This window comes from Enterococcus sp. AZ177 (assembly GCF_050544585.1).
Lineage (GTDB): Bacteria > Bacillota > Bacilli > Lactobacillales > Enterococcaceae > Enterococcus_L > Enterococcus_L plantarum.
In genome coordinates this window covers 2,074,976-2,132,646 of sequence record NZ_CP172944.1, presented here as the reverse complement: position 1 = coordinate 2,132,646, position 57,671 = coordinate 2,074,976, and the positions used below count along the sequence as shown (strand labels likewise).

The following is a 57,671-nucleotide window of genomic DNA, read 5'->3' as shown; positions in this document are numbered from 1 at the left end:
CATTGAAGCTGGCTTTGAATGGCGTGAACCAGGCTGCTCTATGTGTCTAGGCATGAACCCAGACCAAGTACCAGCGGGTGTTCACTGCGCCTCAACCTCGAACCGAAACTTTGAAGGACGTCAAGGCAAAGGGGCAAGAACCCATCTTTGTAGCCCAGCAATGGCAGCAACAGCCGCAATCGAAGGAACATTTAGAGACATTAGAGAGGAGCTTGGTGCATAATGGAGGCATTTACACAACATACAGGAACTACGGTTCCACTAATGAACGACAATATCGATACCGATCAAATCATTCCAAAATCATTTCTAAAACGAATCGAAAAAACGGGCTTTGGCGAGTTTTTATTTGATGAATGGCGTTATTTGCCAGACCGTACACCAAATCCAGAATTTACCTTAAATGAACCACAATACAAAGACGCGACAATTCTGATTTCTGGTGATAACTTTGGTTCAGGTTCATCACGAGAGCATGCGGCTTGGGCATTGGATGATTATGGCTTTCGAGCAATTATTGCAGGAAGTTTCAGTGATATTTTTTATATGAATGCGACGAAAAATGGACTATTGCCAATTGTGTTGAAGCAAGAAGAATTGGATGCATTGGCTGGTCTTAAAGCAGATGAAATGATTACGATTGATTTACCTGCCCAACAAGTGGTGACACCTAATGGAACGTATTCTTTTGAAATTGATAGCACTTGGAAGCACAAATTGGTGAATGGGTTAGATGATATTGCTATTAGTTTGACACATGATGCTGAAATTGCGGCTTATGAAGCGAAGATTCCGGCTTATTGGCAATAGTAAAATAGTAAATAGTAAGAATGCTGCATCGATAACGGTTTTCGTTGCGGCTTTTTTCATTCGATCGTTAGGAGCGTGAACCCAATGGAATGGGATGCAAAAAAATATAATACGACACATGATTTTATTTTTAAATATGGCGCTGGATTGTTAGCGTTATTACCGAAAGAGCCTAAAAAAGTGTTGGATATTGGTTCTGGAACGGGAGCATTGACAAATCAAATTGCAGAACTCGGTCATAAAGTGACAGGGATCGATCAATCTGCAAATATGATCAATCAAGCAAAAGAAAGCTATCCTGATTTGAATTTTTTACAGGAAGATATCTTAAATCCCTCAGATCAAATTGGACTGTATGATATTGCTTTTTCAAATGCAGTGTTTCATTGGATCACTGATCAAGAGTTGTTAGTGAAAAATATCAGTGAGCATCTAAACGTAAATGGACAATTGATTTGTGAGTTTGGTGCAGTTGGGAATGTCCAGGCGATTAGAGAAGCATTTGGTCGTGAGTTAAAAACGTTTGGCCAACCTTTCGAAGAGCCATTTTGCTTTACGTCGATTACGGATTATCGGACTTTACTTAAAAAGCATTGTTTTGAGGTTGTAGAAATTTTAGAATATGATCGTCCAACACCGCTTAAAGGTGGGAGAGCTGGTTTGAGAGAGTGGATGGAACAGTTTTATACTGATGAATTAGGTGCATTATCTGGGGATCAGAAAGAGAAGCTGCTTGAGAATATGGAGCGGGATTTGGCGCCTAAATTGTGGAAAGAGGATCATTGGGAAGCCGACTATCGAAGGTTGAAAATAAAAGCTGTGAAAATCTAGAGATAACTACAATACTACTAAGTAGAAAAAGAAATTGCCATAAATAGTATATGCTAATTTGGATCAAGATTTCGATCAGAAATAGGATAATGTTGACTCAAGATAGCATAAAAACGCCGCAGTTTTGACCATAGATGTGATGGATTTGATAGAAATACAGAAGGGAACAAACGCACATCAAAAATAGGAAGCTTGGAAATAGTTATTTTCCAAACTTCCTATTTTTTTGCGGTTCATGTTTCTACACTTCGGGTTTTATGTGTGATTTTTGAAATATCTTGAAAGAATTAAGTTCAAGATATTTTTATTCTTTATTATATGTATTCAAAAGAGCGGAATTCATTACTTGTATTAGTATATTCTATTATTTTTAATTAGTCTAGTGTAAAAATATCTTTTTATTATCAAATTTTTCTGTTTTAAAAGAAAAAACTGATAATAATTAATTATTTTAGTGATTTATTACAGTTTAGAAAAGAGATATTTATAGGTATAATTCATTTTTAGCCGTCAAAAACCGTCAAATGTAAACTATTGAGGAGGAAAAAAATATGTCAAAAAGAGGCGAAAATATCTATAAAAGAAAGGATGGACGCTGGGAAGGTCGATACAGAAAAGGCCGAAATAAAGAGGGAAGAATTGTATACGGATATGTTTATGGAAAACAATATAATGAAGCAAAAGAAAAATTATCAAAAAAAAATTCAGACTATTCTATATACGGAGAAGCAACTGTACAAGAAGAAATGATGGTAGATGAATGGTTACACTATTGGCTGAATATTTTAATGAAAAATAGAATCAAACCGTCTACTTATTCAAATTATAGAGGGCGAATCAAACGACACCTTTCTCCATTTTTTAAAAACAAGCAGTTATCCGAGCTAGAAACAGCTGATATTGACAGGTTTATTTACTCGTTATACCTATCAGAACTTTCTTCCAACAGTATTCGCAGCATTATAAGTATGCTAAGAAGTGCTCTAAAAAAAGCTGTAAATGATAACAAAATTGCAAAAAATCCGTGCAGAGGAGTACGTTTACCCGCATTAACAAAAACGGAAATAAAAAGTTTAGATAGAAACCAACAGAAAAAATTGGAACAAATTGCTTTGTATAAAAAAGAGTGCTCTGCGGAAATTATAGCCTTGTACACAGGGATGAGAATTGGCGAAATCAGCGGATTAAAATGGGAAGACATCGATTTTATCAACAATAAAATTTTTGTGAAAAGAACAATTTCTAGAATACCTTCAGTAACTGAACCACACAAAACAGAGATCATCATGGGGAAACCCAAGTCCGTTAACGGAGAACGCGCAATCCCAATCTCTAAAAATCTAAAAAGATATTTAATGGAAAAAAAACAAAAGAGTACCAGTTTATTTGTCATTTCTTGTAAAAACAGTTTTACTGAACCGCGAATTATTAATTATCGTTTTAAAAAAATAGTAGAAGAATCAAAAATAGGCTCGGTTCATTTTCACGCATTGCGACATACATTTGCTACTAGATGTGTTGAATCAGGAATTGATATTGCGACATTGAGTAAAATTTTAGGACATGCATCAACCAAAATGACACTTGATATTTATACGGATTCCTTGTGGGAAACTAGACGTTCCGCAATGATGGTAATTGATAAACAGCTAAATTACGATGAGAAGCTACCTTTATAATGATAGAAGAGGCTGGGGCAGAAGCTTATTTCCGAAGGGATTGCTTCTGCTTCCACCGTTTATTCGTGTTTAGGGTGTGAAACAAAAGTGATGTTTACTTTTGTCTCACATCCATTTTTTTAGCCGTCAACGAAACCGTCAAATTATTTTAAGAAATGCACGATAATAGGCTAAATTAAAAGAATATCTTGAACTTAATTCTTTCAAGACAATCATTATTTCATTTTTACTAGTAGCGTGATAAGTACAAATATCTACTCAAAACGACTTTAATAGTAGCTTACTTTCGACTGTACACTACGAAAAGCTTTTAGTTATGACATAAATTTAGTAGGAGGTACCTGTGATGTACACTATCGGTATTTTTCGAGATCCGTCTCAACCTGTATTGGATTATACCAAAGATTTTGCGAGCTTAGGTCATGAGATCACATTTTTAAAAGTAGGACATGTAAGTTCAGAGCTAGGAAATGTAGATGCCGTTATTATTGAAGAATCAGTTGTAACAGATCTATCTTGTATTTGCAAAAATATCTTGGAATTAAGAATGAGATTAAATAAATTAATCTGGGTATTATTAATTGATAACAATGAAGAAGCAAAAACAAAAAAGAAAATATATTTACAACTGGGTGCAGATGGTGTCTCTACTCATGAAGAAGAATTTGCTTTGCAATTTTCAAATATCTTAAATCGAATTGAGAAAAAGGAATTCCCTACCAATGTGCAGACTGTATCATCGCCTGTACCACCACTAGAACTACTCCCTGAAAACCTAAGTGTTTTAAGGGAAGGAAAAGTCGAAATTAGCTTAACCAAATTAGAATTTAAAGTATTAGAACTACTTTTTAATAGGCACGATAAAGCATTAACCTATGAAGAAATATACCAACATATTTGGGCAAACGAAAGTGCGGAGAAAAAAGAGTATCGAGTAAGTAACATCATTTTCCATTTAAGAGGAAAAATTGAAGAAGATCCTACGACTCCGAAATTTATCAAAACGGTTCGAACGATTGGGTACAAATTGGCGTTAGATCAACAAGTAAACAACAGTAGTATGACTAACGCTTGAAGGAGGTGAAGAAACTAAGAACATTCTTTTAAACTAAGGGGCAGGAGGGGAAATGAATGAAATGATGAAAAAAAGAAAATTTCAATTAGTTGGAATGAGCATAGCCATTCTTTCGATCCTTATTTTAGCTATGTTTTCACAAATGTATTCTTCTTCAACTAAAATATTTGCCAAATCACCGATTTCGCTGACGGCTGTTGAAGATGAAATCTATACAAATGAATTCTTTCATTTAAAGATTTCCGATACAAGAGCAGAAAATGAACTGAAGCAGTCTGATGAAAGTAATTCGTCAACTAATTCCGGTGAACAGAAAAAAGAATGGCAAGTTCATCTACCTAAAGGGATACATTTTGACGAAGAAGAAGAAAGAGCCATGCTTTTGAAGGAAGACCCAAAAGCAGAATTCCCTGTTTTTAATTGGAATGAAGAAACACGGACGTTAACGATTACAGTAAAAAGTGATCAATCTTCCCTGGAATTAGCATTATTAGCAGACAAAAGTGGCGATTATTCACTGCAATTGTCTGATGAAGCAGGTAGCTTTACACAACAAGAGCTAAAACTTTCGGTAAAAGAATCAAAAAAGGCTACAGACAGTAGCCAAGATCTCGTTCAACCGAGGGCATTAAGCACTAGAGCTGCTGGTACAGCAGAAGTGACTGATTGGCAAAGTTTTGTTGAAGCAATCGCCGATAACACAGTGAATACCATTTCAGTACAAAATGATATTACACTGTCGGGGACGTTGAATAACTATAAGGATCTATTTAGTGTTAGTTCAGTTGATCTAGCCAGTGCGCAAAATGTTTATTTGTATATCAATAAAAATGCGACTGCACGCTCCCTGACAATTGATGGAAATGGACATAACTTTAATTTTGGTAACCTAGCGATCGGTTTTCTGGACCAATCAAGCTATGTATCAGGAAGTTCTGGAACCATTTTTGGCTATTGGGATTTAAAATTCCAAAACATTAACATGAGTTCCTCAAACTATTCTGGACCATTTTATATTTCATCGTATACGGCGACTGAAAGTGCCACGAATGGGTTAACGGGAACAAATCGAAGCAATGCGAATATTTCTTATGATACTGCTTCGGCTACCAATACGAGAAATGTGACAGACTTTTTAGGATACACGATTGGTCTAAATGACCCATGGGTAACGAATGTGGAACTGTTAAATGATATCTATACAAATGCCCCAACCTATTCATCTAGTTATTTTATTTATAGTCCGTATTTACGTTACTCTCAAAATGTGACCACAGCGACTTCGATTGGAATTGCTTCTGGTGGTGAGTCCCATATGTATTTCCAATTACAAGGAAATGCACGGACGGTTAAAGTCAACGGGAACAATTACACATTAGATTTTGGTTCGCTTTGTTTTTCGTTCCAAGCCTATAATAATTACGGTTCAAAAGCATGGGATATCCAATTTAGTAATATGACGGTTTATCATGGTAACTACTGGGGTGCGATGATTTTTAACAATGGTGCCAATGGCGGAAAAATGACTATGGATAATTACACTGGGTATGGAACACAGTTTTTAGAATCACAACAAACCACGTTAACACTAAAAAATAAAGTTCATTTGGAGCAACAACGTACGTGGACTTCAGTAAAAAAAGACGGCACAACGATCCGTACATGGAATGTAAATAACTATCAACAAGGAAGCTTAGCGATTTCTACAGCTGTTGTAGAAGATAATGCTGATGTTTACATTTCTTCTTTAGGTTCGAATGTATTGTATATGCCATCAGGCAGCTTTGCCATCGGTAAAAATGTCAAGCTTAAACTGGAACGTGGCAATCAAACAACCGCAGCCGAATACTACAATACCAACTTGAACATTTCAGGCGGGTCATTATCTGTAGGCGAAGGTTCCACCGTTGATATCTTAAATCATCATGCGACATTTGGTGGTGCGGTCTACCTAGGATCAGCTTCATCTGAGTTAAACATTGGGAAAGATGCGACGGTAAATATTCAAACAGATGCCTATACTGGAACGGGTAACAACAATATAAACTATAACCCAATCTATATGAATGGCGGGTCGATCAACGTTTCAGGGAACTTAAATGTTAAAGGGGTAAACATGGGGGCCAGCACAACGGATTTATTCTATGTTGCAAATAACTCAACCTTTATCGTTCAACCGAATGCTTCGTTTGATATTCAAAGCGATAGCACATCGATCACGCAATATTTATTGCGAATGGGTGGAGCGTCATCAACTTTTAAATTCTCAGATGCTAAACGCGTGAATCTTCAAAAAAATAGCGCATTAACTAGCGGTACATCTACCAATAATGGGTTGATTTGGTCTCAAGGAAACTTGGATGTGTCGGTTCAAAATGTCTTCCAATGGTCATTGAATAATGTGGCTGGTGGGGCTGATGGTGATAATGGGTACACATATGAGTACATTCCGATGAGTAATATGCGATTAGCTTATGGAAGTGGCTTTAATCCTACAATCACAGCATCTAATGCGATGACAAATGAAACGTTAACTAGATTTAACGCGAATTTTACAACGAGAGGACAACAACGAGTTCTCTTTACCCGAGTGCCAGATCCAAATATTGCGATTCATAGCATTGCAACCGATAATCGTGGCAATAATAGTTCGACCACTGTGTCTGGCTACGCGATTCCAAATGCCTATGTCCGCATTTGGGATGTACCAGTCAATAAGTCGATCACGGCAGCCTTTGATCCATCAACTGATAGCGTAAAATCACCTGTAGAAGATACGTCTACTCCAGCTGAATACCGTGCGAATTTTACAACGAAATCAGATGCGGCAGGGAATTGGTCCGTAACCGTACCAGCCGGGCATTATTTTACCGCTGGAAGTGTCATTCACGCCTACGGATTTGCGAATCTAAAAGCCGAAGAAGTGACACAAACAGTCTTGGATAAAACACCACCTACAGCTTCACCGGTGACCTATTACATGACAAAAGGGGATACGTTACCTGCACCAAAAGACATGGTGAAAGACGTTAGTGATACAAGTCCAGTCAATAATGGTTTTGATTATGCCTATACGGATCCTACTACGGCAGAAACAGCAGCAAATACGCCGGGAACACACACGGTACAGATCAATGTATCTGATAAGGCAGTTGATGCTGATGGAAATCCAGCACCGAATACCAAAGTCGTTGAGTCAACATTAGTTGTCTATGACCAGGCTTCAGGTGTTTCAGGCTCTGATTTTGAGGCATCTTATGTAGATATTCGAAATCTATCAGAAACAGAATTAAAGAATTATATCCTGCAACATAGCAAGCCAGAAGCCTATAAACTAGCAAATGGAACCAAAACAGATCTGACTCAATTTGTAACAGTAACGGACTTTGGTGGCTTAAATAATGTGAGCGAACTTCAACCAAAAGCATATCCTGTGACATTAACAGTAAAAGCAGCTGATTCAGGATTGCCTACAGACATTACAACGACGATTCAAGTGACAGTAGTTGATGTTGATGCCGTATTATCGGTTGAATTCTTGAATGAAGCAAATCAAGTATTATCTGGCTATACCGTTAAATTAAATACGCAAGTCGGGGACACGATTGACTTAACAAAAGAAGAGAGTGTCACCACACAACTTACGAATGTAACGAAAGCCGGGTATGATATTGCCGAACGACCAGCTAATGAAACAGCGGTGAAAATAAATAATACTGCACTAACCGTTCAATACAAAGTGCAAGGCGTATTGAGTTTGACCTCAGTACCAAGTGCGTTAGACTTTGGCTCACTAGCGTATAATGCAACAACGAAACGAGTAGAAGACCCAGAATTTGATCAGCAATTAGTGGTCACGGATACTCGGGCAGATGCCAAAAACGGTTGGAACTTAACGGCTACATTGACAACACCGATGAAAAACGATAGCGGTCAAGAATTAGTCAATGCTCTGCGTTATGTTACGAGCGGTAAGGAAACAATTTTAACTAATAATGCGCAGGTCGTTTACACCAATAGTAAAGGCACAGCAGGTAGTTTTGATGTCAGTGACAGTTGGGGGAAAGCAGCAAATACTGACGGGATAAAATTACAAATTAATTCATCTGATACCGTTTATACAGGAGATTATGTTGGCGTAATTACGTGGAAAGTCATGGCTGGACAACCATAAAGGAGAGTGGAAAATGAAACATAAAACAATAACATTAATCGTCTGCTCTCTGGTTGTATTGACCGGCATGTTTAGTTACTCAAACAGTTCAAGTGCGAATGAAGGAACAGGTGGGCAAGTCAATCGAGGCGGTAAGATTTCATTTTACGAAGAATCGACAGAACCGTCTGATTCCTCTACCAGTACTGAACCAAGTTCATCCACAACGACAACTCCGAGTACAACAGTGAAACCAGCTGGAAAAACACTTCCTAGTATGGGGGAGCTGCTAAAAAACTACGGCATTTTCGGTATAGGTATTCTATTCCTATTGCTATTGCTTCTCTTTTTACGAAAACGTAGAAAGGGGGAGCAAAAATGAAGTTAAAACAAGTCGGTATCTGGTCGTTATCAATCGCCAGTTTGTTTCTAGCCATTGAATCAGGCATCATTGCACAAGCTGCCCCTGAGACGCTTGATCAATCAGGTTCAGTCAGCATCAAAGGAAGCGTGGTAACCAATCCTGTTGACCCTGAAAATCCAGAGAATGTTGTTGATCCGGGGGAGAGCCCTTCAACTGAAGGGTCACTTCGTATTGATTACGTTTCTGCTCTTGATTTTGGTGAAAGCAAGATTTCTAAAAATGGACGTGATTATCACGCTCTTGCGCAACAGTTCTTTGGTGAAACTGGTCCTAGAGGGAGCTACATTCAAATTACCGATCAACAAGCAGATTCGTCCGGTTGGACCCTACAAGTCAAACAAAACTATCAGTTTACGAATCCTATTATTCAAGAAACGAATGAGCAGGATTTAAAAGGTGCGGTTCTTTCACTAGATAAAGGCTGGGCAAATTCCAGCGGTACGAGTGAAGCGCCTACCGTGATGCGAGAAACGATTGCTTTAAATTCGATTGGTTCAGCCTATGAAGTCGCAACTGCCAGAGCAGGCAGCGGTAAAGGTGTTTGGACTATTGCATTTGGCGCATCAGATACCAATTCTAGCAAGCAACCTGCAACACTGACACCCGTAGTAGATCAAGCGGGAAAACCAGTGATAGACAGTCATTATAGTAAACCAGTGTATAGCAATTCAGCGATTACACTAAGCATACCGGAAACAACAAAAATTCATCCGGTAGAATACCAAACGGAGATAACTTGGATTTTAGCCAAGTTGCCTTAATAAATAACACACAAACAATTAGGAGGAACATCAATATGAAAGCAAAAAGTCTTTGTGCATCAACATTAGTAGCAATTTTAGGAGTAACAGTTCTAGGAGCGGCAACACCTGCATTCGCAGCACCAACTGAATTAACGTCAGAAGGTACAGTAAAAGTGACAGAAGGAACTGCCGGTGGTGGCGAATCTGAAACAGTCGATCCAGAAAATCCTGGTGAAGTTTTACCAACGCCAGATCCAGAATCTCCAGATGAAAACACAAACACAGAACAAGGGTCATTAGTTATTGAAAAAACAACTGATTTGGATTTTGGTTCTGTTAAAACATCTGCCAACACTGTAACAAGCTATGCAAAACCAATGACATTTAACGGTGGAACAACAAAACGTGGTGCTTATGTACAATGGGCTGACGTTCGTGCCGGAGGCGTTTTCGGATATACAATCACAGCACAATTAACAAAACAATTCACATCAGGAACAAACGTATTATCTGGTTCAACAATTGACTTCAGCAACGGACTTGCTGCAGCGCAAGGAGATAACACAAATGCTGTCCCTTCAAACGTTCAAACTGGTTTCCAATTAACAGAAGCGGCGAACGATGCAAAAACAGTCGTTGTAGCTGATAAAGATAAAAAAGAAGGAAAAGGCCGTCACGTCTTAGAATTTGGTCAAAGTTCAACATCACAAAACGGAACACCAGGAACAGATGCAGAATCTGTAAAATTAACAATTCCTGCAGCAACTGCTTCAAACATGGCTGTAGCGGATTACACTGCTACTGTAACTTGGAAAATTACTGCTGCACCTACTGCAGAAGAAACACCAGAAGAAACGCCAGAAGCATAAGCAAGATCTTCGATTTTTGCAGAGGAACGAGTTTAACTTGTTCCTCTGTGTACATAGAAAATATACTTTAGAATAAACGAGGTTAGTTATGAAATCACATATAGGATCTATAAAACAATGGGTAAGTATCTTTTTGAGCATCGTGGTTATTGGGCTCTTCTTTTTAAAAGCAGTTCCTAGTTATTCTGCTGATAAGAATCCAGCAGGTGTTACAGGGTTTACGTACAGTATTACGTTTCCAGATAATCAAGTAAAAAAAGATTTAGGCTACTTTAAATTAAAAATGGACCCAGGTAAAAATCAACAGATTTCTATCACATTAAGCAATCCTGGTACTGAAAAAGTGACAATCGATGTTAAATTGAATGGGGCAAAGACGAACCAAAACGGTGTGATTGAATACGGTGAATCAACAATTAAAAACGATCCATCCGTACAATTTGATTTTACCGATATTGTCACTGGACCAGAATCAGTTGAGCTAGCACCAGGAGAAACTAAAAATCTTGATTTGACCATTCAAATGCCAGAAACAAGCTTTGATGGGGTGATTGCTGGTGGTATCCAGTTGATGAGAGCAGATCAAAATGGCACCACTTCTAATGAAGGCGGCTCAAAAATCATTAACCAATATGCCTATGTGATTGGTGTTGTACTACAAGAATCAGAAAAAGCTATTGCCCCAGACTTAGAATTGAACAGTGTGAAAGCTGGCCAAAGCAATTATCGTAATGCTATTTTTGTGAATTACTCTAATGTGATGGCAGCGTATTTAGATAATATGACTGTTGAAGTTCAAATCACAGAGAAAGGGAAAGAGACTGTTTTATATGAACGTAAACAAACCGCAATGAGAATGGCACCAAATTCCTTTATTGACTTTCCTGTCAGTATGAACGGTGAGCGGATGGTTGCAGGAGATTATGTAGCGAACATTCTCGTGACCTCTGGCGATAAAAAATGGAAATGGACCAAAGACTTCAACATTTCAGATAAAGATGCGAACAAATTCAACGAGCGAGATGTTGGTTTAGTGCAAGAAAAAGGGCTGGACTGGAAATTGATCGCCCTAATCGTTGTTGGTATTTTAGCCTTAATTATCCTAATTTTCGTCATTATTCGCATACGTAATAAGAAAAAACAAGAAAAAGAATTAGCCTTAAAAAAAGAACGTAAAAAGAAGAAACAACAAGGGTCATCTAATGGAAAAAGCAGTAAGAAAAAGGATTAGGAAAGTATAGGAGCTGTAGTGTATGTCTGTTTTAGATTGGATTTTCATCATAGGGATAGCACTGTCAATTGTTGCGCTCCTAGGGTCAGGCTATTTTTTAGTACAGTTTTTTCATAAACGTAGACTGCTAAAAAAACTTCCAAATAAGAAATTTAAAAATAAAAAGAAAAATAGAAAAATCGCACGAAAAAAACGACAGTTGATAAACCAGAAAAAAAAGAGCATACGCTTATTTTGGGTAATGTCATTTGTGACAGTTGTTTTAGCTGGTGGCATCTCGTATCTTTCTTATTATCAGTCGATGAATCTCACAACAGGAGATTCAGATTCTGTTGTGAAAGGCTATTACCTACTGCGAGACTTTGAAGACCAACTGATTGTGGCACGGGATAAAAGCGACGACGAAGAAAAATTGCAAAAAAATATTCGCTACTTAGCGACCTCTATGGCAAGCTACGGAACAAAAAAAGCAAGTGACATCAATTCCGAAGAAGGACAAATCACTTTGAATCGTTATTATAATTCGATCAAACAATTAGGAATGAATGCAAGTACACAAACAAAAAACTTTTTCGGAAACCAAGCGTTAGTGGACAGTTTTTTAGCAGACATCAAGAAAGCACAAGACTATGAAAAACAAACATTTGATTATTACAAAGTGAATGAATCCGCCTTTAAAGAAGAAAAGTAATCTGAGTGAGTGATTTCTTATGGAGAAAAAACCAAAGCACACAATCAAACAGAAAAAAAAGCCAACAACCAAACGAAAAAAACGTCCTTCCCAAAATGTACCTGTAAAAAACACGAAAAAGAAAAAAAGACCAAACCTTATTAAAAAGTCTAAACGAAAAAAACAACGTGTTAGAAGCTATCTTAAAGAACTGATCATGGCCATAAGTTTGGGTGTCGCGTTAATGCTTTTCATCACTTCCTTTTTCCTGACCATCGCGACGGTCCGTGGTTTTAGCATGATTCCGACGTTACGCGAAAAAGATCAAGTACTTGTTCAAAAAACAACGAACCTCAAACGCTTTGATTTAGTTGCCTTTAAAAGTGGCAATGGGAACACGCAAATTAGACGAATCATTGGTCTGCCAGAAGAAAAAATTGCGTACAAGGACGATACACTTTTCGTGAATGACCAGCCAGTAGACGAAAAATTTATTATGGATGAAATCAATGAAAGCCAACGCAATGGTAAAAATTATACAGAAGATTTCACGAATCGAACGTTGACCTCTGCTGTTGCGATTCCTGAGGGATACTACTTAGTTTTAGGAGATAATCGACCGTATGCGACCGATAGTCGGCATTATGGTTTGATTGCAAAAGAGAATGTGATTGGGAAAGTTACGATGCAACTTTTGCCGTTTGGTGAGATGAAGAGTTTTTAGAGTAGAAATATAGTACAAAAAGGATGGAGATGTTCCATCCTTTTTTGTACTATATTCAAAGTTAGCGAAGATGAACTAAAGGCTGTCTAAAACAACACCTTTCCCATCGTTAGTGATATTTTCTGGTAGTATAATTTGATCCATATAAAAACCCCCTTTATATTTAAGTACGCAAAGGAGGAAAAAAAATCTTATTTGATGAAATCACTGTTGTCAGAGTGAGTAATTCTCCAAAAAACATAAAATGAGTATATCGAGTACGCTATCAAAACTACAAAAAATAGTTTGCTTAGATTTATCATAGAATTTCCTAAATCATAATTGATAGAAAATTCTTTTTGCAGTTTAAACTTTTCTTCCATTGTTAATGTTTCAGGGTCTTGAATAGGTAAAAAATTCAGTGTCAGAAAAGTTCCAACAACTTTCAAAACTATAAATAGACAACTAAGTGTAATGATTAGCAACTTATTATATTTTATGAAACTCACTCCTGTCTTATCTTATCTTGACATAGATCTTACTATTTCAATTTTATAAGGTTTTATATATCCACGAGATTGCATAGCATAGCAATAGTTATTCCCAAAACCGACAGCAAAATGATTACTATATCCATTTGGTTCCCAAGCAAAATCAAATATATCAGTTACTTTTACAGTAGTAAAGTAATTTCCATTTGCTTGTCGTTTATAGGACACTGTATAAGACACACCTCGTAAAGCTGTGAGTAAATGTCCACTTGTGAACGTATGTGACCCTGTGAAAGATCCTGAAGCTCTGCCTCCTCGGAAAGCTTCAGCTTTTAAACGACCGTAGTAAGAGCGCATTAAGTCTTCACTGTCTACCATTTTAGCCCAAGTATCATTCGTATTGTAATACGTTGCTGGTGTATATGCTGAGTTGACTCTGTTTGCTGGAACAATAGCACGTCTCATATAATTAGCAGTCTGCCAATGCCCTCTCCGTTCTACCAGTTTAATTCCGGCAGCGTATGCTCCTAAAGCGATATCATAAGGTGTTGCAACTAAAGCTCTAGACGTTCGAGGTAAGTTGCTATCCAAAGATGAGTCAACATTTTCCTCAGCAAATTCAAGCTGATTTTCTAATTTTTCATCTTGATTATAATCGTATTTTTTTAGCTCAACTAGAACTGAATTTAAAAACGAATTGAAATTTTCACTAGAATCATTTTCGGAAGGTACCTCATAATACATATCAATAGTACTATTAATGTAATCTGAATTTGCAGGTTCCGCTGAGGTGAGTTCCTCAATCAGATTAGTATTATTCTCACTAATTTCATATTTCTCTTGAGCCTCAACCTTTGTAGTAAATCCAAAACAAACGAATAATGAAATTCCCCATAAAACTTTTTTCATACTATTCTAATTCTCTTTTCATTTATTATTTAAAGTATATTATATTGTTCTTTTAGTGTCAATATTCATTTTAGTTGTAATCATTTGTATAGTGTTGATTTGATAATACAGACATTTACTATTAGGAGTTGTAAATACATGATAGTTGATTTCTTTATTTCAGAAAAAAGGAGAAATAACCGAGAATTGATAACCATACTGACATACTTATAAAATTTTAGAGAATATTTTCAAGTTAAGGGGTGAGAAGCTAAAATGTGGAAACGATATGTTGCCGTATATAATGGTGAAGTAGGAAAAAAGAGCATATTTTTGGATCAATTTAAAAACTAAAAAAAGAACACATAATTAAGTTGAAAAATGTATTTCATAATTCCCTTTTAAGCAAGCAAACTAAACATTTGAAAATCATATATTTACATTGAGTTGTTTAAGAATTACAATTAAGTATATATACTATTATAAAAACTAAGTCGTTAGACGTTTACTTTTTAATTATAGGAGGAAAAAACGATGCCAAAGGATATAAACAGTAATGCCGCAGTAGCACAAGCTGTCGCTACTTCTATAGCATCATCGGTGAGTTCTCTAAATCAAGAGACAACGATCACAAAAGATGCCCAAACGACCGTTGCAGGCAATAGCAATGCGCAACAAGCAATCACGCAACTAACGACCTTTAATACTTCACTTGTCCAAGCCATTACCCAAGCAAGTAACAATATCCGGTCAGTGGCAGCTGAATTCGAAGCAGTTGATCAACAAATCGCTCAAATGCAGTATAACCAAATGCTTCCTTAAACTGAAAGGAGGAATAAAGTATGTCCAATCTTGAAGAAATCAACCAGCAAAAAATCCAACTCGAACGCGAACAAGAAAAACTCGAAGATCTAAAACGTGACCTCAACCAAACAGAAGAACACTACGAAGAATATTTTTTCTATCAAAAGCAATTATTCAATGAATTACAAGAAGAATTTGCCCAAAGCCAGACAGATATGTTGTATCAAGATATGGCCGAGCAAATCAACTGGCAAAGCCGAGGGGTTCAAGAGTTTTTAGAAGAGCAACAGCAAGAACTAAAAAAACAAACAAGAGCATTAGAAGATCAACAAGAAGACTTACATTGGCAAGAAATAAAAACAAAAGAAGAAAGGTCGGAAAAGCATGAGTATTGATATGTACCTCGGTCAAGCGAGAAGCCAAGCTTCCAGTGTTAAAAGTGCGTGTAGCCAATTAGCACAAGGCTATACGTCGTTGATGCAAAGCAATCAACAGTTTATGAGTGCAGGCGAACTATCAAGTAAAGGCTATGACTCTGCCAAGGAATTCTTTGCGGCAGTGATCCAACCTTTAGTTCAAGGTGCCGAAGTAGGCGCAGACATGACAGCAGAAGCTTGTCAAAAATTTGTGGATCAATATACATCTGAGGTTGATAGTATTGATTTGAAGTCAGATGACTTAGAAAGACGAATCCGACAAATCAATACATCGATCCTGAATATGGAGAGTATTAATCGAGGCTTGCCAAAGCTTCCGACAGGAACGAATCCATTGGAACAAGCCAACCGGCGGATTATTGAATCGTTAGAGACGACAAAACGTGATTTAGAGCAGAAGTTAGAGAAATTAATGACGTTTAATGGGACATCGCCTGCTATTTTTGATGGAGTGAATAGTTTTTATTCGACGTTGTCGCAAGGATTACAGCAGGCGAATAGTGGGTTTAATCCTGCGACTGGGACGTTTTCGGTTCCGAAAGGGAAAGCGTTGGATTGGACGAATTCTGTGAAATCAGCTGTGAGAAAGAGAAATGAGAGAGAGCTAGATAAAATTGTTAAGAAAATACCTAATTTAAGTGCTGCGGATTATCATACAATTGGGCAAGCTCGAAAAGATGATCCTAATGTAAAAATACCTAAAGAGATTGGTGAATTTTTCAAAGAAAATGGTATAGATTATGCAATAGGTGCAGCACAAGATACAGTTTTATCATTCTTTGAAGACTATTTATCGAAAGATTTAGGAATTATTATAAGCTCTACAGTTAGTTCATATTTCACTAGAGGGGTAGGTTATGCTAGTACAAGTTTAGCGGCAGCATCTGGTTTTGCTGCTACGAGTATGTTACAAGGAGTAGCAACAGTAGCAGGTCCAGTTATTGGGTTTACTTCAGATATTCTAGATGGTAAATCTGTGGGACAAGCAATTTCGCACACCGCAGTTACAACAGGATTTGGAATACAAATAGCATCTGGCGTAACTTTTTGGTCGACAGTTGCTTTAGGTGTGACTCCAGTAGGTTGGGCGGCTATTGGTATAGCTGTTACCAGTGGTGTGGTCGCAAATATAGTATATGATACTAATTTTCTTGGTATTAAAGATTTAGCCGATGATTGGGCTAAAGGTTTTGATGAGCAGTTGAGTAAAGCTAAAAAAGGTTTAGATCAAGTTGGACAATCTATTTCGAATGGTTGGGATAATGTTGTATCTTTTTTTGGAGGTTAGTTGAATGAGAATAGATAATTCTAAAATAAGTCGCTACAAGCTAGCAATTCTCAATGAAAAAAGATATCTCATAGATATGGATACAAACAAATTACTTTGGTTCTTTCCTATGATTATCTGGTTAAGTAAACTACAAGCGGTAGAAATAACTAAGGACCAGTATAATCTTCTAAAACGTGATAGTAAATATTCAGCATCAACAGGTATAAACATTGCAGCTATTGGTTTAGGTGGTGTGGTATATAGTTTTCTTAAAGGGGTAATCGATATTGTCTTTCAAACAGCAACAGTTAGTTCTTTGATAATTTCCTTTTTAGTTATTGTGATGATAGCTTTTATCTTGAGATATATCGTATCTTTAGTGAACGTGTATCAATTAAAAAAATACGAAATAACTCAAAAATCAGTGGGATATATCCAATTAGCTGAAAAGAATCCATACTACAAAAAAATTTGTTTGCAATCTATGTTCATTTTTCTAGGAGTCTATTTTTTGCTATTGTATTTGTATCTTGCTTATCTAGAGGCAGTAGTTTTAGTGATATTACTAATTCTTTCGTTTGCCTTGTTTTTCCTTAATACTCTCGTTGTTAAACCCTACAATGATATGCCGTATAAATATATAGAATATGGTAAATAGAAATGAAAGTAGAAGATACATCAATATCTCGCTTTAAATTAGCAACGATCAATAAAAAGGATAAGTATTTAATTGATTTAGACTCGCACAAATCAACTTGGTTGATTCCAATGTCTACGTGGTATGTTGCTAACAACGCTACAAAAATTAGTGAAGACCAATATATTACGCTTAAAAAAGTTCATAAAAACAAAGCAGGCGCTTCAATATGGTCCTTTTCTGGGTCTATGCTAGGTGGCGTAATTTATGCTTTTATGAAAGGATTAGAAAGTATATTTTTTGAAGCAACAACGATGAATCTTATGGTTTTAGCTTTTCTAATCGCTTTTTTCTGTAGCTTTATTTTTAGATATATACGATCTGTAGTTAATCTTAATAAGTTGAAAAAAATTTTTAATGAGGAAACAACTCTAAAATTAGATCATCTGATTGTTTTAAAGAAGGATAATACTTTTTATAAAAAACGTTGTGTAACTGGAACGATTATTTTGATAGCAATCTTAGTTTTTCTGTTGTCCTTATTGATCCAGGCTAAATCCTTAACAGTTATACCAGTCATATTCATCTATTTAGTGTTTGTGTCATTTTTAAACACGTCAATAGTAAAACCTATGGAAAATATGGAATATAGTTATAAACCTGAGAAATAACATTAAAATGCCAAGGTTCAAGTGAAAAGGAGTGAAAATTATGTTAACAATCGGTAGTATCGTTTACTTAAAAGAAGGTAGTCAAAAAATTATGGTTTTAAACAGAGGTCCCGTTGTAAATGAAAATGACAAAAATGTTTTGTATGATTATAGTGGTTGCAGATATCCAAGCGGTTTAAATCCTAATGAAGTGCTTTATTTTAATCAAGAAAATGTTGATTCTATTTTGTTCAATGGTTATACAGATGAGGAAGAAGAACGGTTTGAACAATTGTATACTGAATGGCTAAATGGTGAAGGAAAGTTGATTGAGAGAGGGATTGTAAGTAAACCTCTTGGATAATATTGAAAAAATTTAAGATGCAGTAAGCTGTCAATAACTATTCAGTTATTGACTCTTATTCTATGTTAGTAATAAAAAACTATAACTAAACGAACGATTGGATGTGATAAAACTGGAGTTTACCACTGCAAAACCTCTTTATAATAACCATCGCTATAATGTAATACATTCTCAATCAAACTACTATCTAATTGACAAAGATAGTTCATTCTTAGGTTATTTCTTTTTCGGATTAAATTGGCTAATGCCACAAAAAGCGTACATCTTAAATAAAAGCCAAGCTGACGATTTGCTAATTCATCGAGTTGAAGCTAAAAATAGAAAAGTGTTAAGCAGTATTTTAATAGTGCTAATGATTTTAATTTTTAATATAGTATTACCCAAGTTATTAACTCTTTTTTATGCTTCAACAAGTATAGAAAATAGCCAACTTATTGAAGTTGGAAATACAGTTATGATGATTCCATCAAGTCGTTACATATTTATGCTGTTACTTATAACACTATTTCCAGCTTTGATAATTCGAGTATTTTGGTCTTTTCAATCAAAGAAATCCATGCTGAAAATAATTAAATATGAAGGATTGTCTGTTACTAAAATTAAGGTGAGACCAGTTTCGTTAGTTGATACTTTAAAAAAATTAGGTGTGTACTTTATGTTTCTATCATTAGTGATTATAGCGGGATTTCTTCTTGTGATAACGGAAGGCTATTGGATTATTTCTTTATGTTTTGTGATGTTGTTTTTATTATTTCTATTAACCAATCATCTATCAATAAATAGAGGGAAATACAAAATATATCAAAAGAGATAACAGTTCAATAGTCATTGATGGACATATTTGTCGCACTTAGAGAATGTTTTCGAGTTAAGGGGTGAGGAGCTAAAATGTGGAAACGATATGTTGCTGTATATAATGGTGAAGCAGGGGGAAAGAGTATATTTTTAGATACAGTAACAAAAAAATTAGTAGTAGTTGAAATTGAGATGACTTCTTATAGATCGACGATATTTTCAGGATTTTTAGGAGTGACTATTTATTATGTATTTGGACATGTACTTTTTAACTTTTCTTTGAGTCCTGTTACTTTAATAGCACTAATTTTAGTTATTGGTTGTTTAGGTGGTACTTTCTTTAATCTGTTAATAAATAAGATTGCTAATAGTGATAAAAATAAGTTGAATTATTTAACTGACGTTAGCGAAAATGAACTAAAAGCGTATCTTGTTAAAGGAAGAAAACAAATGGGGAAGAATTTTCTACTGATCATTTTTCTTTTTGTTATGGTAGTACTCTCGTTGCTTCCAATTTATTTTAAGGAATATTCGCTATTGTTGCTTCTTGCTTCAATTTTTTTCACGACGCTGTTCATATTTTTTATAGGTATTGTTTCACCAGCTAAGAGGATAAAGGCTTATAGATATATTGAGAAAAACAAAATAACTCTTTTTTATAATAGAAGTGAGATGTGAATTTACGAGAGTTTACTAATAGGCAGTATAGGATATTATGCTTGTTTGCAAATTGAAGGGAAAAAGACTAAGAAATCATTTAACCATAAAGATAAGGAGAAGTTTTTCAGAAAAATTGAATAATCTTTGCTTGATACTAAATATCCTAAGCTTAATTATTTTAGAGGGTAATTTGTTGTTAATTTGAAATGAATCTATTACAAAAAAATGAATTACAACAAAAATGTTGGAGACTGTAATACTGTTTAATCTGTGTTTAAGTATTAAAAAATATTTTGGATACTGAACGAGTTGAGTAATGTATTATAATATTGCGTGTGTAATATTATAGGGAACAAGAAACACTCTAAAAAAGTGGTATTAATTATTTTTAGGTGTTTCTTGTCCAGAATCTTGAACTGGAAGGAAGATTTAAACAAGCTTCCAAGTAATATGCACTGGAATAGAAGCTTTATAATCAACTACAGATCCTAATCCTTGAAAAATAAAATTTGTGTCATTACTATCATTTCGAGTGAAAATATAAACTTCATATTCACCATTTATTAAGTCTTGAATAGATTTTGTCTGGATTTGATGTGTAGTTTTTCCATACCAATATAGCATATCATCCTTTAGTACATTATTATAATCGTGACCAGTTCTACCAGCAGATCCGATATTTACAAAAATGAAAATACATTCATTATAAGTTGCGTAGCCTGTACTCCAAGTCCCACCAATTTTTTCAGGATTAGGTGCTTTTATCATTTTCTTTACCATTTTTCTACTATATAAACTTTTTTTTTCAAATTTATATTTCACAATACTCCTCCTTAAAATACAAATGTTGTCTTCTTAATGATAGTAACATTATATGATCAATTTGTTAAATGAAAAAATAGAGAAAAATGTACAAATATTATCTTTTATGTGATAAAATGTTAAATTGAAGAGGTGTATATTTATGAAAATTAATGCCGTAGATTTATTTTGTGGCGTGGGTGGATTGACGCACGGAGTTCAAAGGACTGGTATAAATGTTTTAGCTGGTTACGATATAGAAGAAGACTGTAAATTTGCTTATGAGAAGAATAATAACGCTAAATTCATTTTTAAGAATGTTAGAGACATTGAAGAAAATGAAATTAACAATTTGTTTCCAATAGATACAGATATAAAAATACTAATGGGGTGTGCTCCATGTCAGCCATTTTCTGCCTATAGTCATAGGTATAAAGAAAATGAATCAAGAAAAGAAAAGATGGATTTATTAGATTATTTTGGAAAACAGATCAAACTCGTCAAACCTGACATTGTATCTATGGAAAATGTTCCTCAATTGGTAAAAGAAGATGTTTTTGTTAAATTTATAGATATTTTAGAAGCGAACGATTACCAAGTTGATTACAAAGTAGTTTATGCACCTGAATATGGAGTTCCACAAAGTAGAAAACGACTTTTGTTGTTAGCATCAAAATTGGGTGAAATAAAATTAAATCCTCCAGAACGTACTAGAGAAAACTATCCTACTGTAAGGGAGGCTATTAGTGAATTGAAACCAATTCAAGCTGGAGAATCAGATCCAGATGATCCATTACACCGTGCAAGAAATCTTTCTGAACTAAACTTAACAAGAATTAAAAATTCAAAGCCAGGTGGTAGTTGGAAAGATTGGGATGAAAAATTATTGCCAGAGTGTTACAAGAAAAAAAGTGGTTCAAGTTATGGATCTGTGTATGGTAGATTAGAGTGGGACAAACCGTCGTCTACTATCACTACACAATTTGTTGGATATGGAAACGGTAGATTTGGTCATCCGGAACAAGATAGAGCATTGAGTCTACGTGAAGGAGCTATGTTGCAGACTTTTCCAGAAAATTATAAATTCTTTGATCCGGAGAAAGGTCCAATTAAAATTGTTAAAGCATCGATGCAAATTGGAAATGCTGTACCCGTTAAGTTAGGCGAAGTAATTGGGCAAAGTATATTAAATCATTTAGATATTTTATAAAAATAGTTATTTTTAATAGCTATTTTTTATGGAATGTTATGTCTGAACTTTCTTATAAAAAGTTTATTATTTTACTTTGGATTGAAGCTTTTTTATATTGTAAAAATTTTTACTAAATTGGTATTAATATATAATAATTGATTGGAGTAATTGGAATGAAACAAAAGGAATATTTAATTGATATTGATCCTAGAATTTTGGAACTATTAGGCCCACATTTGTATACAAATATTTATTACATACTAGGGGAATTAATAGCAAACGCTTATGATGCTGACGCTTCTAATGTATATATTATTGAAAAAGAAGATAGAATAATTGTAGAAGATGATGGAACTGGAATGTCTTATGAGGATAAAGATATTGAAAAATATTTACAAGTGGCTCATGAAAGCAGAAAAAGTAAAGATGATGATAAAACAAAACGCAATAAAAGAAGGAAAATGGGAAGAAAGGGGATAGGTAAATTAGCATCACTTTCTGTTTCAGAGAATGTAAATATAAAAACTATCAAAAACGGAGAAAAATCTGGTTTTATTTTAACTCAACATGTAGAAGATGATAGGAAGTTGGTAGCGATTGACGAAAGTACTATTACCTTTGAAAGAATAAAAAACAATGGTACTTCAATAGAAATGTTAAATCCAAGTTATTCTTTACCTAAAACACAACAAACTCTAAAAAATAACCTTCTGAAAATTTTTCCTTTAGTTGATGAAACATTTGTTATCCATTTAGTGAATGATGGAAAGAGTGATATGCTTCTAAAAGAATCACAGAATAGTTTAATAAAAGATTTAGGAGCTTTAGTAACATTTGGTGAAGAATTCAAAAAATTAAATAAGTATTTTAAGTCCAAACATTTAGAAAGTAATCCATCTTTACTAGAGAATAGAGAACCAGTTGTTATCGAAGTTGATTTATATGATAAGAAAAAAAATATAAAAAAAATGGATCTTAAAATAGAGGGATGGATAGGAATATATAAATCAACAAAAGATTCCAAACGTGATAAAAAAGATTTTTCAGATAATTTTATTTCTTTGTATGCTAATAAAAAATTAGGAGAATTTAATATACTACCATTAGTTGGTAAGAATGCTTTGAATGAGCTATATGTTGTAGGACAGTTACATGTAGACGGTTTTGAAGATACTGATTTTCCTGATATGGCTTTGAGCAACAGACAAGGGTATAAGGATGATGATGAAAGATACATAGCTGTTATTGATTATGTTAGGGAGAAACTATTACCTGATATGGTATCTAAAAGAAGAAAATTTTCTAAATTAGAAGGAAAAGAAAAAGACAAAAAAAGAGTAGAGAAGCAAAAAGCAATAGAGGATCAATTTAAAAAGGATATGAAAAATTTTAAAGATGAAACTTCTAAGAATGTAGTTGATAAGATAAAAAAGTTGTCCAATAATTCCTTAGAAACAAGACAAATAGAAGATATACTAAATAATGAGATTGATAAACAATCTGGAAATTTAAAATTGAAATCCAAAATAGAAAGTCAAAAGAAAAAAATATTAATAAGTCATACAAGAGACGATAAGGCATTTTCAGATATAATTTACAAAATGTTGCTACACAATGGGTTTCAAAAATCTGAAATCTTATATACTAGTTGTGATGATCAAATATCCAGAATTCCTGAAGACATGACAATATATGAGTATTTAAGAGACTTTTTTGTAGATAGTTTATCAGATGAAAAAATTTTTGTAGTATATGTAACTAGCGAAACTATGGGAAAATCGTGGGGAGCAGTAGCAGAGGTAGGAGCAGGTTGGCTAATAGAAGTTAATCATAAGATTTTTAATTTAAATTGTTTTGAACCTAAAAAACCATTAAATGCTGACAAAGAGTGGCAAAATACATTGAAATATGATGGAAATTTTTATATTGACAATATAAATTTTGATGGATTTTGTGATAAAATTGAAAATATTAGCATAGAGTTGGGAAGAACTCCCAAAAGTAGAAAGGAAAATAAGGAGGAGTTAGCAAAATATGCAAACGAAATAACCACAGATGAAGCAAGTAAAATAAAAGCTAAGCTAAGTTAAAGTTGAAATATATTATTGATAATTTGAGGATTAAAAAGTGTTTCTGCAACGATAGAGACACTTTTCGTACTTCAAAATATCCTAGTTAATATAGAAAAAAACTAAATTATGTTAAAAAAATTGAGGTGATAAAAATGGTTTCAAAAATATTACGCGCTATAAAAAAACCGATACCTGTTGAAGCCTACCAGGTAAATACTGATACTAGTGTAAATACTTTAGAAGGTGTGTTAGTAGCAAAAAAAGGAGACTGGATTCTGACTGGACCTAACGGTGATAAATGGCCAGTGAAAAATAAAATATTCAAAGAAACATATGATATATTACGCTGACTAATTCTCGTGATTATTGTCTTTTTCAGAGGGCTTGTTTATACCTACCCAATTGTTATTTTCTTTAGATATAATAGATTCTACTCTTTCTACAAAATAAGGGTATGAGTTTTCTTTATTTTCATAAATTCCTGCTTTATTTAAATACATGAATTTTTCATATTTTAAAGACTCACAAACTGTGCGATATTCTATCCAAACCTCATTGTATTTATTTAAGCTTACGATTCCTTCTGAAATAGTAATTACTATACTCAATAAACTAACTATTGCTTTTATCCATATTGACTCAATGTTTAAATTGATTAGGAAAGGTATTGAAGCTGATGTCAGTATGATTGCATATTTGATTCTTTTGTATTTCTTTTGGGAGTCATTACTTTTATTGTTGTACCAGGCAATTTGATGCTCAACTCTGTTATTCAAATATTCATTCTCATGCATAACGTTTAATTCCTTTCAAGTTATATATTATGATCATTATACTATATTATTGTTTTTAAGTGAACTTTATTTTAACCTTATTTTAGTTTTTAAATTCAAAAAATTTACTATTATTATGATAGGGAATAATGAAATTTGTAAAAAAATGTTATTTAATTTTTATAAACGATAATTATGTAAAAGTGTGTTGTTATGGAGTACAAGTATATAAATGATCTTAAAAACGTTTATATAAAAGAAGATGGAATTATGTACCCATCTTCTTTTTACTATACTTAACCTACTACAAATCCAATTTCCTAACCTCAAACCCAGTCTCAACCTTCTCAGCCCTAACCATCTCCATCACCAATTCATCCCCCAACTCAATCAACCGATTATAATCCTCATAAAAAGCATGAAACATCTGCGCCCGAGCATAATACTCCTTCACAATCCGTTTCTTATTAATCGGCCCAGACCGAAACTGAAAAAAATGATCCAAAATCGCCAAAGGCTCTTGCCAAGAAGCCATCTTCTCCATAAAATCCCGCAACTCAATAATATCCTGATACGTAACCGCCTTTAAATTCTGTCCTTGTTTATCCATTCTCCTGATCTCCTTCAAATAAGGTGGAGAAAAGCCAATAAGCGCCAAACGAAACCCAAGCCCAAATCCAACTTCTCCCACCAATTTTTTCACTAAATTTCTGGATTCAGTGACCGTTCTATCTGCACATTGACGAGGCAAACCCATAACCCAGCGCTACAAACGACTTTCAAAGCCTTGCTGTATTCATAACGCCTTCTCCCAGAGTAAAACAAAAAACGATACCGAACCTGTCAATACCGTCATCAATCAGCCAAACCAACCCCACAATTCACTCCTAAACCACCCTTAATCCCAAGAAATTAACAAAACCAACTAGAATTTCAAAAGAAAATTAGGTACAATAAAGAAGCTAGTGCTTCGGTGCTAGCAAATTGGCAACTTGTACAGAGGTGTAACGGATTTCTATACAAGGCTTCATCGTTCGGTTGCCGCCAAACGGTGAAGTGCCTTTTTGTTTTATCCAGTTTTTCATCGATTCTTAAAAATGTACCTCCCTTCAAAATTAGTTATAGGACAGAAAAAAACGGCATTGAGCAGATGCCCAATACCGTTGACAATAGTCTAATACCATATACACAACAACTAATCACACCCAGAAAAAACAAAGATTTCCTAGAAATCTCACCTCATTTTAGGTACAATAAAGAAGCTAGTACATGTTGCTAGCACTATTGGCAACTTGTTTGGACAGTTAACGGTGTCTTAACAAGGCTTCGATCGTAAGGTTGCCGCCGAACGATTGAAGTGCCAATTTTTATTTATATGTCTTGAATCGATCAACGATTCGAATTTCTATCCTACACATTTTATTATACCGAAAGACACCACCCACCGCAACGAAATTCGGCATTTCCACCCATTAAATAACACCAAAAACAGCTCCCTTATATATAAGATAAAATAACAAAAAAACTTTTTCCTCTTCAACCAATATTCACCCAAAAAAAACCGAACTCCAGCTATGAGAAAAAACTAATAGTTCAGCCCGATATTTTTGAATTATTTATTTAGCCATACTATAGTAAAAGTATAGGAGGTAAGATATAAATGAATAAAGTGCACAGAATTTCCCTGAATTATTTAGCCGTTTTGATGTTGGTGATTGCCAACTTTTTACCCGCCGCCAGTGTGTTTGCCGAAGGATTGACCAAACCAGATGAAAATACATTCGACTCAGAATCCTTATACATCAAAGCAGACACCAAGAAAAATGAAACGAACAACAAATTAGTCGACGTAAACTACGAAGTAACCAACAAAAGCGATCAACCAATCGATCACGTAGTTCTAGAACAAAAGAACCAAAATGACTCACCAGTAAAATTCGACGCAGCAACCCTAAAAAGCGACGACCAATTGGTGGCGTCTGACGATCAAACGATCCAGTTTGATCAAAAAGAAAACCAAGATGAGGGGACAGAACTAACCATCACCACGATCCAACCTCATACCACAAAACATCTGACAATAAGTGCCGAGCAAACAGATGAATCAATCCATCAGCTTGCTGTTGAAATAAATCAGGCAGACGAAAAAGTAGGGGAAATCACCCTAACACTGCCAAAGAACGAACAAGAAACGAGCAGTACATCAATACAAGAAAAAGAAGCTGACACAGAAGTAGCAGAATCTCAATCAGAAGAGCCAACAACTGCTGCACCCGAAGACTCAGCAGCAACGACCTCAAAAGAAAACAATCAAGCCGCACCGAGAGCCCAAGCAATCGGACCAAGAATTGCGCCAACGCCAGGCCGTGGCTTTGATAAACCAATTTATAAAAGCATCCACAAAGGAGAATTATTTTCTACAGGAAATACCAACTTAACCCCTGTAAACGAAGCGACAGCGAGCGCTTTTTTGAATACTAGAGCGCCACTTAGTGGTCAAGCAATTAATAATTTTCAGTTGAAATTTGCGGATGTCGATGGCGATCCAACGACCTATAACTCAAGTAAAGCCTACATCGATTTAGATGGTGCCAAAGAAGTCGCATGGGCAGGCTTATTTTGGAGTGCATCCCGTTTTAAAGGCCCAGCTACAGCGACGAATATGACCGATGATGAAATCAGCGCCCCTGTTCAATTAACCACGCCAAATGGAACAGTAACCCGTGTTGCCCCACAAAAATATCATCGAATTGACCAAGATGCTACCAATCCTGGGCAAGGTTTTGGGTTTAATAATACGGGCTTTTCTAACTTTGCCGATGTGACCTCGATCCTTCAAGGGGATAAAAGTGCGACTGGTGCATACACATTAGCAGATATTCCGATGACCGATTTCCTACAAGGCAAATTTCAAAGTTTCAACTTCAGTGGTTGGAGTTTATTTATCGTGACAAAAGACCAAGCCAAACAATCCCGTGCCTTCAATGTCTATTATGGCGCTAGAGGGAACAAAGCTGGAACCAACAATGAATTTGTCATGAAAGACTTTTTAACCTCTAAACAAGGAAAATTAAACCCAATCGTGACGTGGTTTACCGTTCAAGGCGATAAATTTTTCACAGGTGACAATGCTCAAATCCAAAATAGTGCAGGAACTTGGGTCAATATCAGCAATACAATCAACCCAGTCGGTAATGTTATGAACGGAACCGTTTCAGATAACGATCAACACATGGTGGATAAATATCCGGGCAAATTTAATCCTGGCTTTCCCAACTTTTTAGATATCGATGTCGATCGTTTGACCTTACCAGAAGGGATCATCACTAACAGTCAGAAACAAATTAACTTTAAAACAACCAGTAGCGGAGATGATTACTCAACCAATGCGATTGGATTTTCAATCAATGCGGAAACACCCGAACTTGAAGTCACCAAAGAAATTATAAATCCAAAAGAAACGTATAAAATCGGGGATACCGTAACCTATCGTGTCCATCTCAAAAATACCAAAGAAAACACAGAAGCGGTCAACAGTCTTTCTAAAGACCAATTAGATAGCCGTTTAGATTATGTACCCGACAGCTTATCCATCGTAAGTGGTCCAAATGCTGGCAATAAAACAGATGCCACAGGCGATGACCAAGGGGAATACACAGCAGCCGATCGTGCAATCACGTTTCGTGTAGGAGAGGGCGCCAACGGCACACAAGGCGGTAGCTACAAAGGAACGACCGCGGAAACAGTCTACGAATTTCAAGCAAAAATCAATGATACAGCCAAAGGAGAAGAACTGATTCCAAATAGTGCCACATTCCAAGGCGTAGATTCTGCCACAAATACGATGATCGAGAACACATCCAATATCGTAGAGGTAAAAATCGCCCCAGAAGAACTTGTCGGCAAACTAGAAAGCTCAAAAACAGTCAACAATCAATCGCCAAAAATCGGCGACGAAATAGAATACACGATTCAATTTAAAAATACCGTACCAAAGGGTATTTTAAACCAAGTCACCGTGACCGATACCTTACCAAAAGGGCTAACCTATATCGAAAACAGTATCACAAGCACAGGACCTGATCCTAAACCAACCACATTAACCGTTGTAAAGGACCAAGTAACCGCTGAATACCCAAAAATCGCCGATACCGAAACCCGTACCATTTCCTTTAAAGTTCGTGTCAATGAAGAAGCAGTAGTCGGACAACGGATCATCAATAAAGCAACGATCGATGATCACACGAATCCGCCAGATGAACCAGAAGTCCCAGTGACACCAATAGAAACACCGGGAGAATTAGAAAGTACCAAATCCGTCAACAATCAATCGCCGAAAATTGGGGATGAAGTCGAATATCGTTTATCTTTCCGTAACAAAATCACAAATGGTGTTTTAAACCAAGTCACAGTGACGGATACTTTACCAAAAGGCATGAGCTATGTAGACGGCAGTTTAACCAGCGAAGGCGCTGACCCGCAACCGACAAGTCTAACCATGACTGACGGAAAAGTCGTTGCAGAGTACCCAAAAATTCAAGATACAACAGTACGAACCATTGTCTTTAAAGTCAAAGTCAATGAAGAAGCTATTGTTGGGCAAAAAATCGTAAACAAGATAACTGTAGATGATCATGTCAATCCGCCCGATGAACCAGAAATTCCAGTCACACCTGTTGAAACACCTGGTCGCTTAGACGTCACAAAATCAGTCAATGATCAATCACCAAAAATTGGCGATGAGGTTGAATACCGCATTACCTTCAGAAATAAAATCACGAACGGTGTTTTAAACCAAGTTACTGTAACGGATACTTTACCAAAAGGCGTAACCTACGTAGAAGGTAGTTTGACCAGTGAAGGAGACGATCCAAAGCCAACAAGCTTAACCATGGAAAATGGTCAATTGACTGCTGAATACGGTATGATCAATGACACTAAAGTCCGTTCGATCGTTTTCAAAGTCAAGGTCAACGATGAAGCAAAAATTGGCGAAGCAATCGTCAATAAAGCCAAAATTGATGATCACACCAATCCGCCCGATAAACCCGAAGTGCCGATCGTGCCAGTCATCACACCAGGCGAATTGGAAAGTAGCAAATCAGTGAATAATCAAGCACCGAAAATCGGTGACGAAATTGAGTATCGCATTACCTTCCGTAATAAAATCACAAACGGTGTCCTAAACCAAGTCACCGTGACTGATACCTTACCAAAAGGCTTGACCTATGTAGACGGAAGTTTGACCAGTGAAGGCGCTGATCCACAGCCCACAAGCTTAACCATGGAAAATGGCAAACTTGTCGCTGAATATCCTGAAATCAAGGATACAACCATTCGAACGATTAGTTTCAAAGTCACCGTAAATGCGGAAGCGGTAGTCGGACAACCGATCGTCAATAAAGCGAAAATTGATGATCATACCAATCCGCCTGACGAACCAGAAGTGCCCGTCACACCCGTTGTCACACCGGGACAATTAGACGTAACGAAATCGGTCAATCATCAAGCACCAAAAATCGGAGATGAAATCGAATACCGTATTAGTTTCCGTAACAAAGTCACAAATGGTGTAATTGATCAAGTCACTGTGACCGACACCTTACCAAAAGGGTTGACCTATGTAGAAGGTAGCCTAACCAGTGAAGGCGCTGATCCGAAGCCAACGAGCTTGATCATGGAAAATGGCAAAATGACCGCTGAATACCCAAAAATCGACGACAATACCGTCCGCTCTGTTGTGTTCAAAGTCCGTGTGAACGAAGAAGCGGTAGTCGGACAACCAATCGTCAATCAAGCGATCATCGATGATCACACCAATCCACCAGATGAACCAGAAGTGCCCGTCACACCAGTCGAAACGCCCGGTGAATTAGAAAGTACTAAATCGGTAAATAACCAATCACCAAAAATCGGTGACGAAGTGGAATATCGCTTGTCTTTCCGTAATAAAATGACCAATGGCGTCTTAAACCAAGTGACCGTGACCGACAATTTACCAAAAGGCATGACCTATGTAGAAGGCAGCTTAACTAGCGAAGGTGCCGACCCACAGCCCACAAGTTTAACGATGGCGAATGGTAAAGTCATTGCGGAATACCCGAAAATCCAAGACACAACAGTACGAACGATTGTCTTTAAAGTCAAAGTCAACGAAGATGCCATCGTCGGGCAAAAAATCGTGAATAAAATCACCGTAGATGATCATGTCAATCCGCCCGATGAGCCTGAAATCCCAGTCGTCCCAGTTGAAATGCCTGGACAATTGGACGTGACAAAATCAGTAAACGATCAAGCACCAAAAATCGGTGATGAGATCGAATACCGTATTACCTTCCGCAACAACGTTACAAATGGTGTCATAAACCAAGTCACCGTGACCGACACGCTACCAAAAGGCGTAACGTACGTAGAAGGCAGTGTAACAAGCGAAGGCGATGATCCCAAACCGACAAGTTTAACGGTGGAAAATGGCAAACTAGTCGCTGAATACCCAAAAATCAGTGATAACAAAATCCGTTCGATTGTCTTTAAAGTTAAAGTAAACGAAGAGGCAGAAGTCGGCGAATCAATCGTAAACAAAGCTAAAATCGACGATCACACCAATCCACCGAATGAACCAGAAGTACCAGTCACACCAGTAGAAACACCGGGCGAACTAGAAAGTACGAAAACGGTGAACAATCAATCACCGAAAATCGGGGATGAAATCGAATATCGAATTCATTTCAACAATAAAATCCCTAATGGTGTTTTAAACCAAGTTACGGTCACAGATACTCTACCAAAAGGAGTAACGTACGTAGAAGGCAGCTTGACCAGTGAAGGCGCTGATCCCAAACCAATAAGCTTAACCATGAAAAACGGTCAGTTGGTCGCAGAATACCCGAAAATCACCGACACTAACATTCGTTCAATCGTGTTCAAAGTGACGGTCAACGAAGAAGCAGTAGTTGGTCAACCAATCATCAATAAAGCGAAAATCGATGATCACACGAATCCGCCAGATGAACCAGAAGTACCCGTGACACCAGAACAACCGCTAGGGAAACTAGAAAGCGAGAAAACAGTCAATAAAAAGACCGTTAAAATCGGTGAAGAGATTGAATATCGTATCAGTTTCCGCAATACAATAAAAAATGGTGTCTTAAACCAAGTCACAGTCACCGATAATCTACCAAAAGGGTTGACCTATGTAGAAAATAGTGTGAAAAGTGAAGGCGATGAGCCAAAACCAACACGTTTAACGGTAAAAGACGGAAAAGTAACCGCTGAATATCCAACAATCAGCGACAACAAAACACGTTCGATTGTCTTCAAAGTGAAAGTCAACAAAGAAGCCATCTCTGGGCAACCAATCATCAATAAAGCGAAAATCGATGATCACACGAACCCGCCAGATGAGCCAGAAGTACCAGTAACACCAGAACAACCTGTAGGAAAACTAGAAAGTAGCAAAACAGTTACTAAACAAAAAGTGGCAATTGGTGAAGAAGTAGAGTACCGTATCAGTTTCCGCAATACGGTAGAAAATAGCCTATTGAATCAAGTCACAGTCACAGACGACCTACCAAAAGGGTTGACCTATGTAGAAAACAGCGTGAAAAGTGAAGGGGACGAACCAAAACCAACAAGCTTAACGGTAAAAGATGGAAAAGTAATCGCTGAATACCCAACAATCAGCGACACGAAACCCCGTTCTATAGTGTTTAGAGTCAAAATCAATAAAGAAGCCGCTATAGGAAAACAAATCAAAAACATAGCGATCGTTGACGACCACATCAATCCACCAGATAAACCCGAAGTACCAGTCGTGCCAGAAAAAGAAGTTCCGAAAAAACCAGATCTTCCAAAGGCAGGAGAAGCATTATCGAATGCCGCGGTATTTATTGGGTTGGCAATGTTAGCAACGGTAATCTTGGTAAATGTGGAGCAGAAGAAAAAGGATAGAAAATGACAGTACAAATAAAATAAGAATAGAAAGCAGGAAAAACGTATAATTAAGTTTTTCCTGCTTTTTTCTTTGAAAGAGTAGTAGTTTTAGATCGTAATCAACTATTCTAGATGAGGATGAATCTGCGGAATGAAACTCTTTTTAGTACAATTTATAGAAACTAAATTTCAATCCTAATTCTTTATTTATAATTTTATTTTTCTTATTTGTCTGAACAAAAAAGACTTTAATCGTTTTATGTTCAATTTATTAAACCAGTGGTTGAGAGCCTATTATCTGTGTCTCAACTACTGACACTATATAGTGAGTAAAATGAGCAGCGAAACTATTCAGGAGTCAAAAGTAGAAGGTAGAAAATACGAGCATAAAAAAAGTAGCACAAAACGATGAAGTTTTACGCTACTTTTTTATATTTCTATTTAAAATAAACACACACACACTCAGGTGCATAAACATCTTTTTGGATCATTTCTAAAAGACCAGTTTCTTCATCACGGCGATAAAGCGTTACGTTATCTGTATTTTGATTCGCTGCAACCACAAATTTTTCTGTAGGATCTAAATCAAAGTCCCTTGGAATTTCGCCTTCGGTGGAAATCAATTGCACACGCTCTACCTTGCGTCCCTCTTCAGAAGTAGCAAAAACGGCAATTGAATCGTGTCCACGATTTGAGGCATAGACAAAACGACCATCTTCTGAAATACGAATCGCAGCACCGCCGTTAAATTCATTAAAACCATCAGGTAAAGTCGACACTTTTTGAATTTGTTCAAAGGAACCGTCTGCAGCATTATAAGCCAAAACAGTCACCGTACTATCTAATTCACCAAACAAATAAGCGACTTGATTATTCGGATGGAAAACCAAATGACGGGGGCCTGTTCCAGGTTCTGCAACATATTGAGCTACCTCAGATAATGTACCTTCCTCACTAACATCATACGTATACACACGATCCGTACCAAGATCACAAACAGCCAAACGGCGATCAGGAGTTAAATCCGTATAATGAACATGAGCATTGTCTTGGTTTTCATGGGGACCAGTCGCTTCATCATGTACGATTTTATCTGTATCCTCTAATTGTCCATCTGCTAAAATGCGATAAACATGAACAATACCTTGATGATAATTTGCACCAAAAACAAGTTGTTTTTCTTCATCAATCGCTACATAACATGGAGGAGCGCCAGCTTCGGTTACTTTATTGAGCAACTCAAAGTGTCCGTCGTTGTTTTTGTACGCTGCCATGCCCCCTTCACCATCAACAGAAGTAACATTGAATAGGTCCCCTTTTTGATCTGTAGCCAAGTATGTCGGGCTCGTTTCTTCTACTAATAAAGTTGCATTTGAAAGAGTTTCTTTCTCAGTATCTAATGTGATTTGGTAAATTCCTTTACTATCTCTACGTGTATAAGTCCCTAATAAAATTTGTTCAAGCATGAAATTCCCTCCAGTTTTTTACTGTTAATTGAAACGTAACAGCAATTGATTTTTCTTCTTTTAGTATACCATAAGAATTCATTTATTTATCAAATCTTTATAAATCCAATGTTCGCATTTTCACTTGATTTATGCTATTATATTTTAAGACTGTAACGACAGTCATTTTTAATTTTAGAGGGGTGACACGCATGTACGATAACACAAATAGCAACAATGGTGCAGTTCGCTGTTCATTTTGTGGTAAAACACAAGAAGAAGTGAAAAAAATCGTTGCAGGACCAGGTGTCTATATTTGTAATGAATGTATCGACTTATGTAAAGAGATTATTGATGAAGAATTTTACGACGAAGCCGTACGTGAACTAACGGATGTCCCAAAACCCCAAGAAATTTTGGAAGTCTTAAACGAATATGTAATTGGACAAGATCAGGCAAAACGCTCACTAGCAGTGGCTGTCTATAATCACTATAAACGTGTAAATCAATCAGAAAATTCAAGCTCTGAAGAAGTGGAACTACAAAAGAGCAATATTTGTTTAATTGGCCCAACGGGTTCTGGGAAAACATTTTTAGCCCAAACATTGGCTAGAACATTGAATGTACCATTTGCAATTGCAGACGCGACTAGTTTAACTGAAGCAGGATATGTGGGAGAAGATGTAGAGAATATTCTCTTAAAACTATTACAATCTGCTGATTTTAACGTAGAACGTGCTGAAAAAGGAATCATCTACATTGATGAGATCGACAAAATTGCCCGTAAGAGCGAAAATGTATCGATCACAAGAGATGTATCAGGCGAAGGTGTACAACAAGCATTGCTTAAAATCTTGGAAGGAACAGTTGCTAGCGTACCACCACAAGGCGGACGCAAACACCCGCATCAAGAATTTATCCAAATCGACACCACTAATGTCCTGTTTATTGTCGGCGGAGCTTTTGACGGTATCGAGAATATGGTCAAAAATCGCCTAGGCGAAAAAACAATCGGTTTTGGGACTCAAAACAGCAAACTGAACGAAGACGAAAGCGTTATGCAACAAATCATTCCAGAAGATCTTTTGAAATTTGGATTGATTCCTGAGTTTATTGGACGCTTACCAGTGACTGCTGCGTTAGAGAAGTTGACAACGGATGATTTGGTTCGTATTTTGACAGAACCAAAAAATGCATTAGTCAAACAATATCAAAAACTATTATCGTTAGATGATACAGAATTAGAATTTGAGCCAGAAGCATTACGTGCGATCGCGAATAAAGCAATTGAACGAAATACAGGAGCTCGTGGCTTACGCTCGATCATCGAAGAAATCATGATGGATGTCATGTTTGACGTACCATCAGATGATTCGATCGAAAAAGTCATTATTACAGAAATGGCTGTTGATGGCACTGGTAAACCAGCAATTGTTTATAATAAAAAAGACAAAAAAGCTGGTTAATTTTAAAAGACTAAAAAGTAGAGATGCGTCTCTACTTTTTTACTGATTTTATAAAACAAGGTATTTAGTTTTACGAGCTAGTCACTAGCTTCTAGTTGGATAGTGATCTTAGGAAAAAGTTCGTTCAGCTTTTACACTTAGGAGGTTAGTAAAATGAATGTTCATAATGCAGAAATTATCATCAGTGCCGTCTCACCAAAACAATATCCAGAAACAGAACTTCCAGAAATTGCTTTAGCGGGTCGTTCCAATGTTGGTAAATCATCTTTCATCAACACACTGATCAATCGAAAAAATCTAGCTAGAACTTCTGGAAAACCAGGGAAGACTCAAACGCTGAATTTTTATTTGATTGAAGAGGCGTTGCATTTTGTCGATGTTCCAGGATATGGGTATGCGAAAGTGTCGAAAACGGAACGAGCAAAATGGGGCGAGATGATCGAAACGTATATGACGACAAGAGAACAATTGAAAGCCGTTGTTTCTTTAGTTGATTTACGTCATGCGCCGACACAGGAAGATATTCAAATGTATGAGTTTTTAAAATACTATGAGATTCCAGTAATTGTTGTAGCAACCAAAAAAGATAAAATCCCTCGCGGAAAATGGAACAAGCATGAGAGTGTTATCAAAAAAGCCCTAAACTTTGATAAATCTGATGATTTCATTCTTTTTTCTTCACAAACAAAAGAAGGAAAAGAAGAAGCATGGCAAGCCATTGAAAAGTATTTATAAAAAAAGCGTGACCTCTCCAAATTTTGGGAGACGTCAACGCTTTTTTTATTGTTCTTTTTTCTTTTGTTCTGTTTGTTCAGCTTTAGCTGTTTGTTTTTCTAATTCTTCTTTTGGCAATTCGACTTTTTTTGGATCTACTGCAAAAGAATCGAATAATTTATCTAAATCATTTGTACGTTCAAATTTTAAGCCCATCGTTTCGTTGCTCCATTTCGTTTTAGATTGAATGCAGCCGAGTCAAACAATATATACCAGCAGTGTATACTTATTGAGTATAAGAAACAAGACTGGATGTTACTGTTGTCTCTGCCTTTTCTCTAGTTTAGCATCCTTTTAGAAATTTGAATAGTTTTCTTTTTCAACCGTTGCAAATTTTTATAAAAATAGTTTTACCTTCAATTTGTAAACTTGCATTCGATTACAAAACAAGGTATAGTTTTTTCGGATAGAGAAAAGAGGGACGAAATGGCAGGGAATATTTTTATCGGAATGGTTCGTGGCTATCAGCGCTTTATTTCCCCAGGGCTTCCAGCTAGTTGCCGCTATCACCCGACGTGTTCACAATACATGATCGATGCTATTCAGACGCATGGCAGTATTAAGGGAATTACCATGGGGACAGCGAGATTTTTACGATGTCATCCACTGACTAAAGGTGGAATCGACTATGTACCGTTGAAGTTTAGTTTAAAAAGAAATCCGGACCAGGAATATCACGGTCCCTACAATTATAGAAGAGACAAAAAGAATAAATAAATGAAGGTGGGGTTACGGGATGGCAATTTTGGCATTTGACTTTGGCGGTTCAGCAGTAAAATATGGGATTTGGAACGGCCAAGAAATAAGGGATAAAGGAAACTTTACAACACCTAAAACATGGGATGAAATGAGAGCGTCATTATTCGCTGTTTATAACGAGATCAATCAGACAATTGAAGGAGTAGCTATTAGTGCACCTGGTGTAGTAGATGTTGAAAAACAAATGATCAACGGAATTTCGGCAATTCCTTATATTCATAGATTCAATATTTATAAAGAATTGGAAGCGTTATTTAAGTTGCCAGTCTCAATCGAAAACGATGCGAATTGTGCAGGAATGGCAGAAATATACGAAGGTGCTGCGAAAGGGAAACAAGAAGTGGCGTTTGTTGTGATTGGAACGGGTATTGGTGGGGCGATTTTTCATAAAGGAGAAATTGTGAAAGGTGCTCATCTTTATGGTGGTGAATTTGGATTAATGTACCTAAGTGGTGGTGAGACCTTTAGTAAACTAGGGACTGCCGTTCAAATGGCTTGGCGTTATTGCGAACGCAAGGGTGTAGAGAAAGAGACGTACACTGGGGAAGATGTGTTTGCTTTGGCAGAGTCTGGGGATGAATTGGCGATAGAAGAAGTGAATAATTTTTATGAGTATGTGACACAAGGATTGTTTAGTATTCAATTTTCCCTTGATCCAGAGATGATCGTTTTAGGCGGAGGTGTCTCAGCTAAAAAAGGCTTACTAGTGGAAATCAATCGTCGAATGAAAGAAAAACTAGCGCATTTTGAATTAAATGATTTTATACCGCAAATCGTAACGTGTCAATACAAAAATGATGCAAATCTGATTGGAGCTGCAGCTAATTTTATAGCAATTCAAAAAAATAGAAAAGAAACGATGGGGACAGACTGATGTTTTCTACTAGAATTTAAAATCGACTATCAGGCTAAAAAGAATGTGAAAAAAGGTGAATCAGGCACGAGGCAGTAAAACTAAATTGGTTTTACTGCTCTTTTTTGTCTTCCTTAGTTAATAATAAAAGACTTATTATTAATTATTTGTTACAATGAGTATAATGATAAGAAAGAAGGAGATAGAATGAAACGAAATAGTTTGGGGATTGTCGGGATAATTGCGTTATTTACCCTTTCTGCTTGCGCAGTACAAGAACAGACCGCAACCTTTGTTCTAAAACAAGAAGACGAACAGGTAAAAGTTCAAAATATTCACAAGAAAGATGCGTTATTAAAGCAAAAAATTATAACAACGATTCAGTACAAAACAATGGGCATATCAACTAAAACAAAAGCAAAGAAGCTATTAGAGCCTAGTGAAAAATTGTACGCCAATAAAAAGGGAATTCACTATACGATTGATTTTACTGAAAAAGCAGCCGTAGAAACCATTGAAGTGGACTTGAAAAAAGTATCAACCAAAGATGCCAAGGAAATCTCGCTTATTTCGTTGCCAAATGAATCATTTGCTAGTGCAAGTGAAGAGGCAAATGAAGCGCAACTTATAAAGTTAGGGTTTAAAAAAGAAAAGTAGAAAAGGAGAAGAAGAATGAAAAAATCAGTAGTTATCAATGGGTTGATCGTAGGGGCTCTGGGATTAGTTAGCGCATATGGAACCGCTACTTTCGCAGAAGAAAGTAACAGCATAGAAACTATTCCAGAACAAACAGTAAAAGTTGCAGAAGACAATGAGCCAACAGCGCTTGTTGTGAACGCAGAAAAAAAAGAGCTAAAAGAAGGACAAACGCAGCAATTAACGACTGTATTTACGTCAGAAAATAGCACAGCTAACCTTACTTGGACATCCAGTGATGAAGCAGTAGCAACTGTTTCTGAAACAGGAGTGGTTACGGCTCTCAAAGCTGGGACTGTAACGATCACAGCCAAAACAGAAAGTGGATTAAGTGGAGAAGTGGCACTAACCATCAAAGCAAAAGTGGAAGGGACATTTGGTACAGTGCCTTGGGAATGGGATGCAAAGAGCCAGACACTTACCTTTGGAGGTGGAAAACTTCCAAATACTGATTTCAGGTATAATATTAAATATAAAATAGAAGCCCTTAGTATTTTAAATGGGGCTAAAATCAAATGTATAAAATTCACTGAACCAGTTGTAGCTAGTTCTTCAATATATTATATGTTTGCAGAGTTATCTTTTTTAGAAGCAATAGAAGGAGCAACTTTTATTGACACAAGAAACGTGACGGATATGAGAAGCTTGTTTCGTTCTACTTCAAATCTGACAGATATAGATGTGAGTAAATGGGATACGATTAATGTGCGGAATATGAGTGGCATGTTTTATAATGCTGCTAATCTATCAAAATTAGATTTAGACCAATGGAATACAAGTAAAGTAACGGATATGAGTAGCATGTTTTATTATACTTTAAATCTGACAGATATAGATGTAACTGAATGGGATACGATTAATGTGACAAATATGTCTTCAATGTTTTCTAATGCACAAAGCTTAACGAGCTTAAATACAACTAATTGGAATACAAGTAAAGTAACGACTATGGAGTCAATGTTTTATAATAGTTCAAAACTGATAGATATAGATGTAAGCGGCTGGGATACAAGAAATGTGAAGACCATGAATTCAATGTTTTTAGGTGCGTCAAGCTTAACTGGATTGGATATGTCGGAATGGGTCACAGAGAAAGTGACGGACATGTCCTCAATGTTTTCAGGTGCGTCAAGCTTAACAGAATTAGATATGTCAGAATGGGTTACAGGAAAAGTGACGAGTATGTCTTCAATGTTTTATAATGTTTCAAGCTTGAAAACGTTGGACATATCTGGTTGGAATACAGAAAATGTAACGACTATGTCTTCAATGTTTTCTGGTACTACAAAGTTAACTGACTTAGATATTAGTGATTGGAATGTAAATAACGTTCAGTATATGTATAGTATGTTTCAATCAAGTGGTGTAGCAGACTTAAATGTGATCAATTGGGATACGAGTAAAGTACTAAATATGAATTCCATGTTTAGTCAAGCAGCGAATTTGGCTAAATTAGATTTGAGTACTTGGAATACAATCAAAACGACAACTATGACGAACATGTTTGCATACACACCTAATCTCTATGAGTTGAACCTAAGTAATTGGGATACGAGTAATGACACAGCAATAGATAGTATATTTTATAGAGCAGATTCGTTAGATGTATTGATTCTGGGTTCAAATTTTAAGCCTACAACCTCAACTAATTTACCAAGGAAAAAAGTAGAGCCATATACTGGAAGATGGCTCTTAGATTCTTCAGAAGCTGAGAATAGCTATGAGAGCAGTTCAAGGTTAATGGCGAACTATGATGGAACGAAACCGGGGAAATACATCCGTGAAAAGAAAGCAGGTATTGAGGTAACTGGAATCGAGTTAACACCTTCCGTTTTAAACCTAACCATTTCTGAAGAAAGTCAATTACAAGCAAAAGTCCTTCCAGAAAATGCAACGAATAAAAAGGTTACGTATTCTGTTGCCGATGCTTCTATTGCTTCTGTCTCACAGGAAGGGGTTGTAACAGGATTGAAATCAGGTATAACAGAAATTACCGCACGAACAGAAGAAGGTGGCTTCAAAGCAACAACTACTGTAATTGTTTCTGCAGATAGTTCACTGATTTTAGATCCATTTTATCTTGGATTAGATGACTTTATTACCGGGGAAATTGACCCAGCATTAAGCCCTAAAAATGCCCAACTATGGGTCAATAATAAGTTGATTTCCACGGCAACAATCTTTAGTGATGGAATTTTTGAACTAGATACAGAAGAAACAATTACAAAGACAACAGATAAAGTAAAAATTGTTATTTTGGATAGCAAAAATAAAGAAATCGATCGCGGCATGGTCAAGGTTGAAGAAATTGCCTATGAGTTAACAGTAAATGACTATGTTTTATCAGAAGACACAGTCGTTTCAGGCAAGACTGATTATTTCCATACTCATGTGGCATTGGTCATCAACGGAAAAGAAATTGAACGAAAATTATTAACCTCCAACCGTCAATTTTCATTCGATGTAGAAGGGCTAATTGAACAAGAGAGTGATAAAGTTGAAGTTGTAGGGTATCGTTATAGTACAGAAATCACACGTCAAAACGTTACAGTTCAACCCGCTAAGGTGGAAATGGTGCTGGATACCTACAAGCTGGACACGCCCTACGTAACAGGGAAAGTCACTGGTAAATCAGCAAGTAGTGTTCGGTTATATGTCAATCGAAGACGTCAAGAAACAGTGAAAATTGCAGAGGACGGCACATTTAAATTATTAGGAGTAGGGATTCTTTCTCCTACAAATAAAGTGGAAGTAGCAGTGCTAAACGAACAGGGAATTGAAGTATTGCGGACGCCTGTCAGTATTACCCAATAGGAATGGATGACTACGATGCAATGAAATGGCAGTAAATAATTTTTAGTATAGAATAGGGATCATCTTGTCGTGCCTTTTGTCAGTTTTGTTATGACAGAAAATGAACGATAAGTTTGATCCCTTATTAAGTTTTCTCCTATACATTACTTTAGATACAGAATGGTGATAAACGATTGCTACTTTTCCTAGAATTTATGAGTAATTGAAATAGATTCTCAAATGAAAGAAAAATAAACGTAAAAATATCGAGAGCTTCAGTTGTAAAATAGAAGAAATAACGCATAATAATTTGAATTATAGGAATTTTCTGAAAATTAATTGACATTTCTTTTATTATTGATTATATTTGTATACATACTTCTTTAATAATTATCTATAGAAAGAAAATTATCCGGCTCTACGAATTCGTTCAGCTTTAAAATCATCTAGCTTTTTGTGGTAGCTCTTCTGGAAAAAGAAAAAGCTGATTGTGGTGACATGCATCACATTCTATTTTCCAGTTAGATCTGACAAACACAACAAGCTTTAAAATCAAAGGAGGAAACAAAATGAAGAAATTTAGTTTTTTATTTGCTAGTCTATTTTTACTAGCAGCATGTGGACCAGCAGCTGGTGGGGGCGCAAGCAGTGATGGAAATAAGGTTGAAGGCGATACAATCAAAATAGGGATGAACATGGAACTTTCTGGGGATGTTTCAGCGTACGGGAATGCTGAAAAAGAAGGAATCGCATTGGCAGTTGAAGAAATCAACGAAGCAGGCGGCGTGTTAGGTAAAAAATTAGAGTTGATTGAAAAAGACAACAAATCTGAAAATGGCGAAGCAACGTCAGTAGCAGCCAATTTAACGTCAAAAGATAAAGTTGTTGCAGTCGTTGGACCAGCGACATCTGGTGCGACAAAAGCGACAATTCCAAATATGACCAAAGCAGCAGTTCCGGTGATCACACCTTCAGCTACAGATGACAGCATCACTGTTGTAAACGATAAAGTCCAAGAATACATTTTCAGAGCTTGTTTCCAAGATACGTTCCAAGGAGTCATCTTAGCAAATTTCGCTCAAGATAATTTAAAAGCAAAAAATGTAGTGATCATTGGGGATAATTCAAGTGATTACGCGATTGGTTTAACGAAATCATTTAAAGAGACGTTTAAAGGCAAGATTGCCAAAGAAGAAACATTTACTGCTGGTGACAAAGATTTCCAAGCAATTTTAACAAAAATCAAAGACCTTGATTATGATGCGATCTACATTCCAGGATATTATGCAGAAGCTGGCTTGATCATCAAGCAAGCACGCGAAATGGGCATCGATAAACCAATTTTAGGTGCTGACGGATTTGGCGATGAAAAATTAGTTGAAATCGCTGGAGCAAAAAATGTTTCTGATGTGTATTACACAGGTCACTTCTCAGAAAAAGCACCAGCTACAGACAAAGTAAAACCATTTGTAGAATCATTTAAGAAAAAATACTCTAAACAACCATCTGCTTTTAACGCGTTAGGTTATGATTCTGTTTATATGTTAAAACAAGCGATGGAAGACAAAGATTCAGCTGATTCAAAAGACATCACAGCAGGATTAGCCTCATTAAAAGATTTTGTCGGTGTTACAGGAAAAATGACGATGGACAAAGATCATAATCCTGAAAAATCAGCTGTAGTATTAGGTTTAACAGATGGAAAAGAAACATCTGCGGATGCCGTAAATCCTTAAGTTGAAAAACGATCTATATGTAACTTAAAGAGGGTGAGACAAGGTTCCACGTTTTGTCCCTCCTCTTTTTTCTTTAATCAAACAGTAATTATTCTAAAATATTGGAAGTGATAAACATGGAAGTAGTTATTCAACAACTAGTAAATGGGCTTTTTCTAGGAAGTATTTATGCTCTGTTGGCATTGGGCTATACAATGGTTTACGGGATCATTAAATTGATCAACTTTGCGCATGGTGAAATTTATATGTTGGGCAGTTTTATGGGGTATTTCTTTATTAACAAATTGAATTTGGGCTTTTTTCCAGCGTTGATTCTATCTATGGTAGGTGCTGCTGTAATCGGTGTGGTCATTGAATTTTTAGCATACAGACCGTTAAGAAAATCAACAAGAATTGCGGCTTTGATCACAGCGATTGGGGTTTCCTTTTTACTACAAAACGGGATGATTTATTGGCTAGGTCCTGAAAAAAAATCATTTCCGCAAGCAATTGAATTTAAAAATTATCAATTAGGTTTTATTCAAATCTCAAATATTCAAGTTCTTATTTTAGTTATTTCATTAGTATTGATGATTGCGCTCCAATTGATTGTTAAAAAGACAAAAATGGGTAAAGCAATGCGAGCAGTTTCAGTTGATGCAGATGCGGCCCAATTGATGGGGATCAATGTGAATCGTACGATTTCATTTACCTTTGCTTTAGGCTCTGCTTTAGCGGCGGCAGCGGGCATGCTGATTGGACTTTACTATAATTCGATTGATCCGATGATGGGCGTTGTCCCAGGGCTTAAATCTTTCGTTGCGGCGGTTTTAGGCGGAATTGGGATTATACCAGGAGCGGCACTTGGTGGCTTTGTGATCGGATTACTAGAAACAATCACGATTGCGCTTGGTTTTTCAGATTATAAAGATGCGGTTGTATATGCATTGTTGATTATTATTTTATTGATTCGTCCTGCTGGAATACTTGGCAAGAATATCAAAGAGAAAGTGTAGGTGGCAAGCATGAAAAAGAATTTAAAATATAATGTTGTTTGGCTTTTAATTGCAGCTCTCGCTTATGCTTTTATTTACACATTATATGTAACAGGTGTGATAACACCCTTTACTGAATATACCTTGATTACTATCGGGATCAATATTATGTTGGCGTTAGGATTGAATTTGATTATTGGTTTTTCAGGTCAGTTTTCATTGGGGCATGCTGGCTTTATGGCGATCGGTGCATACAGTGCAGCGATTATGTCTGTTAAATATCCTACGATGGGCGGTTTTTTTAGCGGAATTTTGTTAGGGATTGTGTTGTCAGGGATCGTGGCATTATTAGTTGGGATTCCAACCTTGAGATTAAAAGGGGATTACTTAGCGATTGCGACATTAGGGATTTCAGAGATTATTCGTATTGTTATTATCAATATGAAAGACATAACCAATGGTCCAGCCGGTATTTTTGGTATTCCACCAATGGTTAACTGGTCAATGGTATTCGGATTTGTGGTGATTGTAACGTTGATCATTGTTAACTTTATTCATAGTGGACCGGGACGCGCGACAATGGCGATCAGAGAAGATGAAATTGCGGCAGAATCGATGGGGGTGAATACGACGAAATATAAAGTCGTTGCCTTTATCATTGGTGCTGTTACAGCAAGTGTGGCAGGTGCGATTTATTCAAGTTATGTTCAAACAATTGCGCCAAAAGATTTTGGTTTCATGAAATCAATCGATATTTTGATCATCGTAGTATTTGGTGGTATCGGTAGTGTCACAGGAACCTTTATTTCAGCGATTGTACTTGGCATTTTGAATATGTTCTTGCAAGATGCAGGGGCTCTTAGAATGATCATTTACGCATTAGCATTGATCATCATCATGATTTTTAAACCAGGTGGCTTACTTGGAACCTGGGAATTTTCAGTCAAAAAAATAGTTAAGAAAAAGGAGGACAAAACAAATGCCTCTATTGAACGTTAGTAATTTAACCAAAAACTTCGGCGGACTCGCTGCTGTTTCCAATGTCAATCTTTCTTTAGAAACAAATGAATTAATTGGATTAATTGGTCCTAATGGCGCTGGAAAGACAACATTATTTAATCTTTTAACTGGTGTTTATGAACCTAGTGAAGGAACAGTAACTCTCGATATTCTAGGGAAAGAACACGTGTTGAATGGCATGAAACCGTATAAAATTGCGGACATGGGGTTAAGCAGGACTTTCCAAAATATCCGCTTATTTAAAGAGTTGACCGTAATGGATAACGTTCTAATTGCGATGAATAGTAAAAACAAAGAAGGAATCCTTTCAAGTATTTTACGCTTACCAACTTTTTATAAAAAAGAAGAGGAAATGGAAAAGAAAGTATTGGAATTACTTGCGATTTTCGGTTTAGAGGGAAAAGTTCAGACGTTAGCTAAAAACCTTCCTTATGGCGAACAAAGACGTTTAGAGATTGTACGAGCTTTGGCGACACAACCGAAAGTATTGTTTTTAGATGAACCAGCTGCAGGGATGAATCCTCAAGAAACGGCAGAATTAACGGAACTCATTAGAAAAATCCAAAAAGAATTTCAAATCACAATTGTTTTGATCGAACATGATATGAGTTTAGTCATGGAGGTTTGTCAACGAATTTATGTGTTAGAGTATGGCAGGATTATTGCTGAAGGCAAACCAGAAGCCATCAAAAACGATCCTCGTGTGATCGAAGCTTACCTTGGAGGTGAACTATAATGCTGACCATTGAAAATTTATCTGTTCATTATGGTGTGATTCAAGCAGTACGTGATGTAAGTTTCAACGTAGAACAAGGAGAAATCGTCTCTTTAATCGGAGCAAACGGTGCGGGTAAAACGACGATTTTAAGAACGATTTCTGGGTTGAATCGACCTTCGAATGGGAGTATTATCTTTGAAGGTCAACCAATCCATAAAATGGTTCCACAAAAGATTGTTGCATCTGGACTGTGTCAAGTACCAGAAGGCCGCCATGTTTTTGCTGGTTTAACGGTTCAAGAGAATCTTGAAATGGGGGCATTTTTACGCAAAGATAGTGATTTAAAAAAAGAGTACGATATGATTTTTGATCGTTTTCCAATTTTAAAAGAACGTAAAAATCAAGATGCGTCAACCTTATCTGGTGGAGAACAACAGATGTTGGCAATGGGCAGAGCACTGATGTCTAAACCAAAATTGCTATTATTAGATGAGCCTTCTATGGGATTAGCACCAATCTTTATTCAAGAAATCTTTAACATCATCCAAGAAATCAACAAACAAGGAACGACTGTTTTATTGATTGAACAAAATGCGAAAATGGCGTTGTCGATTGCCGATCGAGGCTACGTTTTGGAAACGGGTGAAGTTGTTTTAAGCGGACCAGGTAAAGAATTATTAGAAAGTGATGAAGTGAAAAAAGCATATCTAGGAGGTTAATAGCATGAGTGTAAGTGATTTTATGACAAAAAATTTAGTCGTAGCTCAACCAGAAATGAAAATTTTTGATGCGGTTGAGTTGATGAAAATAAATAATATCCATCGCTTGCCTGTAATCAAAGGAGAGCAAGTGATTGGGTTGATCACGGAAGGAACAATTCAATCGGCGATGCCATCAAAAGCGACAAGTTTAAGTGTCTATGAAGTAAATTATCTTTTAAACAAGACCACAGTTGCAGATATAATGGTGAAAGATGTTCGTGTAATCAATCCTGAAGCCTCTTTGGAAGAGGGGATTTTTCAAATGCGCCAACATAACATCGGAGTATTGCCAGTTGTTGACGGAAATGAGGCACTCGTTGGTATTATAACAAATAATGATATTTTTGATGCGTTTTTAAAAATTACTGGATACAATGATGGCGGTACTAGAATTCAGTTACGTATTCCAGAAGATCACAAAGGAATTTTAGCAGAGATTACCAAATTGTTAGCGGATAATGATTTTAGTATTTTAACGGTTGTTGTAAATCGGAAAGAGTTAGAAACAATTATTGAGTTACAAATAGAAAGCCGCGAGACTCAAAAAATCGAGGGAATTTTGAAAGAAGCCAATTACGACGTTTTTGAAGCAACATTCATCTCAAAAAAAGTATAAAAAGTGAAGAATAGCAAGAATTGGAAGAGTTTTTTTTCTCAAAACAGTTTGACTATTACAGGGGCATATGATAATTTTATATAGTAAAGAACTGGTTTTCAAAACGAAGTCGGAATATTAAAGTGATTTACTCCTTTAATATTCTTTCGCTATGTCCTCTAATCGGTTAGAGGTTGTTGGTAGTATAATTTTTACAGACATTCTGTAATTGATTATAAATATTTAAGATAGGAGGAATGAAAAATGAAAAAAGTTATTGGATTTATTATTGCTTTTGTAGCAACGGTTAGTTTTGCAACAACCGCTTCAGCAGACGGTGCTATTTCAGCAACTGAACAGCCTATCCTTAATGAATTAAACGCTGGTTTAACAATTGGTGGTAAAAAATTCAGTTTTGGTGCAGCAGAGACGAATGCAGCTTCTAATCACTTGAAACGTGTTGATTTAGCACAAGCTCAAGCCGATGAAGCAATTAAGAACATTCAAGCAGCTCGCTCTTTAGTTGAAGGAGTATCTGTCAACACATCAGGCGCTAATTCACTTGGAGATGCGGTTAGATTATTACCAGCTAATGTAATTTCTCAATTACAAAGTTATGTTGTTGCAGCTGGAAATGCTGTAGGCTTGAAAATTACTTTTGGAGCAAACGGAACTTACTCTGCAGTGACTATCACTGATACGAAGGGTGCTCCTGTATACAAAACTGGCGCGCCAGTCAAAAATACTGGATCAAACTACGCATTAAGCGGGATTACTTTTGGCTCATTGATCGTAGCTGCAGCAGGTGCAGTATTTGTGAGCAGAAAGAACAAATTAGCCTAATATGAAACAATTAAAAAGAGTAGGGGCATTTATTTACGTGCCTCTTCTCTTTATGTTTTTTGGCTATCTCATCATTTACATAATTGGTGCACCTGTCATTAACTTCGCGTCATCTGCAGTCGAATTGATTTCTTTGAATGATGCTCCATCTTTTGATCAACAAGGAACGAACCTTTTTGAAAAAAGAAAGGATAAAACAAAAACAGCATCTTCAGACGAAAAATCGACTGAAGCGGATACAACTAAGATGGAAGCATCTGAAAAAGAAGAGCTATCGTCTTCAAATATGGTCTATCCGGTAGGGGGAGATCAATTTGGGGAGGTAGTGATCGATAAAGTCGAAATTAATGAACCATTGTATTACGGAGATAGTGAAGATATTTTGCGTTTAGGCGCAGGGCAATACATCGGCAGTATGATTCCAGGGGATCTTGGAACAACATTGATCGGTGGGCATAATCTACCCTCATTTGGGAAAATTTATTACTTAGAACCTGGGGATGAAGTGAACATTCATACTCACTATGGAGATTATACGTATCAAGTAACAGAAGTAAAAGTTGCTGATTATAAAGATCCAGCAGTTTATACGAAATTGGGCGACCACTCAAAAAGATCACTGATCCTTTATACTTGTTATCCATTAGATGCGATTGGTTTAACACCTGAACGTGTTTTTGTTTCAGCAGATTATGTATCTGGACCAATCATCGATGAAAAATCATAAAGGAGGAGAATCAGTCAGATGAAAAATCGGGGTCGTTTAATGAAAGTAATCTCTCGCTTTTTTCTTGCTTTCCTATCATCTGTATTTTTATTCGCGTTTTTGATTCTGTTGACATTGAGACTCACGTTGTTTAGCGAAAACTATATTGCAAAACAAGCAGCAAAAGCAGATTATTATTCAGAACTAACGGAAGAAATCAATCGCCAAATCGAAAACAGCGCTTTAGGAAGTAATATTCCAGAAGGGGTTTTGAATCAGTCGATCCAGCAAGAGTTAGTGAAGACGGATGTGAATGCCTATTTCAAAGCAATGTACAATACAGGCACAAAGTATACTATTTCTAATGAAAAAGAAATCCACGATACGGTATCTAAAGCCATCATAGAATATATGAAAGAAAAAAATATCCAGATAACACCAGAATCAGAACAAGCGGTAACGAAACTTTCCGACAATGCAGTAACAATTTACAAAGGCTACATCGAGTTGCCTTTTTTAGTTTCCTATGGACGGAAAGTGATGAACTATAAATCGACATTAGTTGTTTTTATGGGTGTTTGCGGTGTTTTATGGGTCCTATTAAGTTTCTCTCTCTATTCTTCATTAAGAGGCTATTTCCATCGTTTATTAAGGTATTGGTCCTATATCTGGACGGGCAGCGGCTTAATGATGCTGGTTGTTCCTGCAATTATTTTAATGCAAGGCTTTTTAAAGAAGCTAGGGATCCAATCGAAAGCGATGTATGACTTTATTCAAACCTATTTATCGAGCTTTTTATGGTTGTTTATTATGATTGGTATTCTTTCTATTGTGGCAGGCGTTGTTTGTGGCATACTTAGCGAGAGCAAGAGAAAAGAATTATTTAGTGCTTAAGGCGCAGAAAGACTTTTATGAACACAAGACAAAAGTGTATAGCGTTTCTTTGAAATGAAGCAATAGTGGTGCAAAGCTAATCAGGTTTTGCCCACTTTCTTTTTTTCTCGTAACGTGATACCATAGATAGCTGGAGGGATGAAGATGTCAAAGAAAAATAAAGATATAGAAGTAAAAATAGAAGAAGCAGAAAAAAAAGTAAATGGTGAAACCATCACAGTAAGTACCTTAACAATCGGCAAAAAAGAAATTGGGCAAGTCTTAGCACAAGATACAAAAAAATTCGCTGTTGTGATCGATGGACGGAATGAAGCAACCGTGAAAACGCTTGATGAAGCGATTGAATACATCATTCGCCAGTGGAATTTAAACGACTAAAATAAATAACAACTTTTTTTCGAAAAAGGCTTGCTTTTTCTTCAAAAGTTTTGTATTATAACTAAGTCAGGTTTTTTACTAAAACCTTTTGGAGGAATAGCGAAGTGGCTAAACGCGACGGACTGTAAATCCGTTCCTTAGGGTTCAGTGGTTCGAATCCACTTTCCTCCATTTTAACCTTTGGGGTATAGCCAAGCGGTAAGGCAACAGGTTTTGATCCTGTCATGCGTTGGTTCGAATCCAGCTACCCCAGTTTTTGTTAGAACAACTCATATTGAGTTGTTCTTTTTTTGACTAAATAATAGAGATAGTAACTTTTGTTCTCTTTTTTCGAATTATGTGATAAAGTGAATGAAAAAGCATGAGGAGTGAACGGAATGAATATCAAAGAGAAAATAACTGAAACAGCAGAAAAAGTTTATGACTTAGCACGTGAAGGCAAATATGATGTCAAAATAAATCTTTTTTCTAAAAAGAAAACGCACGATCAAACAAAAGGTATCCAAGTTGTGTCTGCCCGAGACACTGCTCATACAAAAAAATGGCGTGCGAAAAACCGCTAATAGCGTAGCGAATAAATAATAGCCTGGAACAACCTCGTTTGTGTGTTGTTCTAGGCTATTTTACTTTGGCTGAAAACTATTTATCAATCTCAAGCCCTAAAACAGTCAGGTGGCCGTTTCCAACTAATTTAATAACAAGTCTAGCTAAATGATTAGGAGACATGTCTGTGTCACTTGTGATCCACCAATGAAGCGTTCCTGTAAAGATTGACGTCATATATTCAATGATGAAATCAATCGGTACTTCAATCTCATTTTCCGTGATTTTTAGCTTAGAAAAAATATCTGCGTATTTTTCGTAAATAATATCTGCTAACTTCTTCCGTAATAACTCATTTGAACTACCATCCATGATTGTTAAAAAGAATGTTTTATTTTTTTGAATGTTAATATAAATAGTTGTCAGTAGGGCTTCAATTTGTTTGACTTTTATCCGGTTGCTGACAATAAGCTGTTCTGCATCGATAACAGAGGTGAAGGCATTGATTGCAAAATCAAAAATTTGTTCATAAAGGTCTTGTTTGTCTTTGAAATGAGCATAGAAAGTCGCGCGATTGATCATGGCTTCATCTGCAATGTCTTGGATCGTTATACAGTCATATCCTTTTTCATCTACTAAATGAATGAACGCTTCAATAATCATTTTGTGTGTTCGCATTACCCGAAGGTCGGTTTTCTTTGACATAAAAAATTCCTTTCGAAATAATCAACAATAGTTGAAAGTTTGTTGTTTATCTCACAAATTTGGGTGTTTTGCTTGTTGCAATTCCATTAGAATCTTCCTAAAATATACATAAGTATTATATCAGACACCTTGTAGGATAATCAACAAAGTGTTGCGAATAAAAGGGTATGAAATTTAAGGAGATAACACATATGACATTAAGAGCAGGAATAGACGTCGGTTCGACAACTGTGAAATTGGTAATTATTGACGAAGAAAATCATACCAAATTTGCTAAATATGAACGACATTACTCAGATGTAAAAGCAGCAACCGAAAAAGTATTGAATGAAGCGATGACTGAATTGGGTGAAGAAACGCCGATTACCATGACTATCACAGGATCTGGTGGCATGGGGTTGGCAGATGTTTTAAACATTTCATTTGTTCAAGAAGTGATCGCCTGTACGAAAACAGTAGAGGAAATCATTCCAGAAACCGATGTAGCGATTGAACTAGGTGGTGAAGATGCAAAAATCACCTTTTTTGAAGGAGCATTAGAACAGCGGATGAATGGGAGCTGTGCTGGTGGAACGGGAGCTTTTATTGACCAAATGGCTGTGTTGCTAAAAACAGATGCGAATGGCGTGAATGAACTAGCTAAAAACTATCAAACGATATACCCGATCGCATCAAGATGCGGTGTTTTTGCCAAGACAGATGTTCAACCTTTGATCAACGAAGGAGCCGCTAAAGAGGACATTTCAGCCAGTATTTTTCAAGCAGTAGTCAATCAAACAATTGCAGGACTTGCAGCAGGACGAAAAATCAAAGGGAAAATCGCCTTTTTAGGTGGTCCTCTCTTCTTCATGTCTGAACTTAGAAAACGATTCATTGAAACCTTAGATGTGAAACCAGAAAATATTATTTTTCCAGAAAATCCGCAACTATTTGTAGCGATGGGCGCCGCCATTTATTCGGAAGGGGCTAAATCAACTAGCTTAACAGATTTAATCCACCGTCTGACAAAAGGAGACCAAGAACAATTAAAACCAACCGATACATTAGAACCATTATTTCAAGATGAAGCAGAGCTAAAAGAATTTAGAGTACGTCATGATCAAGCAAAAGCGCAAGAAAAAGCGTTAGCTGATCATCATGGTGTTGCCTTTTTAGGAATCGATGCAGGATCTACAACGACAAAAGTTACGTTGATCGATGAAGAAGGAAACTTATTATTTTCATTTTACGGAAATAATCAAGGACAGCCTCTAGAAACGACCATGAAAGTATTGAAAGAATTATACCAACAATTACCAAAAGATGTCTTTGTTGGAAAATCTGCTGTGACCGGATACGGTGAACATTTAATTAAAAATGCGTTGAAAGTTGATATCGGAGAAGTCGAGACTATGGCTCATTACAAAGCGGCAGATCATTTTCAACCAGGTGTTGATTTTATTTTAGATATCGGCGGTCAAGATATGAAGGCGATGACCATTAAAGATGGTGTGTTGTCCTCGATCCAATTGAATGAAGCGTGTTCTTCAGGTTGTGGTTCGTTTATTGAAACGTTTGCCAAATCATTGAACTTTGATGTAAAAGACTTTGCACTTGAAGCGCTAAGTTCTAAAGCACCCGTTGATTTAGGCTCTCGTTGTACGGTGTTCATGAATTCAAAAGTCAAACAAGTTCAAAAAGAAGGCGCTTCTGTTGGGGATATTTCTGCGGGATTATCATACTCCGTAATCAAAAATGCGATTTACAAAGTAATCAAAGTTCGACGTCCAGAAGAATTAGGAAAGAAAATCGTTTGCCAAGGTGGAACGTTTTATAACGAAGCTGTTTTGCGAGCCTTTGAACTGATCAGCGAACGCGAAGTTGTCCGTCCTTCTATTGCAGGTTTGATGGGCGCGTATGGGGCTGCTTTGATTGCATTAGAAAACTACGAATTAGGACAGGAAACAACGATCCTTGGTCTTGAAGAGTTGGATACGTTTACCGCAGATAAAGAGTTTACGCATTGTGGCTTGTGTGAAAATAACTGCATGATGACTGTGACGATTTTTTCTGACGGACGCCAATTTGTGACTGGAAATCGTTGTGAACGTGGCGCTAGAATCAAAGTAAAAAGAGAAGATCGTAGAGTCAATTTGGTTGACTATAAATACCGTAAACTTTTTAAATATCGTCCGTTAAAAGAAAAAGATGCTATTCATGGCAGAATTGGCATTCCTCGTGTTTTAAATATGTATGAAAATTATCCGTTATGGCATACGTTCTTTACAGATCTTGGATTTCGGGTAGAGTTATCACCACGTTCAAATAAAGAACTTTATGAAAAAGGAATGGAGACCATTCCGAGTGATACAGCTTGTTATCCAGCCAAAATTACGCATGGTCATATTCAAGCTTTGATCGATTCAAACATACCAATGATCTTTTACCCAGGGGTCGTTTTTGAACGGCAAGAATCAGCCGAAGCAGACAATCATTTTAACTGTCCAATCGTACAAAGCTATCCTGATGTTATTCGTAACAATGTAGATGATATTCGCGATGGGAAAGTTGATTATCGTAACCCGTATATTAATTTAGCAAATGAACAATCTGTTGCAAAGGTTTTGAGCGAAACCTTTGCAGACCTAGGAATATCAGAAGAACAAATTACACAAGCATTGCGTCACGGCTATGAAGAGCTAGATTCTTTCAAAGAAGCTATCCGTAACAAAGGGGAAGAAACACTGATAATGCTGAATCAAAAAGGGGAAAAGGGAATTGTTTTATCTGGTCGCCCATATCACCTAGATCCAGAAATCAATCATGGTATTGCGGATGTGATTACACAAGAAGGGTTCCATGTATTGACCGAAGATTGTGTTTCTCATTTAAGTGATGTCGGAAATTTACGTGTTGTGAATCAATGGGTGTATCATTCACGCTTGTATGCTGCAGCTCGAGTGGTAGCGAAATCGAAGAATCTTGAACTCGTTCAGTTAAATTCATTTGGTTGTGGTTTAGATGCAGTTACAACGGATCAGGTAGAAGAAATCATGGATCAATATGGAAAAATCTATACTGTTTTGAAAATTGATGAAGGATCGAATTTAGGCGCGATTCGTATTCGTTTACGTTCCCTAAAAGCAGCTGTTGGGGAGAGAGAAAAAATGAATTTCGAACCAAAACTTCAACACGAGGAACCAGAAAAAATCATCTTTACGAAAGAAATGAAAAAAACGCATACGCTATTATTACCAATGCTCAGTCCGATTCATCAATCTGGTTTAGTAGATGTCGCTTTACAAGCTTCTGGTTATAATGTTGTTTGTTTACCCGCAGATGATCGAGAAGCTGTAAATGTCGGTCTGAAATATGTGAATAACGATGCCTGCTATCCGGCAATTATTTCGATTGGTCAATTAGTTGAAGCGCTAGAAAGCGGGGAGTACGATTTGGATCATGTCAGTGTTATGATGACACAAACAGGCGGCGGTTGTCGAGCAACTAATTATATCCCATTGTTGAGAAAAGCCCTGAATGATGCAGGCTTTCCGCAAGTCCCTGTGGTTTCTGTTTCGATGGGAAACAAAGGTGTTGAGTCTAATCCTGGCTTTAAATTTACATTACCAATGTTGAAACGTGTAGCTGTAGCCTTTTTGTACGGGGATTTATTTGAACGAGTCGTTTATCGCACACGTCCTTATGAAACACAAGTCGGCATGGTTGACGCCCTTCACGCTAAATGGTTAAAACAAATCGAAAAGAATGTCCGTAATGGTTCATTGACCTTATTCAATCGAAATATGAAAAAAATCATCAAAGAATTCGATGAAATCCCATTGAATGAAGTCAAGAAACCTAAAGTGGGAATCGTTGGTGAAATCTTAGTAAAATATTCGCCTACAGCGAATAATGATATCGTTCGTTTGCTTGAAGCTGAAGGAGCAGAAGCGGTTGTGCCGGATATTGTTGGATTTATGAATTATTCATTATACAATCAAATTTGGAAATACGACAATATGGGCATGTCTAAACAAAGTAAAACCTTAGCTCAATTTGCAATTCGGATCATTGAATATGTGGAAAAACCGATGGACAAAGCATTGAGAAATTCCAAACGTTTTGAGGGGCTGAGCTCTATTCATGAGTTAGCTGAAGAAGCAGGGAAGATTCTGTCAATCGGAAATCATACTGGTGAAGGGTGGTTCTTGACTGGAGAAATGATAGAGTTGCTAAAATCGGACGTGAATAACATCGTGTGTATGCAGCCTTTTGGATGCTTACCGAACCACGTTGTGGGAAAAGGTGTAACGAAAGAGTTGCGACGACAATACCCTAAAGCCAACATTGCACCAATCGATTATGATCCGGGCGTATCATTAGTGAATCAACTGAATCGAATTCGTTTGATGATGGCAACAGCTAATAAGATGATGGAAGAAGAAAACGTTCATTCATAAAATAATTTGAATGAATTGGAGCATTGCCAAGCATTCTGCTTCCATGATTTAGACAAATTCTTTGTGAGTGAGAGATAGCGCGAAATGTTATCTCCCACTCACATTTTCCTTTTCTGTAAGGATAACCTCAAATGGAAGTTTCTACTAGTATTCAATTTTGTTTCTTTTTGTTCATACTTCGGTATACAATAAAGAGGAGCCTAAAATCGTTCTTTATTGGAAAGAACATTTTTTTTCGACTGGAGCATACCAAATTGTATCTTTGACTCTTTCATTTGCTATAGTTGGAACTTTTGGTTGTATATGAGGTATATACCAGTTATAATGAAAGGGAATAAAAAGGAGGAAGTAAGATGGTGTCAAGTTTACCGGTTTATATTCAAATCCACGATAAAATTAAAGAGGACATTGAACATGGTGTTTGGAAGATTGGAGACAGGCTTCCATCAGAACGAGAGCTGGCGATCCATTTCAACGTCAGTCGAATGACGTTGAGGCAAGCGATTCAAACACTTGCAGATGAGGGGATTTTGGAACGTAAAATCGGTTCAGGAACCTATGTTGCCCGCAAAAAAGTACAAGAAAAAATGACGGGAACAACCAGTTTTACAGATATCATGCTTTCGCAAAATCGGGTCCCTTCCAGCCGGACTGTTTCCTATTATGTAGCTAAACCAAGTTCTAGCGAGATGGAAAAATTAAATCTGAAAGAAAATGAACAAATCGTACGCATGGAGCGGATTCGGTTTGCGGATGATTTGCCGATTTGTTTTGAGGTTGCGAGTGTGCCATACTCGTTAGTAGATCAATATAGCAAAGCGGAAATCACAAATTCTTTTTATAAAACGCTAGAAGAAAAAGGCAACAATAAAATTGGTCATGCGAATCAGACCATTTCGGCGATGTTAGCTTCAGAACAAATTGCAGATTATTTAAAAATAAAACGTGGTGATGCAATTCTTCGTTTACGTCAAATCTCTTATTTTGACAACGGTACACCGTTTGAATATGTACGAACACAATATGTAGGGAACCGTTTTGAATTTTATTTAGAAAAATAAACAAAAAAGGAAATGAATCATGTCGTCTCATCTTTAGTGAAGAGTCGTCAACAGTCATTTCCCTTTTTTTATTGTGTTAAATCAATATTTTTACTGATCCAATAAATCAAAATGCCGCCAACCGTCATAGACAGTAATTCACCGATTGCAACTGTTAGCCATGTGTAGAAAAACGGAAGATGATAAAAATAGGTCAATTGTCCAGCAACCGTAAACATCGAAAGTGAACAAATAATTGCTGTTAAAACCATTTTCTTGATAGGGCTTTTTAACTGTTTTGTTACATAGTAAGATAAAAGCAATACAAAAAATGTTGATACACTGCCGATGATGACATCAACTAAACCCAAAGGTGAAGCAATGTTTGAGATGGCTACCCCTAATGTTACGGCTGGAATGTACCGTTTGTTGAACAGTGGCAAAAAGTTAAATAGTTCTGAGAATCTGAGTTGAATAGCACCAAAACTAAAAGGCGCTAAAAAAATTGTGACAACGACATAGAGTGCCGTGATCAAAGCCATTTTTGTCAAAGAAATGACAGACCAGGCGTTAGTCTGG

51 protein-coding genes and 2 tRNA genes (2 of these 53 running past the window's edge) are annotated in these 57,671 nt (G+C 36.5%); 45 read left to right on the top strand and 8 right to left on the bottom strand.

Annotation, left to right across the window (positions count from 1 at the left end; genetic code table 11):
- The 12 genes from leuC to lepB form a co-directional block, all read left to right on the top strand.
- Window positions 1-223 carry the end of a 3-isopropylmalate dehydratase large subunit gene (gene leuC / locus IGJ34_RS10415; RefSeq protein WP_206849980.1) on the top strand. The gene continues 1,154 nt to the left of window position 1, outside the view, so 223 of the gene's 1,377 nt are visible here — the last part of the coding sequence; its start codon lies beyond the left edge, outside the window; its stop codon occupies window positions 221-223.
- Window positions 223-810: a 3-isopropylmalate dehydratase small subunit gene (gene leuD / locus IGJ34_RS10410; protein WP_069655246.1), complete on the top strand. Its 588-nt coding sequence runs from the start codon at window positions 223-225 to the stop codon at window positions 808-810. Before leuC ends, leuD begins: the two co-directional genes overlap by 1 nt.
- A gap of 84 nt (window positions 811-894) precedes the next feature.
- Window positions 895-1,641, top strand: a complete 747-nt coding sequence (locus tag IGJ34_RS10405) for a class I SAM-dependent methyltransferase (protein ID WP_206849981.1) — start codon at window positions 895-897, stop codon at window positions 1,639-1,641.
- Window positions 1,642-2,192: 551 nt separating this feature from the next.
- On the top strand, window positions 2,193-3,320 hold the full coding sequence (locus tag IGJ34_RS10400; RefSeq protein WP_430597412.1) for a tyrosine-type recombinase/integrase: 1,128 nt from the start codon (window positions 2,193-2,195) through the stop codon (window positions 3,318-3,320).
- Between the two features lie 346 nt (window positions 3,321-3,666).
- Window positions 3,667-4,395, top strand: coding sequence for a winged helix-turn-helix domain-containing protein (locus tag IGJ34_RS10395; protein ID WP_206848103.1), 729 nt, complete (start codon window positions 3,667-3,669; stop codon window positions 4,393-4,395).
- Between the two features lie 52 nt (window positions 4,396-4,447).
- Window positions 4,448-8,569, top strand: coding sequence for a pectate lyase-like adhesive domain-containing protein (locus IGJ34_RS10390; protein ID WP_430597411.1), 4,122 nt, complete (start codon window positions 4,448-4,450; stop codon window positions 8,567-8,569).
- Between the two features lie 13 nt (window positions 8,570-8,582).
- On the top strand, window positions 8,583-8,930 hold the full coding sequence (locus tag IGJ34_RS10385; RefSeq protein ID WP_430597410.1) for a hypothetical protein: 348 nt from the start codon (window positions 8,583-8,585) through the stop codon (window positions 8,928-8,930).
- Window positions 8,927-9,733 carry a WxL domain-containing protein gene (locus IGJ34_RS10380; RefSeq protein ID WP_206834072.1) on the top strand — a complete coding sequence of 269 codons (807 nt, stop codon included), beginning with the start codon at window positions 8,927-8,929 and terminating at the stop codon, window positions 9,731-9,733. The genes IGJ34_RS10385 and IGJ34_RS10380 overlap by 4 nt, the downstream gene beginning before the upstream one ends.
- 35 nt (window positions 9,734-9,768) lie before the next feature.
- The gene (locus IGJ34_RS10375) at window positions 9,769-10,584 is read left to right on the top strand and encodes a WxL domain-containing protein (RefSeq protein ID WP_206834071.1); all 816 of its coding nucleotides are present in this window, start codon (window positions 9,769-9,771) and stop codon (window positions 10,582-10,584) included.
- 88 nt (window positions 10,585-10,672) lie between these two features.
- Window positions 10,673-11,815: a DUF916 and DUF3324 domain-containing protein gene (locus IGJ34_RS10370; protein WP_206834070.1), complete on the top strand. Its 1,143-nt coding sequence runs from the start codon at window positions 10,673-10,675 to the stop codon at window positions 11,813-11,815.
- 22 nt (window positions 11,816-11,837) lie between these two features.
- Entirely contained in the window at window positions 11,838-12,506 is a 669-nt protein-coding gene (locus tag IGJ34_RS10365) for a hypothetical protein (RefSeq protein ID WP_206848107.1), read from the top strand.
- 19 nt (window positions 12,507-12,525) lie between these two features.
- The gene (gene lepB / locus IGJ34_RS10360; RefSeq protein WP_430597409.1) at window positions 12,526-13,209 is read left to right on the top strand and encodes a signal peptidase I; all 684 of its coding nucleotides are present in this window, start codon (window positions 12,526-12,528) and stop codon (window positions 13,207-13,209) included.
- A 500-nt stretch (window positions 13,210-13,709) separates the two neighbouring features.
- Here the strand turns inward: lepB and IGJ34_RS10355 are convergent, their stop codons facing one another.
- Window positions 13,710-14,588 (bottom strand): hypothetical protein, encoded by an 879-nt coding sequence (locus tag IGJ34_RS10355; RefSeq protein ID WP_430597408.1) that lies wholly within the window; start codon window positions 14,586-14,588, stop codon window positions 13,710-13,712.
- A 513-nt stretch (window positions 14,589-15,101) separates the two neighbouring features.
- Between IGJ34_RS10355 and IGJ34_RS10350 the strand changes: the two genes are divergently transcribed.
- From IGJ34_RS10350 to IGJ34_RS10315, 8 genes are all read left to right on the top strand, one after another.
- Window positions 15,102-15,389 (top strand): TIGR04197 family type VII secretion effector, encoded by a 288-nt coding sequence (locus tag IGJ34_RS10350; protein WP_430597407.1) that lies wholly within the window; start codon window positions 15,102-15,104, stop codon window positions 15,387-15,389.
- Window positions 15,390-15,409: 20 nt separating this feature from the next.
- Window positions 15,410-15,766: a DUF3958 family protein gene (locus tag IGJ34_RS10345; protein WP_429950638.1), complete on the top strand. Its 357-nt coding sequence runs from the start codon at window positions 15,410-15,412 to the stop codon at window positions 15,764-15,766.
- Window positions 15,756-17,096, top strand: a complete 1,341-nt coding sequence (locus tag IGJ34_RS10340; protein WP_430597406.1) for a hypothetical protein — start codon at window positions 15,756-15,758, stop codon at window positions 17,094-17,096. The genes IGJ34_RS10345 and IGJ34_RS10340 overlap by 11 nt, the downstream gene beginning before the upstream one ends.
- Before the next feature lie 4 nt (window positions 17,097-17,100).
- On the top strand, window positions 17,101-17,736 hold the full coding sequence (locus tag IGJ34_RS10335; RefSeq protein ID WP_430597405.1) for a DUF443 family protein: 636 nt from the start codon (window positions 17,101-17,103) through the stop codon (window positions 17,734-17,736).
- Window positions 17,737-17,738: 2 nt separating this feature from the next.
- Complete coding sequence (locus IGJ34_RS10330; RefSeq protein ID WP_071878299.1) at window positions 17,739-18,386, top strand: DUF443 family protein; 648 nt, start codon at window positions 17,739-17,741, stop codon at window positions 18,384-18,386.
- Window positions 18,387-18,426: 40 nt separating this feature from the next.
- Entirely contained in the window at window positions 18,427-18,729 is a 303-nt protein-coding gene (locus IGJ34_RS10325) for a DUF4176 domain-containing protein (protein WP_430597404.1), read from the top strand.
- 103 nt (window positions 18,730-18,832) lie between these two features.
- The gene (locus IGJ34_RS10320; RefSeq protein WP_430597403.1) at window positions 18,833-19,543 is read left to right on the top strand and encodes a DUF443 family protein; all 711 of its coding nucleotides are present in this window, start codon (window positions 18,833-18,835) and stop codon (window positions 19,541-19,543) included.
- Between the two features lie 74 nt (window positions 19,544-19,617).
- Window positions 19,618-20,202 (top strand): hypothetical protein, encoded by a 585-nt coding sequence (locus IGJ34_RS10315; protein ID WP_430597402.1) that lies wholly within the window; start codon window positions 19,618-19,620, stop codon window positions 20,200-20,202.
- Between the two features lie 411 nt (window positions 20,203-20,613).
- On the opposite strand, the gene IGJ34_RS10310 is transcribed toward IGJ34_RS10315, so the two are convergent.
- On the bottom strand, window positions 20,614-21,006 hold the full coding sequence (locus IGJ34_RS10310; RefSeq protein ID WP_430597401.1) for a DUF3427 domain-containing protein: 393 nt from the start codon (window positions 21,004-21,006) through the stop codon (window positions 20,614-20,616).
- 142 nt (window positions 21,007-21,148) lie between these two features.
- Here IGJ34_RS10310 and IGJ34_RS10305 point away from each other — a divergent pair, with 142 nt between their 5' ends.
- The 3 genes from IGJ34_RS10305 (at window position 21,149) to IGJ34_RS10295 (ending at window position 24,599) form a co-directional block, all read left to right on the top strand.
- Window positions 21,149-22,195 carry a DNA cytosine methyltransferase gene (locus tag IGJ34_RS10305; protein WP_430597400.1) on the top strand — a complete coding sequence of 349 codons (1,047 nt, stop codon included), beginning with the start codon at window positions 21,149-21,151 and terminating at the stop codon, window positions 22,193-22,195.
- A 155-nt stretch (window positions 22,196-22,350) separates the two neighbouring features.
- On the top strand, window positions 22,351-24,267 hold the full coding sequence (locus tag IGJ34_RS10300; protein ID WP_430597399.1) for an ATP-binding protein: 1,917 nt from the start codon (window positions 22,351-22,353) through the stop codon (window positions 24,265-24,267).
- A gap of 134 nt (window positions 24,268-24,401) precedes the next feature.
- The gene (locus tag IGJ34_RS10295) at window positions 24,402-24,599 is read left to right on the top strand and encodes a hypothetical protein (protein ID WP_430597398.1); all 198 of its coding nucleotides are present in this window, start codon (window positions 24,402-24,404) and stop codon (window positions 24,597-24,599) included.
- Here the strand turns inward: IGJ34_RS10295 and IGJ34_RS10290 are convergent, their stop codons facing one another.
- Entirely contained in the window at window positions 24,600-25,043 is a 444-nt protein-coding gene (locus tag IGJ34_RS10290) for a DUF4231 domain-containing protein (RefSeq protein WP_430597397.1), read from the bottom strand. It abuts the gene before it with no gap.
- A 283-nt stretch (window positions 25,044-25,326) separates the two neighbouring features.
- The gene (locus tag IGJ34_RS10285; protein WP_430597396.1) at window positions 25,327-25,632 is read right to left on the bottom strand and encodes a hypothetical protein; all 306 of its coding nucleotides are present in this window, start codon (window positions 25,630-25,632) and stop codon (window positions 25,327-25,329) included.
- 1,050 nt (window positions 25,633-26,682) lie between these two features.
- On the opposite strand from IGJ34_RS10285, the gene IGJ34_RS10280 reads away from it, so the two are divergent.
- Window positions 26,683-32,979 (top strand): isopeptide-forming domain-containing fimbrial protein, encoded by a 6,297-nt coding sequence (locus IGJ34_RS10280; RefSeq protein WP_430597395.1) that lies wholly within the window; start codon window positions 26,683-26,685, stop codon window positions 32,977-32,979.
- A gap of 412 nt (window positions 32,980-33,391) precedes the next feature.
- Here IGJ34_RS10280 and IGJ34_RS10275 read toward each other — a convergent pair whose 3' ends face one another.
- Complete coding sequence (locus tag IGJ34_RS10275) at window positions 33,392-34,420, bottom strand: lactonase family protein (protein ID WP_111247335.1); 1,029 nt, start codon at window positions 34,418-34,420, stop codon at window positions 33,392-33,394.
- Between the two features lie 191 nt (window positions 34,421-34,611).
- Here IGJ34_RS10275 and clpX point away from each other — a divergent pair, with 191 nt between their 5' ends.
- Entirely contained in the window at window positions 34,612-35,865 is a 1,254-nt protein-coding gene (gene clpX, locus IGJ34_RS10270; RefSeq protein ID WP_069655557.1) for an ATP-dependent Clp protease ATP-binding subunit ClpX, read from the top strand.
- Between the two features lie 153 nt (window positions 35,866-36,018).
- Entirely contained in the window at window positions 36,019-36,600 is a 582-nt protein-coding gene (gene yihA, locus IGJ34_RS10265; protein ID WP_069655558.1) for a ribosome biogenesis GTP-binding protein YihA/YsxC, read from the top strand.
- 45 nt (window positions 36,601-36,645) lie between these two features.
- On the opposite strand, the gene IGJ34_RS10260 is transcribed toward yihA, so the two are convergent.
- Entirely contained in the window at window positions 36,646-36,795 is a 150-nt protein-coding gene (locus IGJ34_RS10260) for an SPJ_0845 family protein (protein WP_430597394.1), read from the bottom strand.
- Between the two features lie 270 nt (window positions 36,796-37,065).
- Here IGJ34_RS10260 and yidD point away from each other — a divergent pair, with 270 nt between their 5' ends.
- The 17 genes from yidD (at window position 37,066) to IGJ34_RS10175 (ending at window position 50,928) form a co-directional block, all read left to right on the top strand.
- Window positions 37,066-37,356 carry a membrane protein insertion efficiency factor YidD gene (gene yidD, locus IGJ34_RS10255; RefSeq protein WP_069655559.1) on the top strand — a complete coding sequence of 97 codons (291 nt, stop codon included), beginning with the start codon at window positions 37,066-37,068 and terminating at the stop codon, window positions 37,354-37,356.
- A gap of 19 nt (window positions 37,357-37,375) precedes the next feature.
- Window positions 37,376-38,272: an ROK family protein gene (locus IGJ34_RS10250; protein ID WP_430597393.1), complete on the top strand. Its 897-nt coding sequence runs from the start codon at window positions 37,376-37,378 to the stop codon at window positions 38,270-38,272.
- 186 nt (window positions 38,273-38,458) lie between these two features.
- Window positions 38,459-38,908: a DUF1307 domain-containing protein gene (locus IGJ34_RS10245; RefSeq protein ID WP_069655561.1), complete on the top strand. Its 450-nt coding sequence runs from the start codon at window positions 38,459-38,461 to the stop codon at window positions 38,906-38,908.
- Between the two features lie 15 nt (window positions 38,909-38,923).
- Window positions 38,924-41,761 carry a BspA family leucine-rich repeat surface protein gene (locus tag IGJ34_RS10240; protein WP_430597392.1) on the top strand — a complete coding sequence of 946 codons (2,838 nt, stop codon included), beginning with the start codon at window positions 38,924-38,926 and terminating at the stop codon, window positions 41,759-41,761.
- 548 nt (window positions 41,762-42,309) lie between these two features.
- A complete protein-coding gene (locus IGJ34_RS10235; RefSeq protein ID WP_069655563.1) occupies window positions 42,310-43,476 on the top strand; it encodes an ABC transporter substrate-binding protein in 1,167 nt (388 codons plus the stop codon).
- A gap of 116 nt (window positions 43,477-43,592) precedes the next feature.
- Window positions 43,593-44,471 (top strand): branched-chain amino acid ABC transporter permease, encoded by an 879-nt coding sequence (locus IGJ34_RS10230; protein ID WP_069655564.1) that lies wholly within the window; start codon window positions 43,593-43,595, stop codon window positions 44,469-44,471.
- Between the two features lie 9 nt (window positions 44,472-44,480).
- On the top strand, window positions 44,481-45,449 hold the full coding sequence (locus IGJ34_RS10225) for a branched-chain amino acid ABC transporter permease (protein WP_069655565.1): 969 nt from the start codon (window positions 44,481-44,483) through the stop codon (window positions 45,447-45,449).
- Complete coding sequence (locus IGJ34_RS10220) at window positions 45,430-46,206, top strand: ABC transporter ATP-binding protein (protein WP_111247341.1); 777 nt, start codon at window positions 45,430-45,432, stop codon at window positions 46,204-46,206. The genes IGJ34_RS10225 and IGJ34_RS10220 overlap by 20 nt, the downstream gene beginning before the upstream one ends.
- Entirely contained in the window at window positions 46,206-46,907 is a 702-nt protein-coding gene (locus tag IGJ34_RS10215) for an ABC transporter ATP-binding protein (RefSeq protein ID WP_206834053.1), read from the top strand. Before IGJ34_RS10220 ends, IGJ34_RS10215 begins: the two co-directional genes overlap by 1 nt.
- A 4-nt stretch (window positions 46,908-46,911) precedes the next feature.
- Window positions 46,912-47,565 carry a CBS domain-containing protein gene (locus IGJ34_RS10210; RefSeq protein WP_111247342.1) on the top strand — a complete coding sequence of 218 codons (654 nt, stop codon included), beginning with the start codon at window positions 46,912-46,914 and terminating at the stop codon, window positions 47,563-47,565.
- A 243-nt stretch (window positions 47,566-47,808) separates the two neighbouring features.
- Window positions 47,809-48,387 carry a hypothetical protein gene (locus IGJ34_RS10205; protein WP_069655569.1) on the top strand — a complete coding sequence of 193 codons (579 nt, stop codon included), beginning with the start codon at window positions 47,809-47,811 and terminating at the stop codon, window positions 48,385-48,387.
- Between the two features lies 1 nt (window position 48,388).
- Window positions 48,389-49,114 (top strand): class D sortase, encoded by a 726-nt coding sequence (locus tag IGJ34_RS10200; RefSeq protein WP_111247343.1) that lies wholly within the window; start codon window positions 48,389-48,391, stop codon window positions 49,112-49,114.
- Window positions 49,115-49,132: 18 nt separating this feature from the next.
- Window positions 49,133-49,987 (top strand): hypothetical protein, encoded by an 855-nt coding sequence (locus tag IGJ34_RS10195; RefSeq protein WP_430597391.1) that lies wholly within the window; start codon window positions 49,133-49,135, stop codon window positions 49,985-49,987.
- 144 nt (window positions 49,988-50,131) lie between these two features.
- On the top strand, window positions 50,132-50,365 hold the full coding sequence (locus IGJ34_RS10190) for a DUF2969 domain-containing protein (protein WP_010760759.1): 234 nt from the start codon (window positions 50,132-50,134) through the stop codon (window positions 50,363-50,365).
- A gap of 90 nt (window positions 50,366-50,455) precedes the next feature.
- Window positions 50,456-50,536: transfer RNA gene (locus tag IGJ34_RS10185), tRNA-Tyr, on the top strand.
- Between the two features lie 10 nt (window positions 50,537-50,546).
- A tRNA-Gln gene (locus IGJ34_RS10180) sits at window positions 50,547-50,618 on the top strand.
- 124 nt (window positions 50,619-50,742) lie between these two features.
- Window positions 50,743-50,928 (top strand): hypothetical protein, encoded by a 186-nt coding sequence (locus IGJ34_RS10175; RefSeq protein ID WP_111247344.1) that lies wholly within the window; start codon window positions 50,743-50,745, stop codon window positions 50,926-50,928.
- Between the two features lie 76 nt (window positions 50,929-51,004).
- On the opposite strand, the gene IGJ34_RS10170 is transcribed toward IGJ34_RS10175, so the two are convergent.
- A complete protein-coding gene (locus IGJ34_RS10170; protein ID WP_069655573.1) occupies window positions 51,005-51,613 on the bottom strand; it encodes a TetR/AcrR family transcriptional regulator in 609 nt (202 codons plus the stop codon).
- A 191-nt stretch (window positions 51,614-51,804) separates the two neighbouring features.
- On the opposite strand from IGJ34_RS10170, the gene IGJ34_RS10165 reads away from it, so the two are divergent.
- Window positions 51,805-56,052: an acyl-CoA dehydratase activase-related protein gene (locus IGJ34_RS10165; RefSeq protein WP_430597390.1), complete on the top strand. Its 4,248-nt coding sequence runs from the start codon at window positions 51,805-51,807 to the stop codon at window positions 56,050-56,052.
- Between the two features lie 353 nt (window positions 56,053-56,405).
- Window positions 56,406-57,113 carry a GntR family transcriptional regulator gene (locus tag IGJ34_RS10160; protein ID WP_069655575.1) on the top strand — a complete coding sequence of 236 codons (708 nt, stop codon included), beginning with the start codon at window positions 56,406-56,408 and terminating at the stop codon, window positions 57,111-57,113.
- A 68-nt stretch (window positions 57,114-57,181) separates the two neighbouring features.
- On the opposite strand, the gene IGJ34_RS10155 is transcribed toward IGJ34_RS10160, so the two are convergent.
- Window positions 57,182-57,671, bottom strand: partial view of a QueT transporter family protein gene (locus IGJ34_RS10155; RefSeq protein WP_069655576.1) — the 3' portion only. 17 nt of this gene lie beyond the right edge of the window; the window shows 490 of its 507 coding nt (coding positions 18-507); the start codon falls outside the window, past its right edge; it ends in the stop codon at window positions 57,182-57,184.

Coding starts and splice junctions, on each gene's coding strand:
- leuD (WP_069655246.1), top strand. CDS start 223: ATGGAGGCATTTACACAACATACAGGAACTACGGTTCCACTAATGAAC.
- IGJ34_RS10405 (WP_206849981.1), top strand. CDS start 895: ATGGAATGGGATGCAAAAAAATATAATACGACACATGATTTTATTTTT.
- IGJ34_RS10400 (WP_430597412.1), top strand. CDS start 2,193: ATGTCAAAAAGAGGCGAAAATATCTATAAAAGAAAGGATGGACGCTGG.
- IGJ34_RS10395 (WP_206848103.1), top strand. CDS start 3,667: ATGTACACTATCGGTATTTTTCGAGATCCGTCTCAACCTGTATTGGAT.
- IGJ34_RS10390 (WP_430597411.1), top strand. CDS start 4,448: ATGAATGAAATGATGAAAAAAAGAAAATTTCAATTAGTTGGAATGAGC.
- IGJ34_RS10385 (WP_430597410.1), top strand. CDS start 8,583: ATGAAACATAAAACAATAACATTAATCGTCTGCTCTCTGGTTGTATTG.
- IGJ34_RS10380 (WP_206834072.1), top strand. CDS start 8,927: ATGAAGTTAAAACAAGTCGGTATCTGGTCGTTATCAATCGCCAGTTTG.
- IGJ34_RS10375 (WP_206834071.1), top strand. CDS start 9,769: ATGAAAGCAAAAAGTCTTTGTGCATCAACATTAGTAGCAATTTTAGGA.
- IGJ34_RS10370 (WP_206834070.1), top strand. CDS start 10,673: ATGAAATCACATATAGGATCTATAAAACAATGGGTAAGTATCTTTTTG.
- IGJ34_RS10365 (WP_206848107.1), top strand. CDS start 11,838: ATGTCTGTTTTAGATTGGATTTTCATCATAGGGATAGCACTGTCAATT.
- lepB (WP_430597409.1), top strand. CDS start 12,526: ATGGAGAAAAAACCAAAGCACACAATCAAACAGAAAAAAAAGCCAACA.
- IGJ34_RS10355 (WP_430597408.1), bottom strand. CDS start 14,588: ATGAAAAAAGTTTTATGGGGAATTTCATTATTCGTTTGTTTTGGATTT.
- IGJ34_RS10350 (WP_430597407.1), top strand. CDS start 15,102: ATGCCAAAGGATATAAACAGTAATGCCGCAGTAGCACAAGCTGTCGCT.
- IGJ34_RS10345 (WP_429950638.1), top strand. CDS start 15,410: ATGTCCAATCTTGAAGAAATCAACCAGCAAAAAATCCAACTCGAACGC.
- IGJ34_RS10340 (WP_430597406.1), top strand. CDS start 15,756: ATGAGTATTGATATGTACCTCGGTCAAGCGAGAAGCCAAGCTTCCAGT.
- IGJ34_RS10335 (WP_430597405.1), top strand. CDS start 17,101: ATGAGAATAGATAATTCTAAAATAAGTCGCTACAAGCTAGCAATTCTC.
- IGJ34_RS10330 (WP_071878299.1), top strand. CDS start 17,739: ATGAAAGTAGAAGATACATCAATATCTCGCTTTAAATTAGCAACGATC.
- IGJ34_RS10325 (WP_430597404.1), top strand. CDS start 18,427: ATGTTAACAATCGGTAGTATCGTTTACTTAAAAGAAGGTAGTCAAAAA.
- IGJ34_RS10315 (WP_430597402.1), top strand. CDS start 19,618: ATGTGGAAACGATATGTTGCTGTATATAATGGTGAAGCAGGGGGAAAG.
- IGJ34_RS10305 (WP_430597400.1), top strand. CDS start 21,149: ATGAAAATTAATGCCGTAGATTTATTTTGTGGCGTGGGTGGATTGACG.
- IGJ34_RS10300 (WP_430597399.1), top strand. CDS start 22,351: ATGAAACAAAAGGAATATTTAATTGATATTGATCCTAGAATTTTGGAA.
- IGJ34_RS10295 (WP_430597398.1), top strand. CDS start 24,402: ATGGTTTCAAAAATATTACGCGCTATAAAAAAACCGATACCTGTTGAA.
- IGJ34_RS10290 (WP_430597397.1), bottom strand. CDS start 25,043: ATGCATGAGAATGAATATTTGAATAACAGAGTTGAGCATCAAATTGCC.
- IGJ34_RS10285 (WP_430597396.1), bottom strand. CDS start 25,632: ATGGATAAACAAGGACAGAATTTAAAGGCGGTTACGTATCAGGATATT.
- IGJ34_RS10280 (WP_430597395.1), top strand. CDS start 26,683: ATGAATAAAGTGCACAGAATTTCCCTGAATTATTTAGCCGTTTTGATG.
- IGJ34_RS10275 (WP_111247335.1), bottom strand. CDS start 34,420: ATGCTTGAACAAATTTTATTAGGGACTTATACACGTAGAGATAGTAAA.
- clpX (WP_069655557.1), top strand. CDS start 34,612: ATGTACGATAACACAAATAGCAACAATGGTGCAGTTCGCTGTTCATTT.
- yihA (WP_069655558.1), top strand. CDS start 36,019: ATGAATGTTCATAATGCAGAAATTATCATCAGTGCCGTCTCACCAAAA.
- IGJ34_RS10260 (WP_430597394.1), bottom strand. CDS start 36,795: ATGGGCTTAAAATTTGAACGTACAAATGATTTAGATAAATTATTCGAT.
- yidD (WP_069655559.1), top strand. CDS start 37,066: ATGGCAGGGAATATTTTTATCGGAATGGTTCGTGGCTATCAGCGCTTT.
- IGJ34_RS10250 (WP_430597393.1), top strand. CDS start 37,376: ATGGCAATTTTGGCATTTGACTTTGGCGGTTCAGCAGTAAAATATGGG.
- IGJ34_RS10245 (WP_069655561.1), top strand. CDS start 38,459: ATGAAACGAAATAGTTTGGGGATTGTCGGGATAATTGCGTTATTTACC.
- IGJ34_RS10240 (WP_430597392.1), top strand. CDS start 38,924: ATGAAAAAATCAGTAGTTATCAATGGGTTGATCGTAGGGGCTCTGGGA.
- IGJ34_RS10235 (WP_069655563.1), top strand. CDS start 42,310: ATGAAGAAATTTAGTTTTTTATTTGCTAGTCTATTTTTACTAGCAGCA.
- IGJ34_RS10230 (WP_069655564.1), top strand. CDS start 43,593: ATGGAAGTAGTTATTCAACAACTAGTAAATGGGCTTTTTCTAGGAAGT.
- IGJ34_RS10225 (WP_069655565.1), top strand. CDS start 44,481: ATGAAAAAGAATTTAAAATATAATGTTGTTTGGCTTTTAATTGCAGCT.
- IGJ34_RS10220 (WP_111247341.1), top strand. CDS start 45,430: ATGCCTCTATTGAACGTTAGTAATTTAACCAAAAACTTCGGCGGACTC.
- IGJ34_RS10215 (WP_206834053.1), top strand. CDS start 46,206: ATGCTGACCATTGAAAATTTATCTGTTCATTATGGTGTGATTCAAGCA.
- IGJ34_RS10210 (WP_111247342.1), top strand. CDS start 46,912: ATGAGTGTAAGTGATTTTATGACAAAAAATTTAGTCGTAGCTCAACCA.
- IGJ34_RS10205 (WP_069655569.1), top strand. CDS start 47,809: ATGAAAAAAGTTATTGGATTTATTATTGCTTTTGTAGCAACGGTTAGT.
- IGJ34_RS10200 (WP_111247343.1), top strand. CDS start 48,389: ATGAAACAATTAAAAAGAGTAGGGGCATTTATTTACGTGCCTCTTCTC.
- IGJ34_RS10195 (WP_430597391.1), top strand. CDS start 49,133: ATGAAAAATCGGGGTCGTTTAATGAAAGTAATCTCTCGCTTTTTTCTT.
- IGJ34_RS10190 (WP_010760759.1), top strand. CDS start 50,132: ATGTCAAAGAAAAATAAAGATATAGAAGTAAAAATAGAAGAAGCAGAA.
- IGJ34_RS10175 (WP_111247344.1), top strand. CDS start 50,743: ATGAATATCAAAGAGAAAATAACTGAAACAGCAGAAAAAGTTTATGAC.
- IGJ34_RS10170 (WP_069655573.1), bottom strand. CDS start 51,613: ATGTCAAAGAAAACCGACCTTCGGGTAATGCGAACACACAAAATGATT.
- IGJ34_RS10165 (WP_430597390.1), top strand. CDS start 51,805: ATGACATTAAGAGCAGGAATAGACGTCGGTTCGACAACTGTGAAATTG.
- IGJ34_RS10160 (WP_069655575.1), top strand. CDS start 56,406: ATGGTGTCAAGTTTACCGGTTTATATTCAAATCCACGATAAAATTAAA.